The sequence below is a fragment of the Micromonospora sp. DT47 genome (assembly GCF_049844475.1).
In the GTDB taxonomy this organism is placed as follows: domain Bacteria; phylum Actinomycetota; class Actinomycetes; order Mycobacteriales; family Micromonosporaceae; genus Micromonospora.
Window position 1 is genome coordinate 1 of the sequence record NZ_JBNCLC010000006.1, and the last position, 55,877, is coordinate 55,877.

At 73.8% G+C, this 55,877-nt stretch carries 50 protein-coding genes and 6 pseudogenes (1 of these 56 running past the window's edge); 16 read left to right on the forward strand and 40 right to left on the reverse strand.

The window, feature by feature from the left end:
• The first annotated feature begins 702 nt into the window (after positions 1-702).
• Positions 703-1,047 carry a GNAT family N-acetyltransferase gene (locus ACLQ2U_RS11150; protein ID WP_425750520.1) on the forward strand — a complete coding sequence of 115 codons (345 nt, stop codon included), beginning with the start codon at positions 703-705 and terminating at the stop codon, positions 1,045-1,047.
• 43 nt (positions 1,048-1,090) lie between these two features.
• Here ACLQ2U_RS11150 and ACLQ2U_RS11155 read toward each other — a convergent pair whose 3' ends face one another.
• The gene (locus ACLQ2U_RS11155) at positions 1,091-2,326 is read right to left on the reverse strand and encodes a glycosyltransferase family 4 protein (protein ID WP_425750521.1); all 1,236 of its coding nucleotides are present in this window, start codon (positions 2,324-2,326) and stop codon (positions 1,091-1,093) included.
• A gap of 162 nt (positions 2,327-2,488) precedes the next feature.
• Here ACLQ2U_RS11155 and ACLQ2U_RS11160 point away from each other — a divergent pair, with 162 nt between their 5' ends.
• A complete protein-coding gene (locus tag ACLQ2U_RS11160) occupies positions 2,489-3,043 on the forward strand; it encodes a low molecular weight phosphatase family protein (protein WP_425750522.1) in 555 nt (184 codons plus the stop codon).
• On the opposite strand, the gene ACLQ2U_RS11165 is transcribed toward ACLQ2U_RS11160, so the two are convergent.
• From ACLQ2U_RS11165 to ACLQ2U_RS11215, 11 genes are all read right to left on the reverse strand, one after another.
• Positions 3,024-4,484, reverse strand: a complete 1,461-nt coding sequence (locus ACLQ2U_RS11165) for a polysaccharide biosynthesis tyrosine autokinase (RefSeq protein ID WP_425750523.1) — start codon at positions 4,482-4,484, stop codon at positions 3,024-3,026. The two genes, ACLQ2U_RS11160 and ACLQ2U_RS11165, sit on opposite strands and share 20 nt — an antisense overlap.
• Before the next feature lie 362 nt (positions 4,485-4,846).
• Positions 4,847-5,050: a hypothetical protein gene (locus tag ACLQ2U_RS11170; RefSeq protein ID WP_425750524.1), complete on the reverse strand. Its 204-nt coding sequence runs from the start codon at positions 5,048-5,050 to the stop codon at positions 4,847-4,849.
• Between the two features lie 14 nt (positions 5,051-5,064).
• On the reverse strand, positions 5,065-5,379 hold the full coding sequence (locus ACLQ2U_RS11175) for a hypothetical protein (protein WP_425750525.1): 315 nt from the start codon (positions 5,377-5,379) through the stop codon (positions 5,065-5,067).
• Complete coding sequence (locus ACLQ2U_RS11180; protein ID WP_425750526.1) at positions 5,376-5,750, reverse strand: DUF1622 domain-containing protein; 375 nt, start codon at positions 5,748-5,750, stop codon at positions 5,376-5,378. Before ACLQ2U_RS11180 ends, ACLQ2U_RS11175 begins: the two co-directional genes overlap by 4 nt.
• 42 nt (positions 5,751-5,792) lie before the next feature.
• Positions 5,793-6,380 carry a TMEM165/GDT1 family protein gene (locus tag ACLQ2U_RS11185; RefSeq protein WP_425750527.1) on the reverse strand — a complete coding sequence of 196 codons (588 nt, stop codon included), beginning with the start codon at positions 6,378-6,380 and terminating at the stop codon, positions 5,793-5,795.
• A 259-nt stretch (positions 6,381-6,639) separates the two neighbouring features.
• Positions 6,640-7,605 carry an L-histidine N(alpha)-methyltransferase gene (egtD, locus tag ACLQ2U_RS11190; RefSeq protein WP_425750528.1) on the reverse strand — a complete coding sequence of 322 codons (966 nt, stop codon included), beginning with the start codon at positions 7,603-7,605 and terminating at the stop codon, positions 6,640-6,642.
• Between the two features lie 61 nt (positions 7,606-7,666).
• On the reverse strand, positions 7,667-8,464 hold the full coding sequence (gene egtC / locus ACLQ2U_RS11195) for an ergothioneine biosynthesis protein EgtC (RefSeq protein WP_425750529.1): 798 nt from the start codon (positions 8,462-8,464) through the stop codon (positions 7,667-7,669).
• Positions 8,465-8,480: 16 nt separating this feature from the next.
• Positions 8,481-9,818, reverse strand: a complete 1,338-nt coding sequence (gene egtB / locus ACLQ2U_RS11200; RefSeq protein WP_425750530.1) for an ergothioneine biosynthesis protein EgtB — start codon at positions 9,816-9,818, stop codon at positions 8,481-8,483.
• Entirely contained in the window at positions 9,815-11,050 is a 1,236-nt protein-coding gene (egtA, locus tag ACLQ2U_RS11205) for an ergothioneine biosynthesis glutamate--cysteine ligase EgtA (protein WP_425750531.1), read from the reverse strand. Before egtA ends, egtB begins: the two co-directional genes overlap by 4 nt.
• A gap of 151 nt (positions 11,051-11,201) precedes the next feature.
• A complete protein-coding gene (locus ACLQ2U_RS11210; protein ID WP_425750532.1) occupies positions 11,202-11,975 on the reverse strand; it encodes a hypothetical protein in 774 nt (257 codons plus the stop codon).
• 16 nt (positions 11,976-11,991) lie between these two features.
• A complete protein-coding gene (locus ACLQ2U_RS11215; protein ID WP_425750533.1) occupies positions 11,992-12,633 on the reverse strand; it encodes an RNA polymerase sigma factor in 642 nt (213 codons plus the stop codon).
• A 526-nt stretch (positions 12,634-13,159) separates the two neighbouring features.
• Here ACLQ2U_RS11215 and ACLQ2U_RS11220 point away from each other — a divergent pair.
• On the forward strand, positions 13,160-14,524 hold the full coding sequence (locus ACLQ2U_RS11220; protein ID WP_425750534.1) for a protein kinase domain-containing protein: 1,365 nt from the start codon (positions 13,160-13,162) through the stop codon (positions 14,522-14,524).
• Between the two features lie 60 nt (positions 14,525-14,584).
• On the opposite strand, the pseudogene ACLQ2U_RS11225 reads toward ACLQ2U_RS11220, so the two are convergent.
• The 3 pseudogenes from ACLQ2U_RS11225 to ACLQ2U_RS11235 all read right to left on the reverse strand — a co-directional run.
• Positions 14,585-14,922 (reverse strand): annotated as a pseudogene (locus tag ACLQ2U_RS11225) (ATP-binding cassette domain-containing protein); the annotation flags it as partial.
• Between the two features lie 175 nt (positions 14,923-15,097).
• Positions 15,098-15,235 (reverse strand): annotated as a pseudogene (locus ACLQ2U_RS11230) (DNA-binding response regulator); the annotation flags it as partial.
• Positions 15,236-15,286: 51 nt separating this feature from the next.
• A pseudogene (locus tag ACLQ2U_RS11235) lies at positions 15,287-15,700 on the reverse strand (hypothetical protein); the annotation flags it as partial.
• A gap of 151 nt (positions 15,701-15,851) precedes the next feature.
• Between ACLQ2U_RS11235 and ACLQ2U_RS11240 the strand changes: the two are divergent.
• Positions 15,852-17,297, forward strand: a complete 1,446-nt coding sequence (locus ACLQ2U_RS11240) for an LVIVD repeat-containing protein (protein ID WP_425750535.1) — start codon at positions 15,852-15,854, stop codon at positions 17,295-17,297.
• Between the two features lie 260 nt (positions 17,298-17,557).
• Here the strand turns inward: ACLQ2U_RS11240 and ACLQ2U_RS11245 are convergent, their stop codons facing one another.
• Positions 17,558-18,235, reverse strand: coding sequence for a DUF305 domain-containing protein (locus ACLQ2U_RS11245; RefSeq protein WP_425750536.1), 678 nt, complete (start codon positions 18,233-18,235; stop codon positions 17,558-17,560).
• 187 nt (positions 18,236-18,422) lie between these two features.
• Between ACLQ2U_RS11245 and ACLQ2U_RS11250 the strand changes: the two genes are divergently transcribed.
• Positions 18,423-19,829, forward strand: coding sequence for an LVIVD repeat-containing protein (locus ACLQ2U_RS11250; RefSeq protein ID WP_425750836.1), 1,407 nt, complete (start codon positions 18,423-18,425; stop codon positions 19,827-19,829).
• A gap of 75 nt (positions 19,830-19,904) precedes the next feature.
• Here ACLQ2U_RS11250 and ACLQ2U_RS11255 read toward each other — a convergent pair whose 3' ends face one another.
• Positions 19,905-20,900: a linear amide C-N hydrolase gene (locus ACLQ2U_RS11255; RefSeq protein ID WP_425750537.1), complete on the reverse strand. Its 996-nt coding sequence runs from the start codon at positions 20,898-20,900 to the stop codon at positions 19,905-19,907.
• A gap of 114 nt (positions 20,901-21,014) precedes the next feature.
• Here ACLQ2U_RS11255 and ACLQ2U_RS11260 point away from each other — a divergent pair, with 114 nt between their 5' ends.
• Positions 21,015-21,236 carry a DUF2188 domain-containing protein gene (locus ACLQ2U_RS11260; protein ID WP_425750538.1) on the forward strand — a complete coding sequence of 74 codons (222 nt, stop codon included), beginning with the start codon at positions 21,015-21,017 and terminating at the stop codon, positions 21,234-21,236.
• Between the two features lie 116 nt (positions 21,237-21,352).
• Here the strand turns inward: ACLQ2U_RS11260 and ACLQ2U_RS11265 are convergent.
• From ACLQ2U_RS11265 to ACLQ2U_RS11300, 8 genes and pseudogenes are all read right to left on the reverse strand, one after another.
• Positions 21,353-21,918 (reverse strand): annotated as a pseudogene (locus ACLQ2U_RS11265) (MerR family transcriptional regulator).
• Positions 21,915-23,525, reverse strand: a complete 1,611-nt coding sequence (locus ACLQ2U_RS11270) for an asparagine synthetase B family protein (protein WP_425750539.1) — start codon at positions 23,523-23,525, stop codon at positions 21,915-21,917. The pseudogene ACLQ2U_RS11265 and the gene ACLQ2U_RS11270 overlap by 4 nt, the downstream one beginning before the upstream one ends.
• Before the next feature lie 5 nt (positions 23,526-23,530).
• Positions 23,531-24,499 (reverse strand): hypothetical protein, encoded by a 969-nt coding sequence (locus ACLQ2U_RS11275; protein WP_425750540.1) that lies wholly within the window; start codon positions 24,497-24,499, stop codon positions 23,531-23,533.
• Between the two features lie 91 nt (positions 24,500-24,590).
• Positions 24,591-25,421: an isocitrate lyase/PEP mutase family protein gene (locus ACLQ2U_RS11280; protein WP_425750541.1), complete on the reverse strand. Its 831-nt coding sequence runs from the start codon at positions 25,419-25,421 to the stop codon at positions 24,591-24,593.
• 8 nt (positions 25,422-25,429) lie between these two features.
• Positions 25,430-26,374, reverse strand: a complete 945-nt coding sequence (locus ACLQ2U_RS11285; RefSeq protein WP_425750542.1) for a cytochrome P450 — start codon at positions 26,372-26,374, stop codon at positions 25,430-25,432.
• 147 nt (positions 26,375-26,521) lie between these two features.
• On the reverse strand, positions 26,522-27,262 hold the full coding sequence (locus tag ACLQ2U_RS11290) for an ArsR/SmtB family transcription factor (protein ID WP_425750543.1): 741 nt from the start codon (positions 27,260-27,262) through the stop codon (positions 26,522-26,524).
• Positions 27,263-27,319: 57 nt separating this feature from the next.
• Positions 27,320-27,925, reverse strand: coding sequence for a response regulator transcription factor (locus ACLQ2U_RS11295; RefSeq protein WP_425750544.1), 606 nt, complete (start codon positions 27,923-27,925; stop codon positions 27,320-27,322).
• A complete protein-coding gene (locus tag ACLQ2U_RS11300) occupies positions 27,922-29,073 on the reverse strand; it encodes a sensor histidine kinase (RefSeq protein WP_425750545.1) in 1,152 nt (383 codons plus the stop codon). The genes ACLQ2U_RS11295 and ACLQ2U_RS11300 overlap by 4 nt, the downstream gene beginning before the upstream one ends.
• 133 nt (positions 29,074-29,206) lie before the next feature.
• Between ACLQ2U_RS11300 and ACLQ2U_RS11305 the strand changes: the two genes are divergently transcribed.
• The gene (locus ACLQ2U_RS11305; protein ID WP_425750546.1) at positions 29,207-30,046 is read left to right on the forward strand and encodes a hypothetical protein; all 840 of its coding nucleotides are present in this window, start codon (positions 29,207-29,209) and stop codon (positions 30,044-30,046) included.
• A gap of 68 nt (positions 30,047-30,114) precedes the next feature.
• A complete protein-coding gene (locus ACLQ2U_RS11310) occupies positions 30,115-31,914 on the forward strand; it encodes a DEAD/DEAH box helicase (RefSeq protein ID WP_425750547.1) in 1,800 nt (599 codons plus the stop codon).
• 73 nt (positions 31,915-31,987) lie between these two features.
• Here the strand turns inward: ACLQ2U_RS11310 and lon are convergent, their stop codons facing one another.
• Positions 31,988-34,324, reverse strand: a complete 2,337-nt coding sequence (gene lon, locus ACLQ2U_RS11315; protein ID WP_425750837.1) for an endopeptidase La — start codon at positions 34,322-34,324, stop codon at positions 31,988-31,990.
• A 255-nt stretch (positions 34,325-34,579) separates the two neighbouring features.
• Between lon and ACLQ2U_RS11320 the strand changes: the two genes are divergently transcribed.
• Entirely contained in the window at positions 34,580-34,927 is a 348-nt protein-coding gene (locus ACLQ2U_RS11320) for a histone-like nucleoid-structuring protein Lsr2 (protein WP_425750838.1), read from the forward strand.
• Between the two features lie 198 nt (positions 34,928-35,125).
• On the opposite strand, the pseudogene ACLQ2U_RS11325 reads toward ACLQ2U_RS11320, so the two are convergent.
• Positions 35,126-35,575: pseudogene (locus ACLQ2U_RS11325) on the reverse strand (DUF664 domain-containing protein); the annotation flags it as partial.
• A gap of 314 nt (positions 35,576-35,889) precedes the next feature.
• Between ACLQ2U_RS11325 and ACLQ2U_RS11330 the strand changes: the two are divergent.
• Positions 35,890-36,021, forward strand: a complete 132-nt coding sequence (locus ACLQ2U_RS11330) for a hypothetical protein (protein ID WP_425750548.1) — start codon at positions 35,890-35,892, stop codon at positions 36,019-36,021.
• 61 nt (positions 36,022-36,082) lie between these two features.
• Here ACLQ2U_RS11330 and ACLQ2U_RS11335 read toward each other — a convergent pair whose 3' ends face one another.
• The 3 genes and pseudogenes from ACLQ2U_RS11335 to ACLQ2U_RS11345 all read right to left on the reverse strand — a co-directional run.
• Complete coding sequence (locus ACLQ2U_RS11335; RefSeq protein WP_425750549.1) at positions 36,083-37,348, reverse strand: hypothetical protein; 1,266 nt, start codon at positions 37,346-37,348, stop codon at positions 36,083-36,085.
• Positions 37,349-37,656: 308 nt separating this feature from the next.
• The gene (locus ACLQ2U_RS11340; protein WP_425750550.1) at positions 37,657-38,541 is read right to left on the reverse strand and encodes a hypothetical protein; all 885 of its coding nucleotides are present in this window, start codon (positions 38,539-38,541) and stop codon (positions 37,657-37,659) included.
• A gap of 256 nt (positions 38,542-38,797) precedes the next feature.
• Positions 38,798-38,950, reverse strand: a pseudogene (locus tag ACLQ2U_RS11345) (nitroreductase family protein); the annotation flags it as partial.
• A gap of 111 nt (positions 38,951-39,061) precedes the next feature.
• On the opposite strand from ACLQ2U_RS11345, the gene ACLQ2U_RS11350 reads away from it, so the two are divergent.
• From ACLQ2U_RS11350 to ACLQ2U_RS11360, 3 genes are all read left to right on the forward strand, one after another.
• A complete protein-coding gene (locus tag ACLQ2U_RS11350; protein ID WP_425750551.1) occupies positions 39,062-39,790 on the forward strand; it encodes a helical backbone metal receptor in 729 nt (242 codons plus the stop codon).
• A 287-nt stretch (positions 39,791-40,077) separates the two neighbouring features.
• Positions 40,078-40,635 carry a hypothetical protein gene (locus ACLQ2U_RS11355; protein WP_425750552.1) on the forward strand — a complete coding sequence of 186 codons (558 nt, stop codon included), beginning with the start codon at positions 40,078-40,080 and terminating at the stop codon, positions 40,633-40,635.
• Between the two features lie 164 nt (positions 40,636-40,799).
• Positions 40,800-41,177: an FKBP-type peptidyl-prolyl cis-trans isomerase gene (locus ACLQ2U_RS11360; RefSeq protein WP_425750839.1), complete on the forward strand. Its 378-nt coding sequence runs from the start codon at positions 40,800-40,802 to the stop codon at positions 41,175-41,177.
• A 172-nt stretch (positions 41,178-41,349) separates the two neighbouring features.
• Here ACLQ2U_RS11360 and ACLQ2U_RS11365 read toward each other — a convergent pair whose 3' ends face one another.
• Positions 41,350-41,718 (reverse strand): STAS domain-containing protein, encoded by a 369-nt coding sequence (locus ACLQ2U_RS11365; protein WP_425750553.1) that lies wholly within the window; start codon positions 41,716-41,718, stop codon positions 41,350-41,352.
• Between the two features lie 167 nt (positions 41,719-41,885).
• Here ACLQ2U_RS11365 and ACLQ2U_RS11370 point away from each other — a divergent pair, with 167 nt between their 5' ends.
• A complete protein-coding gene (locus ACLQ2U_RS11370) occupies positions 41,886-42,905 on the forward strand; it encodes an SMP-30/gluconolactonase/LRE family protein (protein ID WP_425750554.1) in 1,020 nt (339 codons plus the stop codon).
• Positions 42,906-42,983: 78 nt separating this feature from the next.
• Here the strand turns inward: ACLQ2U_RS11370 and ACLQ2U_RS11375 are convergent, their stop codons facing one another.
• The 5 genes from ACLQ2U_RS11375 to pdhA all read right to left on the reverse strand — a co-directional run bounded on the left by ACLQ2U_RS11375 (position 42,984) and on the right by pdhA (position 49,920).
• Positions 42,984-44,243, reverse strand: a complete 1,260-nt coding sequence (locus ACLQ2U_RS11375; RefSeq protein WP_425750555.1) for an Ig-like domain-containing protein — start codon at positions 44,241-44,243, stop codon at positions 42,984-42,986.
• A gap of 187 nt (positions 44,244-44,430) precedes the next feature.
• Positions 44,431-46,110, reverse strand: a complete 1,680-nt coding sequence (locus tag ACLQ2U_RS11380) for a right-handed parallel beta-helix repeat-containing protein (RefSeq protein ID WP_425750556.1) — start codon at positions 46,108-46,110, stop codon at positions 44,431-44,433.
• Positions 46,111-46,262: 152 nt separating this feature from the next.
• Positions 46,263-47,702 (reverse strand): dihydrolipoamide acetyltransferase family protein, encoded by a 1,440-nt coding sequence (locus ACLQ2U_RS11385; protein ID WP_425750557.1) that lies wholly within the window; start codon positions 47,700-47,702, stop codon positions 46,263-46,265.
• The gene (locus ACLQ2U_RS11390) at positions 47,699-48,715 is read right to left on the reverse strand and encodes an alpha-ketoacid dehydrogenase subunit beta (RefSeq protein ID WP_425750558.1); all 1,017 of its coding nucleotides are present in this window, start codon (positions 48,713-48,715) and stop codon (positions 47,699-47,701) included. Before ACLQ2U_RS11390 ends, ACLQ2U_RS11385 begins: the two co-directional genes overlap by 4 nt.
• Positions 48,715-49,920: a pyruvate dehydrogenase (acetyl-transferring) E1 component subunit alpha gene (gene pdhA, locus ACLQ2U_RS11395; protein ID WP_425750840.1), complete on the reverse strand. Its 1,206-nt coding sequence runs from the start codon at positions 49,918-49,920 to the stop codon at positions 48,715-48,717. The genes ACLQ2U_RS11390 and pdhA overlap by 1 nt, the downstream gene beginning before the upstream one ends.
• A 72-nt stretch (positions 49,921-49,992) precedes the next feature.
• Between pdhA and ACLQ2U_RS11400 the strand changes: the two genes are divergently transcribed.
• Positions 49,993-50,499 (forward strand): Lrp/AsnC family transcriptional regulator, encoded by a 507-nt coding sequence (locus ACLQ2U_RS11400; protein WP_425750559.1) that lies wholly within the window; start codon positions 49,993-49,995, stop codon positions 50,497-50,499.
• Between the two features lie 4 nt (positions 50,500-50,503).
• On the opposite strand, the gene ACLQ2U_RS11405 is transcribed toward ACLQ2U_RS11400, so the two are convergent.
• The gene (locus tag ACLQ2U_RS11405) at positions 50,504-51,475 is read right to left on the reverse strand and encodes a DNA polymerase domain-containing protein (protein ID WP_425750560.1); all 972 of its coding nucleotides are present in this window, start codon (positions 51,473-51,475) and stop codon (positions 50,504-50,506) included.
• Positions 51,476-51,589: 114 nt separating this feature from the next.
• Between ACLQ2U_RS11405 and ACLQ2U_RS11410 the strand changes: the two genes are divergently transcribed.
• Complete coding sequence (locus ACLQ2U_RS11410; RefSeq protein WP_425750561.1) at positions 51,590-52,210, forward strand: L-threonylcarbamoyladenylate synthase; 621 nt, start codon at positions 51,590-51,592, stop codon at positions 52,208-52,210.
• Between the two features lie 13 nt (positions 52,211-52,223).
• On the opposite strand, the gene ACLQ2U_RS11415 is transcribed toward ACLQ2U_RS11410, so the two are convergent.
• From ACLQ2U_RS11415 to ACLQ2U_RS11425, 3 genes are all read right to left on the reverse strand, one after another.
• On the reverse strand, positions 52,224-53,072 hold the full coding sequence (locus ACLQ2U_RS11415) for an RNA-guided endonuclease InsQ/TnpB family protein (RefSeq protein WP_425750562.1): 849 nt from the start codon (positions 53,070-53,072) through the stop codon (positions 52,224-52,226).
• 310 nt (positions 53,073-53,382) lie between these two features.
• Complete coding sequence (locus tag ACLQ2U_RS11420; RefSeq protein ID WP_425750841.1) at positions 53,383-53,922, reverse strand: hypothetical protein; 540 nt, start codon at positions 53,920-53,922, stop codon at positions 53,383-53,385.
• A gap of 17 nt (positions 53,923-53,939) precedes the next feature.
• Positions 53,940-55,877, reverse strand: the 3' portion of a protein-coding gene (locus ACLQ2U_RS11425; RefSeq protein WP_425750842.1) for a hypothetical protein. Its footprint extends 177 nt past the window's final position; 1,938 of the gene's 2,115 nt are visible here — the last part of the coding sequence; its start codon lies off the right edge, out of view; the stop codon is at positions 53,940-53,942.

Sequence of the window (55,877 nt, forward strand, 5' to 3'; positions counted from 1 at the left end):
CAGGCTTCACGAGCGGGGGGCTCGCGGCGCCGGGACCATGTGTAACGACCGCCGGCCCACCATCATTCCGGGGCCCGACCGGCCAGACCGGCGGGGGCTTACTACTGCGGTCGTACAGAGAATGTAACGACCCCGGCCCCCCGACGATTCCGCCGCCAGCGTGCCACCGGTCACGGGACACGGCCGACACCAACCCCCAACCGGAACACCCGGACCGCGGTCACGCCCGACCCTCGACCACACCCCGGACCGACCCGACCGCACGACGCGAACCCCCCACCGAACCGGACACCGGACACACGACCCACCCGACCTGACCCACCCACCCGGCCACCGTGATCCCGACCGGGCTCCGCTCGCCGGGGTCGGTCCGGGCACTGCGCGAACTCGTCAGGATGCCAGCCACGGTGCGACGCACCGGACAACGCTCAGCCGCGCACGGACGTCACCGACGACGATCGCCTGTCGCCCGGGGACGACGGCTCGGCCGCCCTGGTCGCGGGCGGACCGGCCCTGACCCGGGCCGCGACCGGCATCCGGCACGACCTGTCCACCCTGCCGGAGCCGCCGAGGCTGCCCAGCGGCTGGTCGTGGCGCCGCGCCGGCTGGGACGACGACCTGGCCGCGGGTCTCGCCGCCGCGTACGGTCCGGGGCACCCGGACGGGTCGTGGCAGCCTTCTGACACCACCCAGATCCGCGCCATGTTCGACCACGCGGACCCGGTGCCACCGCTGGCGGGCGCCTCGGCCCGGGTCACCGGCCCGGACGGGCGCAGCGCCGGCCACGTCCTGTGCGCCGGACCGGTGCCGTGGACCGACGACGGCTGCGGCTGGATCCTCAACTTGGGCGTGGCGCCGGCGGCGCAGCGCCAGGGGCTGGGGCGCGCCCTGCTCGCCCACGCCCTGCGGGGCTCCCGGGAGGCAGGCCTGCCCAGCCTCGGTCTGGAGGTCGCCGACGGCAATCCCGCCCGGCGGATGTACGACGCCGCCGGCTTCCGGCAGGTGACCCGGGTGTTCGCGGTGCAGATGCCGCCTCGTACCGGGTGAGCGGGCCGGCACGGCCGGACCGGACCTGGGTCCGACGGATCGTTCAGCTGACCCGCTGGGCCCCACGGCCCGCCGCCACGTCGTGCAGCAGGCGCTCGATCCGGTCCACCCCCGCCCGCAGGGACATCTCCCGCAGGTAGGTCTCCCGACCCCGCCGTCCCATCTCCGACCGGGCCGCGGCCGGGATGGTGGACGCCAGCCAGAACCGGTCGGCCAGCGTGGCCCAGTCCTCGGGTGGGCAGGACAGGCCGGCCCGGGCCCGTTCCACCAGCTCGACGGTGTCGCCGCCCGCGGCCGCGATCACCGGTGAGGCGCAGGCGAGCGCGGCCTGCAGCTTTCCCGGGACGCTGCCCCGCAACTCCGGCAGGTTGCGCAGCATCACCAGCTGGTAGTCGGCGGCGGCGTACAGATCGGGCATGTCGACCGGCGACCGGCGCTCCACGAAGCGCACGTTCTCCGCGCGCAGCTCGGCGGCGAGCCCCCGCACCCGCCGCTCCTCCGCGCCCGAGCCGACCAGCACCAGGTCCATCCGGTCGTCGAGGGCCGCCGCCGCGCGGACCGCGGTCTCCAGCCCTTGCCGTACGCCGATCGTCCCCGCGTGCATCACCACGCACCGGCCGTCGCGCCGGATCATCCCCTGCGCGGCCCGACTCGGCCGCACCGGCTGGAAGATCCGCTCGTCGGTCCAGTTGAGCACCACCCGCACCCGCTCCGGTTGCACGCCGTCGGCGAGCACCAGGTCCCGCATGGACGGTGCGGTGACCGCGACCGCGTCGGCCTCCCGGTGCACCCGGCGCATGGTGGTGGCCATCCGTCCCGGCCAGCCCCGCCGTTCGGCGCCCTCGCCCTCCCGTTCCTCCTCGGCCCAGAGGTCCTGCACGTGCAGCACCGTCGGCACCTGACCGAGCAGCCGCAACAGCCCGGCGGTGGCGAAGGTCGTGGCGGGGAGCTGGAAGACGTACAGCACGTCCACATCGGCCAGGTAGCGGCGCCCGACCATGGCGGCGCTACCGGCGAACGACAGGTAGCTGGCCATCCGGGCGCCGGTCGAGCCGTCGCCGCCGGCGTAGCGCGGCACCCGGCGCACGGTCAGCCGCTCGCTGCGGGTCAGGTGCCGCCACCGCTGCCGCCAGCCCGGGTACACGTGCCCGCCGGGATAGTCCGGGAAGCCGGTCAGCACCCGTACCTCGTGGCCGCGCCGGGCCAGCTCCTCGGCGAGGCTGCCGGGGATGAAGGCCGGTTCCGGCGGGAAGTGGTACGACAGGATGCCGATCCTCATCGGCGTGTCCCCGTCGCGTACCGGAAGATCGGCGCGGCACCGGGGCGGCCGGCACCGGTGGCCGCATAGGATGCCGGCATCCCCTTCGCGTCCGGCCGCGACCGCCGGAGCACTGCCGTCGCAGCACCCACTCCCGCGACCCCGACGACGAAAGGGACCGCGATGGTCAACCGGTTGCTGATCGTGTGCCACGCCAACATGTGCCGGTCACCCATGGCCGAGTACATCGCCCGGCACCTGCTCGGCGATCGGCCGATCACGGTGGCCAGCGCGGGCACCCATGCCCTGGAGGGCCGCCCGATGCACCCGTACGCGGCCGAGATCGCGGCGGAGACCGGTGCCGACCCGTCCACCTTCATCAGCCGGGAGTTGCGGCCGGACCACCTCACCGAAGCCACCCTGGTGCTGACCGCGACCCGCCGCCAGCGCTCGATGTGCACGGCGCTCGCCCCGGGCGCGTTGCACCGGACCTTCACGCTGCGCCAGTTCGGGCGGCTGGCGGCGGCGGCCGACCCGCTGCCGGAGCCGGTCGACGCGCCGCTGCGGGACGCGGTGCGGGCGGCCGCCCGCGCCCGGGGGCGGCTGCAACCCGCCGCCCCCGACGCGGACGACCTGCGTGATCCCGTCGGTGGCACCCCCGCCGACTTCCGGCGCTGCGCCGAGGAGATCGAGCGGTCGATGCGACCGGTGCTGGCACTCATCGGGGCAACCGGCTGAGTTCCTGCGTCCGGTCCCCGGCGCCGCTGACCCCACCGGACTCGCCGCGGTGCGCGGCCGGAGCCCGCTCGGCGGGGACCAACGGCTTCGTGGTGGCGGCGATCCGGTACGCCTCGTACTGGTAGGCGTCGGCCTTGGTCACCTTGGTCATGTTGAGCACGCAGCCGAGCACCCGTACCGAGACCGAGTGCAACGACCGGGCCGCCGCGGCCACCTTGGTCCGCGAGGTCTTGCCCTGCTGGGTGATCAGGAGGGCGCCGTCGGCCTGCACGGCCACCACCACGCCGTCGGTGACGGCGAGCAGCGGGGCGGTGTCGATGATCACGATGTCGGCCGACTCCCGCAGCGCGAGCAGCAGGTCCGCCATCGCCTTGGAACCGAGCAGCTCGCTCGGGTTCGGCGGGGCCGAGCCGCTCGGGAGCACCAGCAGGGACTTGTCGCCCCAGCGCTGCACCACGTCGCCGACCTGCACGTCGCCGACCAGCACGTCGGTGAGGCCCACGCCGCCGTCGAGCCCGAGGTAGTCGGCGACCTTCGGCCGGCGCAGGTCGGCGTCGACCACCAGCACCCGCCAGCCCGCCTCGGCCAGGGCGATCCCCAGGTTGCAGGAGAGCGTGGTCTTCCCCTCGCCCTGCAACGCGCTGGTGACCGCGATGACCCGGGCCGGCTCGTGCACGTCCACGAAACGCAGGTTGGTGCGCAGCTTCCGGACCGCCTCGGCGCGCGCCGAGTTGGCCGCCTCCCCGACGATCAGCGGGGCGCTCCGCGCGCCGGACTCGAAGGGGATCTCGCCGAGCAGCGCGCTGCCGGTCACCCGTTGCAGGCCGGCGGCGTCCCGCAGCCGGACGTCCAACATGCCCCGGAGCACGGCCAGCGCCATGCCGAGCAGCAGCCCGACCAGGCCGCCGACGACCAGGTTGCGGGTCGGCTGCGGGGCGACCGGGTGGGAACTCACCCGGGGGCCGCCGACCACCTCGATCTTGATGGGTGAGGCCTTACCGTCGCCGGTCGTCTCGACATTCTCCACCAGTTCGACGAACTTCGCCGAGAGCGTCTCGGTGACCTTCAGCGCCCGGGTCTGGTCGGTGTCGGTGACGGTGGCACGCAGCAGGACGGTCCCGGTCTCGGTCGAGGTGCTGACCCGGCGCTGCACGTCGCCGGCGGTGAGCCCCACCGCGTTGTCGGCGACCACGCTCTGCGCCAGGCGGTCGCTGCGGAGCAGGTCGGCGTACGACTTGACGCGCTGCTGGAGGAAGAGACTGCCCTGGTACGCGTCGGTAACCCCCTGGCTCGGGGTGGTCACGAAGAAGGTCACCGAAGCCACGTAGCGGGGTGCCGTGCGGACGGTGATCAGCGCCGCCGAACCGACCGCCACCATGAGCGTGACCAGAACGATCCACCAGTGTCGGCGGACCAGGCGCAGGGCGGTGCGAACGTCCATCACGCCCTCCGTTCCGCCGAGGCGGCTAGCCGGTGAAACTGCACGAAATCCCCCTAGAATTCGCAGACAACATGTCAGGATCTAATCGGCGCATCCATGTAGTGAAGTGACCAAACGAATGTAGACGACCGAAGTTCTCAGTAGAGGCTGATTCGTCCCAATCACGGAACAAACCGCAGAAGACACCCATGGATCAGGCAGGCGCCGTCCGACCGCCGGCTGGCCGCCGAGGCGCACACCCCCACCGAGATCTGCTCTGCGAGGGGGCGCGGCTGACCGCGCTGCCCAGCTCCCGCTGATCGGGGCTCCTGCGGCCAGCCCGCGCACCCCCGACCGGCGGGGGTGCGCGGTGGTACGGACGTTCAGCGCCGCCGCTCGGCCGCGCGTTCCTCCTCGGTCTCCTCGGTCTCGTGCAGCGCCTCGCTGAACGGCTCGGTCAGGTCGTCGCCCGGCACCGCCACCGCCTCGGCCCGGTCCCGCTCGTCCGCCCGGCCGCCCGCCGGGGGCTCGGGGGCGGTCGCCTCGCCCGCGAAGCCGTACTCGTTCGGCTCGTCGTGCCTGCCCATGGCCTATCCTCCCGTTATTTACCGTTTGTCGCTCTGCCGCTGACGGTAGACGGTGGTCGTCCTACCCGCAGCCCGGCGATGACAGTCGTCGGCGGGACCGGGCGGGCGGAGCTCAGTGCGGCCCAGAGCAGCCGACGCAGCACGATGATCGCGGCCGCGGTCGCCAGCGCGGTCCAACCGGGCCCGGAGGTGAGCCGCAGCAGTCCGACGGCGACCAGCAGGTCCAGTAGCACCCGCAACGCCATACGCCAGGAACCACCAGTGCACAGCACGGTGGCGCCCGCCAGCAGTGCCGCCCCGGTCACCAGGACGGCGAGCACCTCGGTCACCCGCGCTCCTCCGCGGTGGCGGCCCCGGCGTCGCGTACCTGCTGCTGCTCCTGGGCGATCTCCCGGCGCAGGAAGAAATTCAGCCCGGTCCGGATGGTGGCGATGGCCGCCAGCTGCCCGATCTGGGCGAACGTCGGGGACACCGCGGTACGCAGGATGTCCGCGGCGAGCTGGAACTCCACCCCGAGGGTGAGGAACCGGCCGAGGGAGAGCCGGATCGGGGTGAAGACGGCGGCGCTGCGGTGTCGCAGTCCCTCGACGACGAACCGCAGCGCCGCCCAGAGCGCGCCGACGAAGATGACCGCCGCGCCGGCGATCTCCACCACGACGACCGCCACCCGGTCACCGTGGCGCAGGATCTCCTCCAGCATCACCGGGGAGCGTTACCCGCCCCCAGCCCGGCTAGTCCGCGCTCAGGACAGCTCGCCGACCGCCTCCAGGATCAGCCAGAGGCCGCAGATGGCGAAGAGCACCGCGGCGCCGTACCGGATGGCCTTCTCCGGCAGGTGCCGGCCGAGCAGCCGACCGACCAGGATGGCGAGCGCGTCCGCGGCCACCATGCCCAGCGTGGACCCGAGCCAGGTGCCGAACCAGCCGTACTTGGTGGCCAGGGTGATGGTGGCCAGCATGGTCTTGTCACCAAGCTCGGCGAGGAAGAACGCGACGCCGACCGCGACGATGGCCGACTTGCCGGTCTTCTCCGCCTTGCGCCTCTCCTCCTCAGTGAGCTTGTCCCCGCGCAGGGTCCACGCGCCGAAGCCGAGGAACGCCAGACCCGCGATCAGCGAGATCCAGCCGGTGGGCAGCGCCGCGTTCAGGCCGTACCCGATCGCCACCGAGGCCAGGTGCACGATCGCGGTGGCGATCGTGATGCCGATCAGCACCGGCACCGGCTTGAACCGGGTGGCGAACGTGAGCGCCATCAGCTGGGACTTGTCCCCCAGCTCGGCGACGAAGATGACGCCGAAGCTGATCACCAGCGCGGCAAGAAAACCGTCCATGAGAACCTTCCCGATCACGCCGGGAGGAGGTACAGGGGCGCCCTCGACCCGGCTGCAACAGCCTGAGTCGAAGGTCTCGCCCGCCCCGCCGTCGGCGGGGCCGCGTGGCCGGGTGCGGAACGCACCAGTGTGTCGACCACGACATTGGGGGCTACTCCCCTTCGCGCCAGCCAGCCTAGCCGACCGGCCCGCTGTCGGCCGACGCGGGTGAAGATCATCACCGCGCCGCGTCGCCACCGGGCCGGTCGGCCCCGGTCGGTCAGTCGGCCCGGGCCAGCGTCACCCCGAACAGGCCGTCGGCGTCGGTCCAGAACTCCTCCACGGCGAAGCCGGCCGCCGCCAGCTCGGCGGCGATCCCCTCCGGCCGGAACTTCGCCGACACCTCGGTACGCAGTTCCTCTCCGGCGACGAAGTCGACGTCGAGGTCGAGCACCCGGACCCGCATCGGGCGCTCCGCCCGCAGCCGCATCTCGATCCACTCCCGGTCCGGGTCCCAGACCGCCACGTGGGTGAACGCCTCCGGGTCGAAGTCCGCCCCCAGCTCCCGGTTGATCACCCGGAGCACATTGCGGTTGAACTCGGCGGTGACCCCGGCGGCGTCGTCGTACGCCGGCACCATCACGGCCGGATCCTTGACCAGGTCGGTGCCGATGAGCAGCCAGTCCCCCGCCTCCAGCGAGGCCCGCATCGCGGTCAGGAACCCGGTCCGTTCGACCGGCAGCAGGTTGCCGATGGTGCCGCCGAGGAAGACCACCAACCGCCGGCCGCCGGTGGGCAGCCGGTCCAGCTGGCGGGTGAAGTCGCCGACGATGCCGCGCACCCGCAGCCCCGGGTAGTCGCTGGCGATCTGCTCGGTGGACTGGCGCAGCGCGCTGACCGAGACGTCCAGCGGGACGAACGTGCCGAGCCCACCGCGCCGGGTGAAGGCGTCCAGCAGCAGCCGGGTCTTCTCCGACGAGCCGGAACCCAGCTCGATCAGCGTCTTGGCCTCGGTCAGCTCGGCGATGTCGGCCGCCCGCTCGGCCAGCACCGCCCGTTCGGCCCGGGTCGGGTAGTACTCCGGCAGCCGGGTGATCTCCTCGAACAGCTCGCTGCCCCGGGCGTCGTAGAACCACTTCGGGGGCAGCCACTTCGGGTCGGCGGTCAGCCCGATCCGTGCGTCCTCCCGCAGCCCGCGGCCGAGGTCCTGCTCCTCCAGGTAGATCTCCAGTGGCTCCGCGCTCATGAGGTGTCCCTTCCGTTGGGCGAACGTCCCTGACTCCCACCTGCGAAAACTCCGTGGCGCGTCACGCTCCCGCCAGGGCGTGCGTGCGCACTCCCGCCGAGGTCGCGACCACGAGTTGCCCGTCCGGCACCGAACGCCAGCCCGGGTCGTCGTCGAGCGGCTCGGAGGCCACCAGCACCGCCTCCGGCGTGGCCCGCAGCGACAGGGCGTGACCGGCCGCGGTGGCCACGACGGTCCGGCCGTCGGTCAGCAGCAGGTTCAGCCGCGACCCGGGCGCCGCCGCCTCGACCTCGGCCGTCGTCTCCGCGACCGCCGTGGCCGGGTCGGCGCCGGCGCGCAGCCGGCCCCGGACCAGCGCCCAGAGCAGCGCCGCGTCGGTCGGGGCGTCCAGGGTGAGCAGGTCCCGCACCGGCAGCCGGGCTGCCAACGGGACGGTCGAGTCGGGCCAGCCTCGGACCACCCCGTTGTGGCTGAACAGCCACCGCCCCTCGGCGAAGGGCGCCGCGGCGGCCTCCGACACCGGCATGCCGACCGTGGCCGAGCGGACCGCGGCCAGCACCGCGCCGCTGCTGGTCACCGCCGCGAGCTGGGGCAGCGTCGGGTCGCTCCAGATCGGCGTGGCGCGGCGGTAGCGGACCGGTTCCCCGCTCCGGGGGGCGGCGGCCGGGCCCGGCTCGCGCCGCTGGCCCGGGGCCGGGTCGGCGGGATACCAGCCCACCCCGAAGCCGTCCGCGTTGATCGTCCCGCCGCCGCGCATGTCGCGCGGCGCCCAGGACTGTCGCACCAGCGAGTACGGCGGGTCGAACAGCAGGGTCCGCAGGATCACCGGCGGCCCGAGATAGGCGAGGTGGCGGCACATCAGCAGGCGCCCCCGATCACCCGTGCGCCTCCTCGGGCCGGGCGTCGCGGGCGCAGCGGAAGCCGCTGAAGATCTGCCGCCGGATCGGATAGTCCCAGTTGCGGAAGGTGCCCCGGCAGGCCGACCGGTCGGTGCCGAACGAGCCGCCGCGCAGCACCTGGTAGTCGTCGCCGAAGAAGACCTCGGAGTACTCGCGGTAGGGGAACGCGGCGAACCCCGGGTGGCCGCGGAAGGTGGTCGACGTCCACTCCCAGACGTCACCGATCAGCTGGTGCACCCCGAGCGGTGAGGCACCGGCCGGGTACGCCCCCACCGGCGCCGGCCACAGGTGCCGCTGGCCGAGGTTGGCATGCGCGGTGCTCGGGTCCTCGTCACCCCACGGATAGCGGCGGGAGCGGCCGGTCGCCGGGTCCCAGCGGGCCGCCTTCTCCCACTCCGCCTCGGTGGGCAGCCGCCGGCCGGCCCAGGCCGCGTACGCCTGCGCCTCGAAGAAGCTGACGTGCACCACCGGTTCGTCGTGGCGCACCGGCGACCAGCGGCCGAACCGGTGGTACGCCCAGCCGTCGCCGTCCCGGCGCCAGTGCATCGGCGCGGTGAGCCCCGCCTCGGTGCGGTGCCGCCAGCCGGCCCCGCTCCACCAGCGCGGGTCGTCGTACCCGCCGTCGGCGACGAACTCCCGGTAGGCCCCGTTGGTGACCGGCGCCGCGTCGATCACGTACGCCGGCAGGTCGACGATGTGCGCGGGGCGCTCGTTGTCCAACGCCCACGGGTCGGTGGAGGTGCCCATGGTGAACGGCCCGGCCGGCACCAGCACCTCGCCGGCGACCCGGGCCCGGGGCTCGGGCGGCGGCGGCGCGTCCAGCACCGCCGGGCCGGAGCGCAGCTGGTGGGTGGCGAGCATCGTCTCGTCGTGCTGCTGCTCGTGCTGGACGATCATGCCGAAGGCGAACCCGTCGGCCAGCAGCGGACGGTCAGTGAACGGCACCCGGTCCAGCAGGTCGTGGACCTTGTCCCGGACGGTGTTCAGGTAGGCCCGCGCCTCGGCCGGCGGCAGCAGCGGCAGCGCGGGGCGGTCCTTGCGGGGCTGCTTGAACGCGTCGTACAGGTCGTCGATGTCCCGCCGGACGGGCTCACGACCACCCACGTCGCGGACCAGCCAGAGCTCCTCCTGGTTGCCCACGTGGGCGAGGTCCCAGACCAGCGGGGACATGATCGGCGAGTGCTGGCGCATCAGGTCGTCGTCGTCGACGGCCCCGGTCAGCAGCGCGGTCCGGGACCGGGTCCGCTCCAGCTCCGCCGCGATCCGGCTGCGCAGCTGCTCGGCGCCCAACTGTTCGGTGGTCGTACCGGTCACCGGTGTCCCCCCTCCGCGGCGGCGCGGCGCCGCCGGATTCCTCGACTCGTCTCCTCGTGGGTCTCCGCCGGCAGCTCCAGCCGGGGCAGCGCCTCCAGCGCCAGGTCGAGCAGGGCCGCGGCGGCCGCGGCCAGCGGCGGGTCGGCCAGGCCGTGCCGGGCGGCGGCGTGCCAGCGGTCGGCCACCGGCTCGCCGAGCGCCCGGGCCGCGCGCACCGTGTCGGCGCCGGCGAGCAGGGCGGTCAGCACGGCGAGCGGTACGGCCCAGTCCCGCCCGGGCTGCGCGTCCAGGTAGCGGATCTCGAGGTAGCCCCGGGGTCGCACCGGCGGGAAGAGCGTGCTGGCGTGGTATTCCAGGTCGTCCGTGGTGGGCGGTCGGGGCAGCGCGCCGTCGAGCCAGTCGGCGAAGGTGACCCCGGGCGGCGGTGTCCAGTCCGGACCGTCGTGGCGCAGGCAGAGCAGCGGCGCGGCGAGGACGTAGCGGCTCCAGGCCGCGAGCGGGTCCTCGTCCGGGCGGTGCGGCGTCCAGACGGGCCGGGTGCGGGCGGGGTCGATGCCGAGCCAGGCCGCCATCCGCGCGGACGCCCAGCCGGTGCGCCGCCCGGCGTGCCGGTCGGCGGTGGCGAACGCGGCCACCAGTGGCGGTCCCACCGCGTGCACGGCGGCCCAGCGGGCGGTGAGGTCGGCCGGCGCCCCCGCGTCGAGGCAGACCTGCAGGCCCGCCGTGCTGTACATCATGGTCCGGCCGGCCGGGCCGCGCCGGTCGAAGACGCAGCGCATGGCCCGGTAGCGCGGGGTCTCCACGACCGGCCGTGGCGGCCGCCACGGGTCGATGCCGCTACGCCCGAGCACCAACCCGGCGCGCGCCAGCAGGGCGGTCAGTTCGGCGATGTCGGCTTCGGTGGCCGAGATCAACGCGGCGACGGACGGTCGCGGCGGGGTGGACACCTCCACCTGTCCCCCGGGCTCGACGGTCACGGTGCCACCGTGCCGGAGCGGTCGGGCGGGGCTGGTGCTGTCCAGGGTGACGGGGCTGTACGGCCCCAGCGCCGCCCGCAGCCGCTCCCGGTCCACCGGTCGAGCGGGGTCGGCGGCGTCGTGCACGGTCCATTCCAGTTCGACGCCGGTGAAGACCGGGGGCCCGGTCTTGAAGCAGATCCGGGCCAGGTGGCCCACAGCGGCGGCGACATCCCCCAGCACGGTCCTCCGGTCCAGCTCCGGCGACGTCACCACGAGATGGTCCCCCTCCCGACGCTGGATCCGGCCGCACCATCACCACGGTGGCGTCGGCCATCACCGGCCGGGCCCCCGCAGGTCCCATCTTCTGTCTAGCAGACGGAATTCGCCGACCGGGCGGGAAGAAATTTCTGTGAATCCTTCTCGACTAGCTCTTCTTGCTGGTTCGGGCGTCGGGCGTGGGAACCCCGGGGGCGGACCCGGCGGGGGCGGGACCGGTCCGGGAGGCCCGGGATGAGGACGGCGTGACCGGTTCCCCCTCGGGCAGCAGGCGCTGGCAGTAGGCCGTCACCTGCCCGGCGCCACCGGCGGCGGCGACCAGGTCGGCGAACCCGGGGCTCGCCAGCGCCTGGCGACGCTGACCCTCGGACTTGGCCAGGTAGGCCCGGCACTGCCCGGCGAGCTGCCCCGCGCCGGCCGGCTTCCCGGGACCGCCGGGGGTGGTCGCGGCGGACGACGGTACGGCGCCCGGCGTGGTGGTGGGTCCGCCGGAGCTGCCGGCACCGCTGGGCGAGGACGATCCGCCCTGGTCGCCGCCGGTGGAACCCGGCGCGGGCACCGGCGGGCGGGGCGGCTCGGCCGGGCGGTCGATGGTTACGGCGGCGAAGGCGGCGCCCGCCGTGGCGGTGGCGGCGATGCCGCCGATCCAGGCGACCACACCGGTGGTCAGTCCGCGCCGCCGCCGGGCCGGGGCCACCGGCGCGGCCGCTCCCGCCACGCGGACGGCCCGGAAGGCCGCCAACGCCTCCTGCTCGCCGGCCAGCTCACCGGGGCGGGCCGGGGCGGAGGCGGCGGAGAGCAGCCGGGTGAGCGGGTCGGCACCCTCGGCCGGAGGCGTACCGGCGTGGGCGGCGTCGAGGAGCCGATCGGACTCGGCGCGGTCGGCGGGCCGGTCGGGTCCCTCGGAGCGACGGAAGTTCATCCAGTTTCTCCTCACGTCATCCGTCCGCCGGCTCGGCCCGGGAGGCGCTCGGCGCCTGCCGGTCGCGGCCGCGCCGCGGGCGCGGCGGCCCGGTCCGCTGGTCGCCCTCCGACGGCTGGGACAGGTCCTGGCGTGACAGCAGGGCAGCCAGCCGGCGCAGCCCGCGGTGCGCGGCCGTGCGCACGGCACCGGGCCGTCGCCCGAGCACCCGGCCGGCGGTCTCCGCGTCCAAGCCGATCACGGCTCGCAGCAGCACCGCCTCCGCCTCGCGGGGCGGCAGCGTCGCGATCAGCGCCAGGGCGGACTCGGTCCCGATCGTCTCACCGGCCCGTTCGGCAGTGTCGGCGTCCCCGGCCAGTTCGCTCAGCGCCTGGACCGGGACCGGCAGCGACGGCCGGCGGCGTTGCCGGCGCAGGTGGTCCATCGCCCGGTTCCGGGCGATGGTGACCGTCCAGGCCCGGAACTCGCCCCCGGTGAACCTGGGCAGGTCCCGGGAGATCTGCAGCCAGGTCTCCGAGGCGACGTCCTCGGCGTCGGCGCCGACCAGCGCGGTGAGGTAGCGCAGCAGACCGGGCTGGAGGCTCCGGTAGAGGAAGCGGAATGCGTCCTCGTCCCCGGCCTGCGCCGCGGCGACCGTATCGGTCAGCTCACCGGTCATGGATCCGCCGTTCCCGCCGTCCGGCCCGAGTCGCCGCCGGTCGGAGGCGCGGGACGCACCTCCGGCCCGACAGCCGGACCCCATCGCGCACCATCAGCCCCCCGCTGACCCGATCGCGCCCGGCGCCGACGTGGCCCGGGCGCCATGTCTGGACACTCGCCGCGACAGTATGGCCGTACCGCGGCATCGTGGGCAGGCCCGAGTCGCGCTAACGCTAGGAGCGGATGGACCGGGGGGACAAGTTGCCGCCAGGCAAGAAGAGAGTGAGAAATATCTACTCCGACACGCCGCGACTCGGCGTAACGAAAACCTGCCCCGAGACGCTCCCGGCGTCCGCTCACGGGAGCGGGCCGGCCATGACGGGGAGCTGCCCGCTCAGACTACGGCGCCCGGGCTCGACCGGTGTCACGCCGGGTTTCCGGATCGTCACCGCGTGTCCGGGTCCGCCGGACCCGGTCCGCGGGCCGGGTCACCGCCGGAGATGTCGCCGCCTGCCGTACGCCCGGACTCTGGGTACGGTATTGAGGTGTTGTCATCCGAGGTCGTGCTCAGCGGCCGCTACCGCTTGGACGAACGTGTCGCCACCGGCGGCATGGGCGACGTCTGGCGTGCCACGGACCTGGTCCTCGGCCGCCAGGTCGCGGTGAAAGTGCTGCTGCCGGCACTGGTCTCCGACCCGGACTTCATCGCCCGTTTCCGCGCCGAGGCGCGGATCATGGCGGCCCTGCGCCACCCGGGCATCGTCCAGGTCTTCGACTGCGGCGAGGACGACCTCCCCGACGGCGGGCGGGCCGACTACCTGGTCATGGAGTTCGTCGAGGGCGAGCCGCTGTCCCGCCGGATCGAGGCGGCCGGCCACCTGGACGTGGCCGAGACCATGTCGGTCGTCGCGCAGGCCGCCCAGGCGCTGCACGCCGCGCACGCCGGCGGGATCGTGCACCGCGACGTCAAGCCGAGCAACCTGCTGGTGCAGGAGGACGGCACCGTGGTGCTGGTCGACTTCGGCGTCGCCCGGTCGACCAACGTGACCAGCATCACCAGCACCAACGCGGTGCCGGGGACCGCCCTCTACATGGCGCCGGAGCAGGCCACCGGGCGGCCGGTCTCGGCGGCCACCGACATCTACGCGCTCGGCGCGGTGGCGTACTGCTGCCTCACCGGGGGTCCGCCGTTCACCGGCGACAACCCGCTCCAGGTCGCCGTCCGCCACCTCGACGACGAACCGCCGGAGCTGCCGTACGACATCCCCGAGCCGGTCCGGGCGCTGGTGGCCCGGGCCCTGGCCAAGGATTCGGCCGACCGGTTCGCCACCGGCGCCGCGATGGCCGAGGCGGCGCGGGCCGCGGTGGCCGACGGCTCCGAGCCCACCGCCATGGTGCCGGTGGCGCTGCGGGGCGCTGCCGGGCCGGCCACCCGGGACGACCTGCAGACCGTGCCGGCGGGGGCCGCGGTGGCGTCGTCCGGGCGACGTGGTCGACCCGGCACCCTGGTCGGTGCCCTCGCGGCGGTGCTGGTCGCGCTGACCGCGCTCGGCGCGGCGCTCAGCGCCGCGAATGACGCGGAGCCCCCGGCGACCACCATCCAGCAAACCGCCCCGGCCACGGCCCCCGGCAGGGAGGCCGACGTGCCGGTCGTCGCCGAGGAGACCACGACGGACCAGGGACGCCGGCCGGTCCGACAGACCGGGACCACCAGTCGGCCGTCGACGTCGGCCACCCCGACCCCGACCGCCGAGCCGAGCGGATCGCCGGCGGCGGAGCCCTCCACGAGCCCGCCCACCGCCGACCCGACCACCGCCGACCCGACCACCGAACCGTCCACCGAGCCGGCGAATCCCTCGAACGAGCCGAGCCCGCCGGCGCCCGGCGGTCCCGTCCTGCCCGGCAGCTGACCCGGCCCGCCAGCCACGCTCCCCGCCGGGAGCATCGGCCGCGGGCCTCCCACCATCGCCGCTGACGACGGTGGGCAGCAGGTTGAACTTCTGGAAGACGAAGCCGATCCGGTCCCGGCGCAGCAGGGTGAGCCGCTTGTCGTCGAGCCGGTCGGTGCGGCGTCGCCGATGCGGACCGTCCCGGCGCTCGGCCGGTCCAGGCCGGCCAGGCAGTGCATCAGGGTCGACTTGCCGGAACCGGACGGCCCCATGATGGCGGTGAACCCGCTGGCGGCGAAGTCGACGTCGACGCCGTCGAGCGCGACAACGCGGGCGGCGCCGAGGCCGTACTCCTTCCGCAGTCCTCGGGCGGTGACCGCGACGCCGGCGGTGGGGTGGACGGGTGGTACGACGGACACGTGGTGCTCCCCGTGGAGACGATGACCAGGACGTCTCCGACGCTATGGACGGCACCGGCCGGTCGGCGTCCACCCGCGCGCTCGACCGGTCTCCGCCCGTGGGCGCCCCTGACCGGGGCGACCCGTACGACGCAGGTCGTACCCGGGCTCAGCCGCCGGGGGTGACCAGCCCGCTCTCGGCTGGCTGGGCCAGCCGCGGGTCCTCGGCGGGGCCCGGGCCGAGCTGTCCGGCGAACCGGTCGAGCAGCCGGCGGGTGATCGACGGGGCGACCACCGAGTCGCCCTCGGCGACCACCCGGATCGCGGTGAGCAGCCGGGTGGCGGCCCGCTCCTCCAGGCTGAGCACGTAGAGCCGGCGGGTGCGCACGTTCAGCGCGGCCAGCCACACCCCGCCGGTGACCAGCGCGAAGTAGATCGCGGTGGCCCACCAGGCGGCGGTGCTGATCGTCTGGGAGGTGGCCAGCACCACCCCGATCGCGGCGACCGCGCCGGCCAGCACGCCGTCGCGCAGCCGGTCGGCGTACTTGACCACGCTGTAGAGGGCGATCAGCACCGCGATGTCGAAGGCCAGCGGCCCCCACCCGGCAAGCACCTGGAGCAGCGCGAGCGCGGCCTCACCCAGCGAACGTGCCGGTGCGCGCGGTTGACGGCGGCCGTCCGGCGGGCCGCTGCGGATTCCGAGAAACCCGGTCAGCCGGCGAGGAGCTCCCGATAGACCACCATCAGGATCACCAGCGGCACCGCGAGGACAGTATGACAATTGCCAGAGTCCGGGCACGCCGGTTGGTCATGGCCCCGCTCCCTGAGGTCGAGGTCACCGCGATGCTATCCATTGACGAAGGCGTTGATATGTGAGTCAGATCACATCGACAGGTCTCGAGGGCCGGTAGGGTGTGGACAATCGTCTCCCCCTTGTGAAGGGCTCGCCGATGATCAGATCTTCCACGCCGCGAACACGGCGGTTCCAAGTCGTGAGCCTGGCCGCGGCCGGTCTCCTCGTCTCCAGCGTCATGATCGCCTCACCGAGCAACGCCCAGGTGGCACCGCAGTCGGCGCCGGCCGACACTGTGGACGCGACGAACGCCATCCCCGGCGTCGACCAGGTTGCCAGCAGCCCCAACCTGCGGCAGATCGCCAACCTGCCGAAGCAGGCCCCGCTGAACGCCACCAACAGCGACATCGCCTTCCAGGGCAACTACGCCTACGTCGGCAACTACAACGGCTTCGTGATCTACGACATCGCCCGCCCCAGCGCGCCATCCGTCGTGTCGCAGGTGCTCTGCCCCGGCTCGCAGAACGACATCTCGGTCTACGGCAACCTGCTCTTCCTCTCCACCGACTCCTCGCGCAGCAACGACTCCTGCAACAACGTCGCGCAGTCCGCGACCATCAAGGAGTCCTGGGAGGGCATCAAGGTCTTCGACATCAGCGACAAGACCAGCCCCCGCTACGTCAAGGCGGTCGAGACCGACTGCGGCTCGCACACCCACACCCTCGTCCCGGCCAAGGACGGCACCTCGGTCTACCTGTACGTGTCGTCGTACTTCCCATCGGGCGATTTCCCGGACTGCCAGCCGCCGCACGACTCGATCTCCATCATCAAGGTCCCGCTGGGCGCCCCGACCGACGCGGCGGTGGTGGCCACGCCGAACCTCTTCCCCGATGGCGGATACAAGGGCAGCGGCAACGGCACGGCGACCAGCGGTTGCCACGACATCACCGCCTACCCGCAGAAGGACCTGGCGGCGGGTGCCTGCATGGGCGACGGCATCCTGATGGACATCTCCAACCGGGAGGCGCCCCGGGTGATCGACCGGGTGCGCGACACGAAGAACTTCGCCTTCTGGCACTCGGCTACCTTCAACAACAACGGCACCAAGGTGATCTTCACCGACGAACTCGGCGGTGGCGGCGCGGCGACCTGCAACAAGAAGGTCGGGCCGGACAAGGGCGCGGACGCCATCTACGACGTCACGGGCAGCGGTGACGCCCGCTCGCTGGTGTTCCGCAGCTACTACAAGATCCCTCGCGAGAACGCCGACACCGAGAACTGCGTGGCCCACAACGGCTCGCTCATTCCCGTCCCCGGCCGCGACATCATGGTCCAGTCCTGGTACCAGGGTGGAGTCTCCGTCTGGGACTTCACCGACTCGGCCAACCCGAAGGAGATCGGCTACTGGGAGCGGGGTCCCGTTTCCGACGCCCAGCTGACCTTCGGCGGCACCTGGTCGGCGTACTACTACAACGGACACATCTACTCAAGCGACCAGAAGGGCCTGGACGTGCTGGAGATCGACGAGGAGTCGATCCCCGGCGCAAAGACGAGGCACGTCAACCGACTCAACACGCAGACCCAGTACGAGTACCGGGACTGACCGGAGGGCAACGCCGGGCCCGGCCCCCCGTCAGGGGGCCGGGCCCACTCGTGTGCTGACTCAGCTCATCGAGAGTTGGTACCCGCGGTCCCCGCCGTCGCGGTGGTCAGCCGGACCTCGTGGCTGACAGGCCGTACGCTGCCCAGCGGGCGGCCGAGGAGCGTGCGATTTCACGGTCACCCAGCCTACGTGCCGATGTGGGCGGTCGACGGCCGCGCCGTGGCCGCGGCGCCGTGGCGGCGGCGCGAACGGGGGCGGGATCAGGAGGCGAGCAGTTCGCGCATCCGGCTGATCTCGACGTTCTGCTCCACCGCGACCGAGTTCGCGAACTCCAGGAGCATGGGCTCCGCGCCGACCTTCAGCAAGTTGGTGGCCATCTCGACGGCGCCGGCGTGGTGGTCGCTCATCAACTGCACGAAGAGCCGGTCGAACTCGGCGCCCCGGGCGTCGGCGAGCCGGCGCATCGCCTCGGGCGACTGCATGCCCCGCATGGTGCCGTGGTCGTGCCCCGCCTCGTCGGCCGAGAGCCCCCGGGCCTGCAGCCAACTGCGCATGTAGTCGATCTCCGGCGCCTGGCTGGCCCGGATCCGCTCGGCCAGGGCCTTGATCCGGGGATCGGCGGCCCGCTGCGGGGCCAGCACGGCCATCTCCAGGGCCTGCGCGTGGTGCGGGATCATCATCCGCACGAACCAGGTGTCCATCGAGTTGTGCGGCGGCGTGGCGGTCGCCCGGACCTCCTGGGCGGGACGGACCTGCGCCGACTCACCCGGCCGGCCCGGCACGATCACGGGTGGCCCGTCGGCGGTGGCGGACGCGTCGGCGGCACTCGGTGTGGATGCCGAGGGCCTGTCACCTGGTCGGAGCAGGAGAGCGGTCACGGCCAGCACGAGGACCGTCAATGTGACGGCGATCAGTGCCCATCTGCCTCGCACGGTCATTCGGCACCCCCTGGAGGTCGAGGTCGTGGCGATCGTATCCATTCACGACCGACGTAAAATGTGACTTGGATCACATAGATGTTATCCGCCGGCCGGTAGTGTGACGCGAATCATCATCCCCTTCTGGAGGGTCTCGCCGATGATCACATTTTCCGCATCACGACCGGCGCGCCGCCGCCTCGCCGGCATGGCCGCCGCCGGTCTCCTCGTCGCCACCGTCGCCGGTGTCCAAACGGGCGCCCAAGCGGCGCCGGACGAGGCCGAGGCGCTGCAACCGGCCACCGTGGACGCCGCCACCGCCCGGCTCGCCGTGGACGAGATCTCCAGCAGCACCAACCTGCGACAGATCGCCAACGTGCCGAAGCAGGCCCCGTTCAACACCGTCCCGGCGTTCGGCACCGACATCGCGTTCCAGGGGCCGTTCGCCTACGTCGGCAACTACGAGGGCTTCACCATCTACAACATCGCGAACCCGGCCGCACCGAAGACCATGTCGCAGGTGCACTGCCCCGGTTCGCAGAACGACATCTCCGTCCACGGCAACCTGCTCTTCCTCTCCACCGACTCGCCCCGCAGCGACGACTCCTGCGCGAGCACGGGCGTCCCCTCCAGGGAGACCAAGTGGGAGGGCATGAAGATCTTCGACATCAGCAACCCGGTGAAGCCGCAGTACGTCAAGTCCGTCCAGACGGCCTGCGGCTCGCACACCCACACCCTGGTGCCGGCGAAGGACAAGGAGTCGGTCTACCTCTACGTCTCCTCGTACGGGCCGAGCGACACGTACGTCGGCTGCGCGAGGCCGCACGACTCGATCTCGATCGTCAAGGTGCCGGTGAAGTCGCCGACCGACGCGGCCGTGGTGGCCATGCCGAACCTCTTCCCTGACGGCGGGTACCCCGGCCGTCCGGGTGGATCGGCGACCAGCGGCTGCCACGACATCACGGCGTTCCCGGAGAAGGACCTGGCCGCTGGCGCCTGCATGGGTGACGGCATCCTGATGGACATCTCCGACCGGGAGAAGCCGCGGATCATCAACTCGGTCCGCGACACGGTGAACTTCGCCTTCTGGCACTCGGCGTCGTTCAACAACACCGGCACCAAGGTCGTCTTCACCGACGAGCTCGGCGGCGGCGGCCAGGCCAGGTGCACCGAGGCCACCCGGTCGACCTGGGGCGCGGACGCCATCTACGACATCACCGGCAGCGGTGACGAGCGGAAGATGGAGTTCCGCAGCTATTTCAAGATCCCCCGCTTCAACGGCGCCACCGAGAACTGCGTCGCCCACAATGGCTCGCTCATCCCCGTGCCGGGCCGGGACATCATGGTCCAGGCCTGGTACCAGGGCGGCATCTCGGTCTGGGACTTCACCGACTCGGCCAACCCGAAGGAGATCGGCTACTGGGAGCGGGGTCCGCTCTCCGACACCCAGCTGATCCTCGGCGGCTCCTGGTCGGCGTACTACTACAACGGACACATCTACTCCAGCGACATCCAGAAGGGCTTCGATGTCCTGGAGATCGACGAGGAGTCGATCCCGGGAGCGAAGACGCACCACTACACGCAGCTCAACGTGCAGACCCAGTCGGGCTTCTGACGCTCGGGCGGAGCTGACCGGAGCGCACCCGGGCCCGGCCTTCCCTGCGAAGGCCGGGCCCGGCCACGTTCCGGCTCAGTTCATCGGCAGCCGGTACCGGCGCTCCGCGCCGGTCGCGGTGACCAGCCGCACCTCACCGGTACGCAGGCCGTAGGTCACCGACCAGCGGGTGTGCCCCTGCCGGACCCGGTCGAGGAGGGCCAGCGCCGCCGGGGCGTCCAGCACCGCGCCGGCCCGCTCCAGCTCGGCGGCGAGGACGCCGTACCGGTGGTCGTCACGGAGCTTCTCCTCGGGCACGCCGACCACCGGCACGTTGGTCAGCGCCTGCCAGCGCCCCTCGCCGCGCCGCACCCGCATGACGCCGTCGACGAACTCGACCACCGCCGACCGCCCGCCCGCGTCGGCGAGCAGGTAGTGCAGCGGCGGCCCGCCGTCGAAGTCCAGGTTGTACCGGCCGAAAATCGCCACCGCCTCGTCGACCGTCGCCGCCCGGTCCAGCACCAGGCGCAGGATCCGGACCGAGCCGACGGTGGGGCGGCCCGGCACCGGCTTCGCGGTCGCCCCGTCGTCGGCGGCCAGGCCCACGGCCAGCCCGCGCTCGTTCATGCCGTCGAAGGGCAGCAGCGGCGCATTGAGCAGCCGCCGGTCCCCGGTCGGGTCGGGCCCCACCCCGAGGTACGACAGGTCCACCAGGGACACCGTCGCGTACCCGTCCGGCGGGTCGGTGCGCAGCACCATTGCCGGGTTGGCGTCCCAGTCAAAGTTGCGGGCGAACAGCGGCCGGGCCGGGTCACCCGAGGCGGCGAAGAGCGAGCAGCCGAACGGGCTCGCCTGCGGCCGGGCATCGGTGCCGAGCGTCGGGTCGTACGCACCGACATAGGTCATCTCGTACAGCGGCAGGTCGTCGACCCGGCGCAGGCTGGTCAGCGTCCGGGTGACCTCGTCGGCGTTCTGCCGGGAGGCGGTGGGCATGCCGGCGTCGGCCGGCGCCGGTGGCGCCGGATCGGCGTCGGCGCAGGCGGTGGTGGCGAGCAGCAGGGCCAGCCCGGCCCCCAGAAGAGGTCTCCGCATATCCCCTGAACGCTAGGCGAGGCATCGACGGTTGTCCACCATCCGATGGAGACGCCGGTTTCCGATTCCGGCACCTGGGTACCGCCATCTGGACGGACGAACGGAAGGTGAGACATGAAGCGCAACGAATACCACGTGGTCCCGAACGGCGGCGGCTGGAAGGTCGAGCAGGGCTCGAAGACGGTCGGCTCGTACGACACGAAGCACACCGCGGTCGAGCAGGGGCGCAAGGTGGCCCACGCCAACGAGCCCAGCCAGCTCGTCGTGCACACCGCCGACGGGAAGATCGAGACCGAGTACACCTACAAGGACGACCCGTTCCCGCCCGCGGGCTGAGCGGCGTATCTCTCCGGCGGCCTGCCGGGACCTCCTGGGCACAGGCGGTTCCGGCAGGCCGCCGTCGCGTCCGCCCGGGCGGTGCGAGGATCGGGCGCCGTGGAAGCCGCCGGCGGTCAGGCCTTGACCACCGGGATCTGCAGCTCGGTGACGCCCTTCTCCGGCTCCCCCTGGGTGTAGTCCAGGTAGAACTCGCGGGCGAAGCCGTCGGCGCGGTACCCGTTCTCCTCGATCCACCTCGCGAGCACCTGCAGGGTCTCCTCGACGTGGTCCATCGACCCGTGGTGGATGATCGTCGCGGCGGTCGCGACCGGCGGCAGGTCGACGATCTGCGCGCGGTCCCCGTCAGCGCCGCGACGCGGACCGGCGGGATCTCCTTGGGTACGACGTCCTGGCTGGTCATCCGACCCTCCGTCTCGATCATCCGGAGCCTCGCCTCGATCCCGGCCAACCGGGCGGTGTCCGCCGCCACCTGCGCCTCCAGCTGCGCGCGGCGCAGCCGCAGCATGCCGCGCAGCTCGGCGACGTCGACGGCGTCGTCGAGGATCGCCTGCACCTGGGCCAGGGTGAGGCCCAGCTCCTTGAGGGCGACCACCCGGTTGAGCCGGCGCAGCTGGTCGGCGCGGTAGTAGCGGTAACCGGTGTGCGGGGAGTCAAGCCGCGAGTGCCATCGGACGGTCAGCCGGGCAACGGGGCCTCGTCGCCCCGGGTCCGCCGAGGCCCCACCAACCGCTTCACCAGCGGCGCGGCGTTCCACTTCGCCGCGCCGACCAGGTCCCGGGCGTGCTCCAGCACGGTGTAGTCGGGGCGGGCCAGCCCGTCGGCGATCGCCCGGTCCAGATCGTTGCCGCAGCGGGTCAGCACCCTGCTGAAGTCCCGGCGGACCGGCTCCAGCAGGTCGTAGCCGAACGCGCGGTGCAGCCGGGCGAAGAGCGGCTTGTACAGCCGGACCCGCTCGTGCAGCCCGGACGAGTACGACATCGGGTTCTTCGGCCGCCGCCGGATGTAGTCCGGCAGCACGTCGGCGAACGCCCGCCGGACGATCCACTTCTCCTGGCCCTCACGCAGTTTGAGATCCAGCGGCAGCCGCATCGCCAGCTCCACCACGCTGAGGTCGAGGAAGGGCACCCGGGCCTCCACCCCGTGGCCCATGCTGGCCCGGTCCACCCGCTGCAACTCCGTACGGCAGAGGTTGCGGATCTTGTGCAGGAAGAGCCGGCGGGCCCGCCCCGGGCCGACCTGGTGGTACATCGGGCAGCCGCCGAAGAGCTCGTCCGAGCCGTCCCCGGTGAGCACCACCTTGACGCCCAGCTCGCGCAGCCGGCGGAAGATCGGCACGGAGACCACCGCGTTGATGATGTCGCCGTACTCGGTCAGCTCGGAGATCCGGATCGCCTCCCGGATGTCGGCCAGCCGGATGTCGCGCGGGCGCAGCTCGACCACCTCGTGCGGGACGCCGAGGTCGGCGGCGAGCCGCCGGGCGTACGCCACGTCCGGGCTGTCCGGCACGCCGACGGTGACCGCCACGCAGTCCGGGTGCAGCTCGCGGACGTGCAGCAGCGCGAGCGAGCTGTCCAGCCCGCCGGAGAGCACCACCCCGACGGTGAGGTCGGTGTCCACCCGCATCCGGATGCTGTCGGTGAGCGCGGCGCGGACCAGCAGTGCCGCCTCGTCCGGGTCGTCCACCACGGGCAGCCCCTCGCCGAGGGTGAGCAGGTCCAGGTACGCCCGCAGCCGCACCGGGCCGTCCGGCTCGGCCCAGCCGTGGTGCCCGGGCGGCACCTCGCCGATCGGGGCGCGCTGGCCGACCAGCGCCTTGACCTCCGAGGCGACGTGCAGGCAACCCGCCGTCCGGGCCCAGTACAGCGGCTTGACCCCGAGCGGGTCGCGGGCCAGGTAGACCCGGCCGGTGGCCCGCTCGACCAGGGCGAAGGCCCACTCGCCGCGCAGCCGGTGCACGGCCTCCTCGCCCCAGCGCAGGAACGCCGCGAGCACCACCTCGGTGTCGCTCTCGCTGCGAAAGGGGTACCCGAGCCGGGCCAGCTCGCGGCGCAGCTCGTGGTGGTTGAAGACTTCACCGTTGTAGCAGAGGACGTACCGCCCGTCGGGCGAGGTCCAGGGCTGCACGGCCCGGTCCCGGTCGACGATTCGCAGCCGTCGTACGCCGGTGAGGAGGCCGGCCTCCTGCCGGGTCTCGGTCACCTCGCCCCGGGGCGCGACGACGGCGAGCATCCGCCGGAAGATCGCCGGATCGGCCTCCGGGCCGACGCTGAGCGCGATGCCGCACATCCGCCTCAGGCCCCCATCTCCGCTTCGTACGCCGAACGCAGCCGGGCGCTGGCGCCGGGCGCGAGGCAGAGGTGCCAGGCCTGGCCCTCGTCGACCACGTTGAGTTCACCGGCGGCCTGCCGCGCCAGCAGGATCCCGACCAGGGTGTCCCGGACACCGAACCGGCCGAACCACTCCATCTCCACGTCGACCGCCCAGCCCAGGCAGTGTCCACTGGGGACCATCGCGGCGTACCCGAGGCGGCGCAGCTGGTACTGGTGTGCCGCGCTGCGGACCAGGCTGGTCACCCAGAGCGACGGGGTGCCGGGCGGGGTGGCCCGGTCGAACTCGCGGGCGAGGTCGTTGAGCAGCGCCACGACCTCCCGCCGGGCCCGGCGGAACTTCACCCCGGCGGTCCGCGGGGTGGCGTCCGGCAGCAGCCGGCGGCGCACCGCCCGGATCCCCCGGCCGAACACGGTCGCCGGCTGCTCCTGGTAGCGGAAGCTGATCAGCCCGCGCCGGCGCAGCCACTCCAGGTCGACCAGGTCGGGGTGGGCGTTGACCTGCTCGTCGGTGAGGAAGGGGGGGATGTCGCGCCACCACATCACGTCGATGCGGGAGAGCAGGTAGATCCGGACCAGCCCGGTGAGATCGCTCGCCGAGGTGCGCTCGTTCGGCTGGTAGCGGGCCATCTCCAGCAGCAGCGTCTCGCGGGCGCCGATGAACCCCTGCGGGGTGGCGTCCAGCACCGCGGCGATCGCCGGCTCGCGCAGCCGCTGGTCGAGCAGCACCTGTCGGGCGGCGGCCGACGACGCGTCGGCCAGCGCGCCCACCTCGACCAGCAGCTCCGTGACGGCGTCCCGGTACGCGTCCAGGTCGGGTGCGATCCGCGCGGGGGGCCGGGCCGTACCCGGGGCGGGGGACCGCCGCGCCGGCGCGGGCGAGGCGACGGACGGGCCGGGCTGGTGGCTGGAGCTTCGACTGGGCACGCGCATGATCGGGTCCTCTCCCGGTACGACACCCTGCGGATGAACCGACCGTAAGCACCCGGACCGGGTGGAGAGCGAGCAATCCTCCCATCTAACTCTAAGGGCTACCAAGCTCCTCCGTTCCGCCCTGGTCGGGACGGAGCCGGCACGTCGTCAGCCGCTGCACCTGCGCGTACGACGGCAGTCCCGGGTCCGGTTCGCCGCCCTCGCGGACCGCTTGGGCGGTCCGGACGACCGCGGCGAGGGCCGCCCGGAACAGCAGCGAACCGGTGCTGACCCGGGCCACCCCGAGGTGGCCCAGCGCGGCGAGGCCCGGCCCGCCGGGCTGGTGCAGCACGTTGAGCGGCACGTCGACCGCCGCCACCAGGGTCCGGATGGTGGCCGGGTCGGCCAGGCCGGGGACGAACACCCCGTCCGCCCCGGCCCGCCGGTAGGACCGCAGCCGCGGCACGGCCCGCTCCAGTGCCTCGGGCATGCCGAGCCACCAGGTGTCGGTACGGGCGTTGACGAAGAGCTCCGGCGTCCGGGCCTTGACCGCCTCGATCTTCGCCGCCGTCAGTGCGGGATCGGCCAGGGTACCGTCGGGCCGGCCGTCCTCGAGGTTGATCCCCACCACACCCAGGTCGGCCAGCTCCGCGACGTAGCCGGCGACCTCGGTCGGGTCGTCGCTGAAGCCGGCCTCGACGTCCACGGTGACCAGCACCGGCAGCCGGACGAGCAGCGCGGCCAGGCGCAGGTTCTCCTCGGCGGTGGCCGCCACGGCGTCGGGTTTGCCGCTCGCCGCGGCCACCCCGAGGCTGGTGGTGCCGAGCGCCGGGTACCCGGCCGCGGCGAGCGCGGCGGCCGACGCGTGGTCCCAGGCGTTCGGCAGCAGCAGCGGCCGGCCGGTCCGGTGCAGGGCGCGGAAGGCGGCGTAGCGATCGGTCATCAGGGGCCTCACCGGTCGGTCGGAACGCGCGGTGGCGCGGACGGTTGGTGGCCGGGCGTGGCCGGGTGGCCGCGCAGCACGTCCACGACTCCGGCGGCCAGGGCGAGGGCGTGCCGCTCGCCGGGGCAGCCGTGCGGGCCGGCGCCGAAGGTCAGCGGCGCCGCGGACCGGTCCCGGGCCGGGTCCCGGTTCGCGGCGTCGAAGCGGATCAGCAGGGTGGCGCCGGCGGGAATCCACCGGCCACCCACCTCGGTGGCGGTGAACGCGAGCCGCCGGGTGCCGCGAACCGGCGGGTCGAGTCGCAGCACCTCCGCCAGCAGCGCCCGGGTGGGCACCGACCGGGGCAGCGTCGGGGCGTACCGGGCGGCGGCGCCGATCAGCCCGGCGGTGGCGTCGCACGCCTGGACCAGCAGGCCGATCCGGTTCGCCACGGCCTCGGGCGGGCCGGGCGGGGACATCGCCAGCAACGCCGCCACCCCGTCGTCCGCGCGCCGCACCGCCGCCGGACCAGCACCGGGCTGGTAGGCCGCGGCGACCGAGGCCACCGCCGGCACGGCCGCCACCGGGTCGGCCAACCCGAGCCGGGACGCCAGCACCCGCACGGGTACGCCCCGGGCCGGCACGTCGCGGTCGCACGCGAGTTCCTCGGCGGTGAGCCGGGCGGCGTCCCGGCCGAGCAGGTCCGGATGGAGCCCGGTCAGGACGGCGACGGCGAGCGCCCGCCGGTCGGGATGCCGGTCGGGGGCACTGAACCGGGCGACCGCGCCGCGCAGCCAGGCGAGCGTGCCGGGCGGCCCGGGCGACGCCTCGGGTACCCGGAAGGCGGAATCGGTGAGCACGGCACAAACGTCGGCGTACCGGGTCACCGCCCAGACCCCGTCGTCCTCCGGCGTCGGTGGGCCGCAGGATGGCGTGCCGGGGGCGGGGGCGACGACGCGCGAGAGGTCGATCACGGGACCGAGGCTAGGGCCGGATCGGTTCGGTCCCGACCGAACTGCGGCGTACTCCCCGCGCACGGACGGGTCCAGGTCGCCGATCCGGCGGCATCCGGGTGACCGGGACACCGCCACATCGCCGGCCTGGAGTCGCCGGGTGCCGGCTCAGGCGCGTCCGCCGCCGGCGTCGCGCCCCGGTGGCGTCAGGTCATCGGGGGGCAGCCCGAGCTCGGTGAAGGCCGCCACGCCGGACGGGGTGACCCGGATGCTGCGGCCGCCGCCCCGGGCGGTCCAGCCCAACTCGGCGAAGCGGTGGCAGAGCGCCGCGCCCAGCGCGCCGGCGAGATGCGGGCGGCGCTCGGTCCAGTCCAGGCAGTCGCGGAGCAGGGGCCGGCGGCCAGCCCGCAGCGGCGCGACCGGCACGCCCAGCCCGGCCAGCCACTCCCGGCCGGCCGCGGTCAGCGCCAGGCCGTCGGCGGCCTCGAGCAGGCCGCGGGCCAGCAACGCGTCGCGCAGCCGTACGCCGAGGCGCCCGGCCAGGTGGTCGTAGCAGGTGCGGGCCCGCGCGAGCGCGGCGTCGGCGGTGGCGGCGCGCAGCGAGCTGGCCGGGCGGGGCGTCGGCGGCAGGTGGCCGGCCAGATCCTCGATCAGCTGCGCCACCGCCGGGCCGGCCAGCCGCAGGTAGCGGTGCCGGCCCTGGCGCTCCTCGACCAGCAGCCCACCGCGGACCAGCCGGCTCAGGTGGTCGCTCGCCGTCGACGGGGCGACCCCGGCGGCACGGGCCAACTCCCCCGCCGTCCAGGCCCGGCCGTCGAGCAGAGCCAGGCAGAAGCTGGCCCGGGTGCCGTCGGCGAGCAGGACGGCGAGGTCGGCCAGCCGGTGGCCGTCGGTGGCGGCTGCGGTCACCTGGGAATGGTCGCACGAGCTCGTCACGCCCGGCGTGGTCGTCCAGGTCGTATCCGGTCACAGCCACCCCGCCTCCCGGGCGATCCGTACCGCCTCCGCCCGATCGGACGCGCCGAGCTTCTGCACGCTCGCCGCCAGATGGTTGCGCACCGTCCCGGCGGCCAGGTGGGTCCGCCGGGCGATCACCGCGACCGGGGTGCCGTACTCGGCCAGCCGCAGCGTTTCCAGCTCCCGTGGGGTCAGCGGGCACGGCGGCAGGGTGAGCGCGTCGGCGGCCAACGCCGGGTCGACGTAGCGTGCGCCCGAGTGGACCCGGCGGATCACGTCGGCGAGGGCGCCTCCCGGCGCGCCCTTGGCCAGGAAGCCGCGGGCGCCGGCGGCGAGCGCGTGGCGCAGGTGCCCGGGACGACCGTGGCCGGTCAGGATCACCACGGCGCAGGCGGGAAACGCCCGGCCCAGCTCGGCCGCGAGGGCGATCCCGCCGGGCGGCGGCATCTCCAGGTCGACCACGGCGACGTCGGGCCGGTGCGCCCGGGCCGCGTCGAGCGCCGCCCTCCCGTCGCCGGCCTGGGCCACCACCTCGATGTCGGCCTCCAGTCCGAGCAGGGCGGCGATCGCCTCGCGGATCAGCTCCTCGTCGTCGGCGAGCAGGACCCGGATCACGGGGCCACCGGCACGGTCGCGCGGAGGGTGAAGATGTCGGAATCCCGGGACGTCCAGAGCGTGCCGCCGGCCGCCGACAGCCGCTCGGCCAGGCCGCGCAGCCCGTGGCTGTGCCCGTCCGGCCCGACGTCCGCGCCGGCCCCATCGTTGCTGACCGTCATCGTGGCCACGCCGTCCTCCCGGGTGATCTCGATCCGGCACCAGCCGGCCCGACTGTGCCGCAGCAGGTTCGTGCCCGCCTCGCGCAGCACCGCCGCGAGTTCCGTGGCGGCCGCCGCCGGCAGCTCCCCCACCGGCGGTACGACGTCGCACCGCACCCCGCACGAGCGCAGCACCTCCCCCACCGCGGCGAGCTGCTCGGTCAGGTCGACGGCCCGGTAGCCGTGCACGGCCTCGCGGACCCGGTCCAGCGCGGAGCCGGCGAGCCGCTGCACCTCGGCGGCCTCCCGCCCGGCCCGCCCGGCGTCGACCGGGGCGAGCCGGGCCGCCAGTTCCGCCTTCAGCGCGATGACGGTGAGGTCGTGCCCGAGCAGGTCGTGCACGTCCCGGGCGAAGCGCAGCCGTTCCTCGGCGGCGGCCAGCCGGGCCCGGGCGGCCTGTCCCTGCCGGGCCTCGACCAGGAGGTCCCAGAACCAGACCTGCATCCGGTTCACCGCGGCGATCCCGGCGCCGACGCCACCGGTGATGAGCAGATGGGCGTCGACCGGGCCGCCGGTCCAGCCGGCCACCGCGACCGAGGTCGCGACGGTCGCCCCGGCGGCGGCGAGCGCGGGGACCGGCCGCAGCAGCAGCGGTGTCATCCCGACCAGCGACGCGCCCAGCCAGGCCCAGGTCGGCCAGGCCCCGGCCGCCACCGGCCCGACCAGCGGCAGGCTCAGCACCGCGACGACGCCGAACCCGAGGTGGGACCGGCGCCGCCACGCCGACGCCAGCCAGGGCGTGACGGCCGTGTACGACACGGCGGTCTGCGCGACGGTGAAGGCGGCGATGCCGATGCCCCCGGAGACCACCAGGACCGGGTCGGGCTCCCGGGCCAACCCGACGCCGGGCAGCAGCAGGCTGGTCCAGAAGGTGGTCACCAGCGCCGCCAGCGTCACCCGGCGGGCCCGGCGCAGCCGCCGGTCCGCTCCCGCCGCCCCGACCGTCATGTCCGCCGATCCTAGGGCCCGCGACGCGTCGGGCCACCCCTGCCGAATGTCACGGACCGGCCGTGGATTCCGCACGGGAATCCCGTGACGGTCGGGCCTGTCCGCCCGCGCCGGCCGCCGGCAGGGTCGAGTCATGACCGAGACGCTCTCCGTACCCTCGTCCCCGCCGGTCGCCGCGGACCGCGCCGGCCGTCGCCTGCTGCGCCACCTCGCCGAGATGACCGTCGCGATGCTGGCCGGGATGCTGCTGCTCGGCCCGGTCTGGCGGCTGGCCGCCGGGGCGGTCGGCCTCGCCGGCGCCCTCGAGCGGCCGGCGGTCGCCGCGCTGCTGATGGCCACCGACATGTCGATCGGGATGGCGGCGTGGATGTGGCACCGGGGGCACGGGTCCCGCGCCACCGCCGAGATGGTCGCCGCCATGTACGTGCCGTTCCTGCTGCTGCTCGTGCCCTTCGCCGCCGGGCTGGTCGGCGGGGACGCCCTGATGCTCGGCGGGCACGTGCTGATGGTCCCCGCCATGGTCCTGGTCGCGCTGCGGCACCGGCACGAGCACCCCGTGCCGCCGGCCCGGCACCCGGTGGTGGCGGCGGTGACCCGCCGCTGGCCGTCCGGGCTGGCCCTGCTGATGACGGTCGACACCTGGGTCGACCCGCTGGTGCCGTCGCCGTGGTTCCTGCTGGTGCTGCCGGCCGGGTACCTGCTGATCGGGACCGGGCGCCAGGCGTGGCGTACCCCGGGCACGCTGCCGGTGCAGCTGGCCGGCCTGGCGGGGTGGACGGCGCTGGCCGCGCTCGCCGCGCTGGCCGGCGACGGTCCGGGGCGGTGGCTGGTGGCGGCCGGCTGGCTGGGCCACGCGGTCTGGGACCTGGCGCACCACCGCGGCAGCCGGGTGGTGCCGCGCGGCTACGCCGAGTGGTGCGCCGTCCTGGACGCCGTCATCGGGGTCACCACCGTGCTCGCCATCCTCGGCTGAGCGTGTCGAGGGCGACGGTTGTGCCGGTCGCCGGAGCGGACCGGCGACGGTGATGAAAAGCTTTGCCCATGAGTTCCGCACCCGAACCGACCGACCCCACCACCCCCGGCGACCCCGACGAGGCGACCGCCTTCGCGGACCTCGGGCTGCGCGCCGAGCTGCTGGGCGCGCTCTCCGCGCTCGGCTACGAGGAGCCGACCCCGATCCAGCGGGAGGCGATCCCGCCGCTGCTGGCCGGCCGGGACCTGCTCGGGCAGGCGGCGACCGGTACGGGCAAGACCGCCGCGTTCGCCCTTCCGCTGCTGCAGCGGATGCCAGACGACCGGACGACCGGCGACCCGGTGTCGCTGGTGCTGGTGCCCACCCGGGAGCTGGCGGTGCAGGTCTCCGAGGCGTTCCACCGCTACGGCAAGGACCTCGGTACCCGGGTCCTGCCGATCTACGGCGGCCAGCCGATCGGCCGTCAGCTGCGCGCCCTGGACATGGGCGTGGACGTGGTGGTGGCGACTCCGGGCCGGGCGCTGGACCACATCGCCCGGGGCACGCTGCGGCTGGGTTCGGTGGCCACCGTGGTGCTGGACGAAGCGGACGAGATGCTCGACATGGGCTTCGCCGAGGACATCGAGGCGATCCTGGAGCACGCCCCGGCGCAGCGGCAGACAGTGCTCTTCTCGGCGACCATGCCGGCGCGCATCGACGGGCTGGCCCGGAAGCACCTGACCGACCCGCAGCGCATCCAGATCGAGCGCGAGCGGCCGGTGGCCGGCGAGGCGCCCCGGGTGCGGCAGAGCGCGTACATCGTGGCCCGGGGGCACAAGCCGGCGGCGCTGGGGCGGGTGCTGGACGTGGAGTCGCCGACCGCGGCGATCATCTTCTGCCGCAGCCGGGAGGAGGTGGACCGGCTCACCGAGACGATGAACGGCCGCGGCTACCGGGCCGAGGCGCTGCACGGCGGGATGAGCCAGGAGCAGCGGGACCGGGTGATGGGCCGGCTGCGTACCGGCACCGCCGACCTGCTGGTCGCCACCGACGTGGCCGCCCGCGGCCTGGACGTCGAGCAGCTCACCCACGTGGTCAACTACGACGTGCCATCGGCGCCGGAGTCGTACGTGCACCGGATCGGCCGGGTCGGTCGGGCCGGCCGGGAGGGCGTGGCGATCACCCTCGCCGAGCCGCGTGAGCACCGGATGCTCAAGACCATCGAGCGGGTCACCGGGCAGCGGATCGCCATCGACAAGATCCCCACGGTGGCGGACATGCGCACCCGGCGGCTGGAGCTGACCCAGGGCGCGCTGCGGGAGAGCCTGCTGGAGGACGACCTCGATCCGTTCCGGGTGATCGTGGAGTCGCTGTCGGACGAGTTCGACATGATGGAGGTCGCCCTCGCCGCGGTGAAGCTGGCCCACGAGGCGACCCTGCCCGGCGCCCCCGACGAGGAGGAGATCCCGCAGGTCGCGGTCCGTCCGCAACGGGAGACCCGGCCCGGGTACGAGGGCCGCGGCGGGGAGCGGCGCGGCGGCGGCGCCCGGCCGCGTACCGGCGGCACCACCCAGGTCTTCATCGGGCTGGGCCGGCGCGCCGGGGTCCGGCCGCAGGACCTGGTCGGGGCGATCACCGGGGAGACCCAGCTCAGCGGCCGGGACATCGGCTCGATCGAGATCGCCGACCGGTTCTCGCTGGTCGAGGTCCCGACCGGGGTCGCCGACGAGGTGATCACCGGGCTGCGCGGCAGCACCATCAAGGGCCGCAAGACCACCGTACGGCTGGATCGTGATGGCGACGGGGGCGGCGAACGCCGCTTCGAGGGGGCCGACCGGCGCGAGCGCCGCGACCGGGACTTCGGCGCGGACCGGCGCGACCGGCGCTGAACCACGCAGAGAGGCAGCCCCCTGCCGGTCCGGCAGGGGGCCTCTCTGCGTCCCGCCCGGGGGCGGGTGGTGATCAGGCCGCGCTGAGCGTCTGGCCGCCGAGCGTCTCCACGTCGACGTCGGCGGGGCGCAGCGCCAGGGCGAGCACGTCGGCGACGTCGGCCAGGGTGTGCACGGTCAGCGCCTCGCGTACCTCGGTGGGCAGGTCGTCGAGGTCCGGCTCGTTGCGGGCCGGGATGATCACCTCGGTCAGGCCGGCCCGGTGGGCGGCGAGCAGCTTCTGCTTCACCCCGCCGATGGGCAGCACCCGGCCGGAGAGGGTCACCTCACCGGTCATCCCGAACTCGGGGCGGACCGGCCGGCCGGTCACCAACGACGCCAGCGCGGTGACCATGGTGATGCCGGCGCTGGGGCCGTCCTTGGGCACCGCGCCCGCCGGGAAGTGCACGTGGATCCGCCGCCCGGCAAGGGCGTTCGGGTCGATGCCGAGGCGTCGCCCGTTGGACCGCAGGTACGACAGCGCGATGTGCGCGGACTCCTTCATCACGTCGCCGAGCTGGCCGGTGAGGGTCAGGCCCGGCTCGCCCTCCATGCTGGTGGCCTCGATGAAGAGCACGTCGCCGCCGGCGCCGGTGACCGCCAGGCCGGTGGCCACGCCGGGCACCGCCGTCCGCTCGGCCGACTCCGGGGTGAACCTGGGCCGGCCCAGGTAGCGGGCCAGGTTGTCGGTGCCCACCCGGACCGGCGCGGGGTCGGACGCCAGCGCGACGGCGACCTTGCGGAGGATCTTCGCCAGGGCCCGCTCGAGCTGCCGGACGCCGGCCTCCCGGGTGTACTCCCCGGCGATCCGCGCGAGCGCCTCGTCGGCGATGGTGACCTCGTCGGCGGTCAGCCCGGCCCGCTCCCGCTGCCGGGGCAGCAGGTGGTCCCGGGCGATGGCGACCTTCTCGTCCTCGGTGTAGCCGTCCAGGGTCACCAGCTCCATCCGGTCCAGCAGCGGGCCGGGGATGGACTCCACCACGTTGGCGGTGGCCAGGAAGAGCACGTCGGACAGGTCGAGGTCGACCTCGAGGTAGTGGTCCCGGAAGGTGTGGTTCTGCGCCGGGTCGAGGACCTCCAGCAGGGCGGCGGCCGGGTCGCCGGAGTAGCCGGCGGCCAGCTTGTCGACCTCGTCGAGGAGCACGACCGGGTTCATCGAGCCGGCCTCGCGCAGCGCGCGGACGATCCGGCCGGGCAGCGCGCCGACGTAGGTGCGCCGGTGGCCGCGGATCTCCGCCTCGTCCCGGACGCCACCGAGGGAGACCCGGACGAAGCTGCGGCCGAGCGCCCGGGCGACGGACTCGCCGAGGCTGGTCTTGCCGACGCCGGGCGGGCCGGCGAGGGCGAGCACCGCGCCGGAGCCGCGTCCGCCGACCACGCCGAGGTTGCGCTCGGCACGGCGGTTGCGCACCGCGAGGTATTCCAGGATGCGGTCCTTCACGTCGGCCAGGCCGGCGTGGTCGGCGTCGAGCACCGCCCGGGCCGCGTCGAGGTCGGTGTTGTCCTCGGTACGCGTGCTCCACGGCATCTCGAGCACGGTGTCGAGCCAGGTACGGATCCAGCCCGCCTCCGGGGAGGCGTCGCTGGCCCGCTCGAGCTTGCCGACCTCGCGCAGCGCCGCCTCGCGGACCTTGTCGGGCAGCTCGGCCGCCTCGACCCGGGCCCGGTAGTCGGCGGAGCCGTCCGGCTCGTCCTCGCCGAGTTCCTTGCGGATCGCGGCGAGCTGCTGGCGGAGCAGGAACTCCCGCTGGGACTTCTCCAGCCCCTCGCGGACGTCGCTGTTGATCTGCTCGGTGACCTCCTGCTCGGCCAGGTGCTCCTTCACCCAGCCGACCAGCAGCTCGAGCCGGGCGGTGACGTCCGGCGCGACGAGCAGGTCGGTCTTCTGCGCCAGGCTGAGCCAGGGCGCGTAGCCGGCCGCGTCGGCCAGCTCGGAGAGTTCGGTCATCCGCTCCATGGCGTCGATGACCTGCCACGCGCCGCGCTGCTGGAGGACCGAGGTCATCAGCGCGCGGTACTCGCGGGCGAGTTCCCGGGCCTTACCGGCCGGGGCGGGTTCGTCGAGTTCGGTCGCCTCGACCCAGAGGGCGGCGCCGGGTCCGGGGACGCCGGAGCCGATCCGGGCGCGGGACAGGCCGCGGATGACGGCGGCCGGTTCGCCGCTAGGCAGCCGGCCGACCTTCTCGATCAGGGCGACCGCGCCGACCGGGCCGTACTCGCCGTCGATGCGGGGCACGGCCAGCAGTTTCTTGTCGCCGGTGGCACGGGCCGCGTCGACGGCGGCCTGCGTCGTCGGGTCGAGGGTCACCGGGATGACCATGCCGGGCAGCAGGACGGCGTCGGTCAGCGGAAGTACCGGAAGAGTTGCCATCGAACACCTGCTATCGCGTTGGGTTGAGCGTGTCTCACTCAAGTCACCAAGCGTTCCCCGTGTTCCTCCCTGTGACCCGGGACACATCCGGGCCCGCCGCCGCCGGCCGGACGGCCAGGCCGGGTGGATTGGCCGTCCGCGGATTTCCCACGATTGACGCGACCCGCCAAATGAAAGCGACGCATATTGTTGCGGATTTGCCGGCGGATAGGTCAAACTCTTAGCACACCCCGCCCGACACAGGGAGTAATGGCGATGGCAAGGAAAGTAATCACCGTTCTGACCGACGACCTCGACGGCGGAAAGGCCGATCGGACCGTCGAGTTCAGCGTGGACGGGGTGGCGTACACCATCGATCTCTCCGACGAGAACGCAGGCGTGCTCCGCAAGGCGCTGGACCCGTACATCAGCGCTGGCCGTCGGATGGGCCGGGGCGCCGTGGAGGTCGCTCGCCCGACCCGTCGGCCCGGCCGGACCGGGGTCTCCGGAATGGACCGCGAGCAGAACCGGGCCATCCGGGAATGGGCCACCAAGAACGGCTACGAGATTTCCGAGCGCGGGCGGATCCCGGTCTCCGTCGTGGAGGCCTGGAAGAACCGCTGACCGCGACCGGATCACGATCCGAGGCACCGGGGTCACGCTGAGAAATCGGCGGAGGCCCCGGCGCTTTTCGCGCCGTTCACAATTTCCACCCGTCGGTGCGCCGACGAAGACCCCGACCGACCGGTCACTCCCCGTCGTACCGTCGATGAGCTGCCGCGCCACGTCGAGCTGCCCGACGTGCCGGGCGTACTCCTGCAGCAGGTGGAACAGGATCCGACCGAGCGACGGCGCGTCCTCGGCCGCGTGGAACCGGCCGCCCAGCCGGGCCGGCCGGGCCAGGTCGACGCCGGCGATGATCCGGCGAGTGTGCGCCACCTCGGCCCGGTACGCCCGCCAGACCTGCGCCGCCGACCGGTCGCCGACCCGCCACTCGGCGTCGTCGTCCCCGGGCGGAGCGGGCGCGACCGGTTCCGCGGCGAAGCCCCAACGGATCCAGCGCCGCTCCACCCAGCCCAGGTGCTGCACCAACCCGAGCGGTGACCAGCCGAGGCGGTCCACCGGGGCGCGCACGCGCTCCTCGGAGAGGCCGGCGGTCTTACGCGCCAACGCCTCGCGGTACCAGTCCAGGTAGCCGACGAGCAGCTCCCCCGGGTCATCGACCCGGTTGCCGGGACCGTCGAGCAGGACCGGGAAGCGCGCGTCGGACATCCACCGACCTTAGGCGCCCCGGGTGACCCGCACCACGATCGAAAACGCATGACCGGCGCACTGTCGTACCCCTAGGTTGTGATGAGCGAGATGCCCGGCGGGCATTACCGCAACGATCTACGGAGGTGGCGCGTGGCGCACTGGTGGAGGCAGACGGCCGGTGGGCTGCCCCGCACGTTCTGATACCTGTGGACCGCCACCCTGATCAACCGCCTGGGCAGTTTCGTCGACACTTCAGCCCGTCGTACGCCGGCGCCTCGGCCCGACCGCCGGTGGGCTGGTGACCGAGCGGTACGGGGCGATTCGCCCTCTGGTTGGGCCTGTTCGGGTTGGCCCTGCTGGTGGCCGCCGGCAACCTGCTCGCCGCCCCGGCCCGGACCCGGCGGATCGCCGCGCTGCGCGCCCCGGCCCCGGCGCCCGTCAAGGGCGCGCCGGCGCTGGTGTGACGACACGGCCGGAGCCGTCCGGGGGTCACCCCCGGACGGCCCCGGCGCCGCGTACGACCGGTCAGTTGACCTCGATCCGGACCGCGTCGAAGGCCGGGGTCTGGTTGGCCCGCTCCATCATCGGGATCCGGTGCGAACCGTCACCGGCCCAGACCGCGCACTGCGCAATGCCGGACTGCGGCAGGCCGGGGATCTGGATGGACACCTCGTCCGCCTGGCCGCCGCCGCCGCCGTCCTCGGTCGCCACGAAGAACGCCGGCACGTCCTGCGGGTTCGACGGGGCCTCGCCGGTGCTCTGCAGCATCCGGCACGCGGTGTGGAAGTGGCCGCGGACCAGCCCCTGGTCGTTGAGGAGCGAGCTCTCCACGTAGTAGCCGCCCTGGCCGGCCGCGAGGAACCGGTCCCGGACCAGGTTCCGGGTCGACACCTTCAGGGTGAACGGCTGGCTGCGCTGGACCTGATCGGGGAACTCGGTGATCAGCAGCGATGGGTTGTTGACGGCCGCGCCGACCTCACCGAACGCGGTGCTGACGCAGCGGTTGCCGTTCTGGAAACCGTCGTGCGGCTGCAGCTTGCTGTTTCCGCAGTCCTTGGCGAGAACGTCGAGCGCGTTGCCGTTGTTGCCGTTCTGGCCCCCGTTGTTCCCGCCGTTCTGGCCGCCGTCCTGGCCCCCGTTGTTCCCGCCGTTCTGGCCACCGTTCTGGCCGCCGTTGTTGGCGGCGACGGTGCACTGGGCGAGCTGGTCCAGGCCCTGCGGGCGCTGCGCCACCCGGTCGATCGCGGTGGCGATCCGGTTCAACGTCGCCCGCCGCTTGTCGGCCAGCGGCCGGAGGATGGCGTTGTTGATGAAGGTCTGACCGTTGCGGCCCTCGGCCGCCAGCCGCTTGTCGGCCTCGGCGATCTGCTTCTGCAGCAGCTCCAGGTTCCGGTCCACCTCGGCGCGGGCCTGGTCGGGGACCTGGGGAAGCGTGCCGGCCACGTCCGGGCAGGACACCGTGGAGCCGAGGGTGTTCACCGCGGCGTTGCCCGCCTTGACGGCCTGGCACTCGGCGGCCGACATCTGGCCGTCACCCCAGTGGTTGCGGACCCACCGGCCGTTCTGCCAGGTGCGGGTGGTGCTGCCACGACCGCTGGGCGAGGTGGCGCCGGGGCTCGGCGCGACGCAGGCCGAGGAGACGCTACGGGTCCTCGTCGGGCTCTCGCGGGCCGACGAGATCTGGGTCACGGCGGCGACTCCGCCGAAGACCGCGAGCGCGCCGACGGCCGCCAGCAGTCGCTTGCTCCGCGCGTTACCGGATGACCGGCGCGCCCGTGTGGACCTGCGCATCGAATTGCTCTCCTTCTCGATCCGGTACCTGACTGGTGACCGGCGGGCCGACGGAATTCGGGGTCGGACGACCCGTCAGGATCACTGCGACGTTCCGGTCGCACGTCGATGGCGGACGATGCCCTTTCCGCACCGTCCGCCGCGTCGGGTGGCGCGGCTGGACGATCTGCGTCCATTCCCGCTTAGGTACGGAGCACCAGGGGCGATGGTTCAAACCGGATCGAGGAAGTCAGCGCCGGATCGGCCGGGCCGACCGCACGGCCGCCAACGGGGACCCGACGTCACCGGACGGTGACGCTGGGCGCCGGTCAGTCCACGCAGAGGTGGTCGAAGGCGAACCCGCCCGACAGCTCGTCGCGACGGGCGCGCAGCGCGAGGATGTCCCGGCGCAGTTCGTCCCGACCGACCAGGGCGGTCCCGCCCGCGTCCGGGGCCGGCAGCCGGTCGCCGATCGCGAGGGCGGCCAGGTCCTCGGCCAGCCGCGCGGCGTCCACCCCGGACCGGAACCGGTGCTCGCGGACCGTCACCCGCTCGACCAGGCAGCGACCCGGCTCGACCTCGACCCAGCTCCACCCCTCGGCCGCCCCGTCGGCCCAGCGCACGTGCAGGCCCCGGACGATCGGGTCCACCAGCTGCCGCGACACGTACGCGTCGACGGCCGCCGCCCGGGCGAGCGCGCCGAGATCGTTGACCGCACCGGTGCGACCGTCCGGCAGCTGGCCGACGATGTCGCGGAATCCGACCGGCGGGTCGTCCTGGCCGGTGTCCGGCTCGGCTCCCGGGGCGGAACCGGCGTAGGCGCGCGCGTCGATGACGTAGGCGACGATCCGCCGGCCGTGGTCGGTGGCCCGCACCGTCGGCGACTCGATCCGCAGCACCGGCAGGCCGACCGCCGCGCAGACCGCGTCGCGCATCCGCTCGGCGCGCTGCCCGGCCGACCCGGCCGGCGCCGCCGGCCCGATCCGCACGGCGAACAGCGGCACACCGGTGTCGGCGGCGCAGACGACGAGGTCGAACTCCTCGCGGGTGGCCGCGCTCCACTGGTGCCCGGTGATCCCCTCGGGTCGGCGCGGCACCAGGTCGCCCAACCGGCGACCGGCGTGCACCGCCTGGCCGGCCCGGACGAGCAGCGGCGCGGCGCCGGTGGGCAGCGGCCGCAGCCGGGCGCCGTCGTCGGTGGCGGTACGCGTCATCGTCGGGCAGATCCTCACGGGCGGGGCGGTCGACCGGTCGAGTCTAGGGCGTCGATCATGGCCGCTGCCTCGGCGGTGCGGTCGGATCTCGCCGTACCCGCCGTCAGGTGCGCCGGCCGGTCTCCCACGCCATCGAGCGGGCGGCGCTGGCCATCGCCGAGGACGGGCCGCTGGTGGTGTTCGCCCGGTTCGAGCGGAGCCGTACTTCGCCCGGGAGCGGGCGCGCTACGAGCGGATCGCCGGCCACCGCTGACGCTCAGCGCCAGACGACCACCTCGGGGAGCGGCTTGCGGGCCACCTCCGGGACGGCCGAGGAGCCGACCGGGATGATCAGGTTGCCGCGCTCCTCGGCCGGCCGGTCGAGCGGCTCGTTGAGGAAGCGCATCGGGCTGGGGGTGGGCGTGAGGGTGACCTCTGGTCATTGTCGGTCCCGGCGACGGGACCGGCCACCGGACGACGATCATGGAGGTCGGCCGCCGTCGCCGACGGCGGCGTCCGAGGCTGCAGGAGGGGGTACGCCGTGCGGGTGGTGTCACTGGTGCCGTCGCTGACCGAGGCGGTGGCGTCGACCGTGCCGGAGGTGCTGGTGGGCGCCACCGACTGGTGTACCCACCCGGCCGGGCTGGACGTGGCCCGGGTGGGTGGCAGCAAGTACCCCGACCTGGACCGGGTCCGGGCGCTGCGGCCTGACCTGGTGCTGCTCAACGTGGAGGAGAACCGGCGGGCCGACGCCGACGCGCTGGCCGCCGCCGGAGTGCCGGTGCGGGTCACCTACCCGCGTACCGTGCCCGAGGCGCTCACCGAACTCGCCGACCTGCTCGCCGCGCTCGGCGTCACCGGCGAACCGGACTGGCTGGTCGCCGCCCGCCGGGCCTGGGCCGCCCCGGCCCCGTCGCCGGTCCTCTGCCGGGCCGTGGTGCCGGTGTGGCGCCGGCCCTGGGTGGTGCTCGGCGCCGACACCTTCGCCGGGGACGTGCTGCGCCGGCTCGGGGTGGCGAACGTGTACGCCGACGACGCCGAGCGCTATCCCCGTCCCGACCTCGACGCGCTGCGCGCCCGGGAGCCGGACCTCGTGGTGCTGCCGGACGAGCCGTACGCGTTCACCGCCGACGACGGTCCGGAGGCCTTCCCCGGCACGCCGTGTGCGCTGGTCTCCGGCCGCCACCTCACCTGGTACGGCCCGTCGCTGGCCGAGGCGCCCGCGCTGCTGGCCGGGCAGCTCGCCCGGCCGGTGACGCATCCCGGCTGACCCGCGCCGGTCACCGAGGCGGCCGTCCCGGGGGCCTCGCCCCCGCGGACCTGCACGGTGACCAGCCCGTCCCGGACGGCGAGCACCCGCCCAGCACTCGGAGGCGGTGGACAGGACCGGGACGGCCGACCGGACCCGATCGGGCGGGGCCGAAGGTCCCGCGTGGAGCCGCCAGGTCGGGTCTTTGGTCCCGGTCCCGGACGGCCCGGTCGGCCCTGCCCGCGACGCCCCGTCCAGCGTGGAATGAAGGTGCCACCGGGAAGCGCGGTGCCAGGCACAGAAGGGACGTGGAGACCATGACCGCGACAAGCGAGCGGACCCCCGCCAACACCGTCGCTCCGGCGGCCGAGACCCCCCGTGAGCGCGCCGCCCGGTACGTCTGGGCCGGGACCCGCATCGCGCTGGGCTGGATCTTCCTCTGGGCCTTCCTGGACAAGGCCTTCGGCCTCGGCCACGGGACCGAGCCGAAGAACGCCTGGATCAACGGCGGAAGCCCGACGAAGGGGTTCCTGACCTTCGGCGCGGCCGGCCCGGTCAAGGGCGTCTACAACGACATCGCCGGCGCGACCTGGGCCGACTGGCTGTTCATGATCGGTCTGGCCGGGCTCGGGGTGGCCCTGCTGCTCGGCATCGGGATGCGGATCGCCGCGGTCACCGGTGACCTGCTGCTGGTGCTCATGTGGACCGCCGTCCTGCCCCCCGAGAACAACCTCTTCATGGACGACCACCTGATCTACGCCGCGGTGCTGGCCGGCCTGGCGCTGGTCGGGGCGGGCAACACCCTCGGCCTCGGCCGGACCTGGGCGAACCTCCCGATCGTGCGGAAGTTCGGCTGGCTCAGGTAGACCGATCGACCCGGAAGGGGCGCCACCACCGGTGGCGCCCCTTCCGCCTGTCCCGGTCCGGTCAGCGCCGTCCGGGGACTGCCGGGTATCGGCCGGCCACGATCCGGCAGGATCGACATCGACCGGACGATCGAGCCAGAACGGCAGGAGATCAGCAGATGAACATGCCCCAGGCAGGCAAGCCCGAGGTCGGCCCGATCGAGGGCGCTCCCCCGGCCGACCTCGTCATCGAGGACATCACCGTCGGCGACGGGCCGCAGGCCCAGCCAGGCCAGCTGGCCAGCGTGCACTACGTCGGGGTGTCCCACTCCACCGGCCGCGAGTTCGACGCGTCGTGGAACCGGGGCGAGAGCTTCGAGTTCCCGCTCGGCGGCGGCCAGGTCATCGCCGGCTGGGACCAGGGCGTGGTGGGCATGAAGGTCGGCGGCCGTCGCCGGCTGACCATCCCGCCGCACCTGGGCTACGGCAGCCGGGGCGCCGGGGGCGTCATCAAGCCGAACGAGACCCTGGTCTTCGTCGTCGACCTGCTCGGCGTCCGCTGAGCGGCGGCGGGGTCGCCGGCCCGACCGGCGGCCCTGCGACCGCCTGCCCCGCAACCGGCGGCCCGGCGCGCCCTGCGCGGGCCGGCGTCCTGTGCCCGACCCGGTGCTCAGGACGGACGCCGGGCTGTGGCCGGTCCGGTTTCGTCGCGGCGACCGGGGACGGGTCAGCGGCTCAGGCGCAGGCGGCCAGGGCTCCCCGCTGGCCTCCGCCGCAGGACAGGCTCTCCTGCATCGGGATGACCCGGTGCAGGCCGGTGGCCCGCAGCACCCGGGCGACCACCGGATCCGGGTCGACCACCACCAGCTCGCCGCCGCGGGCCCGGACCCGCAGGTGCGCGGCAACCAGCGCGCGGACCCCGGCGGCGGAGAGCACGCTGACCCTGGAGAGGTCGACCCGGAGCACCGGACGGGCCGGGGCGGCCCAGAGCGCGGCGCGGAACGCGCCGACCGTGGCGATGTCGATCTCGCCCGACGCCCGCACCTCGACCCCGTCGTCAGCCACGCTGAGCTGCACGTCGAACCGGTCACCGCACTGTCCCATGGGCACGAATCTAGTCGCCACCCCCGACATTTCCGCCCTGCCGGAGGCCGATCCCCGGGTACGTCCAGGGTCGCCCCCAGGGAGCTCCCGGATCCTTCTCAGGGTGGACCCGCGGGCGACACGCGGCGGGGGCCACGCGGTGGGGATCGGCGGGTGACAATGTGCGGATGGTCGTACCCCGCCAGCGCCCGCCCCGCCTGATCCGCCCCGTCCGGGAGGCGGCCACCGTCCCGCCGCCGCTGGACGGCGTCTGGGCGGCCACGGACCGGCGGCTCGACCGGGTCGAACTGCTGCCCCTGCCGCCCGGCGGGCACGGGCCCGAGGACGTGCTCGTCGACCCCGACGGCCGGGTGATCAGCGGCGACGAGGACGGCCGGCTCTGGGTTTGGCCGGTCGACGCGCCGGCCGGCACGACGCCCCGGCTGCTCGCCGAGACCGGCGGCCGGCCGCTCGGCATCGAACTGGACCCGCTCGACGGCAGCCTCGTCGTCTGCGACGCCTACCGCGGGCTGCTCCGGGTCACCCCCGACGGCACGGTACGCGAGCTGACCGGCACCGCGCCGTCGGTGCACCTGGCCGACAACGCCACCGTGGCCCGGGACGGCACCGTCTACTTCACCGACTCCTCCGACCGGTTCCCGCTCTCGCACTGGAAGCACGACCTGCTCGAACACCGCCCCAACGGGCGGGTGCTGGCGTACGACCCGCACACCGCGCGCATCGAGGTGGTGGCCGACGGGCTCTACTTCCCCAACGGCGTCGCGCTGACCCCGGACGAGTCGGCGCTGATGCTGGTCGAGACCAGCACCCACCGGCTGCTCCGGGTCGACCTGCCGAGCGGCAGGGCCACCGTGCTCACCGACCTGCCCGCGTACCCGGACAACCTCGCCGCGGTCGGCGACGGGACGTACTGGATCGCGCTGCCCAGCCCGCGGCTGCCGGCGGTCGAACGGCTGCTGCCGCACCCCCGGCTGCGCCAGCTGGTGGCGCTGCTGCCCGACGCGGTACGCCCGCAGCCGCAGAAGTACGGGCTGGTCGCGCTGGTCGACGGCGAGGGGCGGGTGCTGCGGACGCTGCACGGCCCGGGCGGCGGGTACTGGATGATCACCGGGGTCCGGCAGCACGGCGACCAGCTCTGGCTCGGCAGCCTGATCGGCTCCGGGATCGCCCGGGTCGACCTGACCTGAGCCGGCGCGCCGGGGAGACGAGCGCGACCGGCCCGCCGGGTGGCGGACCGGTCGGACCCGGTCGTTCCTCCCTCTGCCTCAGCCGCCGCTGACCGACGGCGCCGGCGCCGGCGACGATCCCCCGGCCACCGCTCCCGGGTGCACCGGGCTGGTGGTGGGCGCCGGCTTCAGGCCGGGCGGCACGGGCAGCGCGCTGCCCTTGGCGAACTCGTCCCAGCTGACGTTCCAGGCGGTGAAGCCGTTGCCCTGGTCCAACTGCACCTCGGTGCCCTTGATGGTCACCAGGTCGCCGACCTTCGTGATGCCCATCAGCCAGTCCGCCGCCGTCACCGCCACGTTGGTGCAGCCGTGCGAGACGTTGATGTTGCCCTGATCCCCCTCCGACCACGGCGCGGCGTGGATGAACTCGCCGCCCCAGGTGAGCCGCTGGGCGTCCTCCACGTCGACCACGTAAGGGTCGGCCGAACCCCGGGTGTCGAACGTGGTGAAGTCGTGCTTCTCCATGATCACCATCTTGCCGCTCGAGGTCGGGGTGCTCGGTTTGCCCATACTCACCGGGATCTTGCGGACCAGCTTGCCATCCTGGAGGACCGACATCTGCTTGGTGGCGTTGTCGATCTCGAGGGCCACCTGCCGGCCGATCTTCGAGGTGGACCGGTGGTCCTCGTCACCGATGAACTCCTTGCCGATCGGGAGTCCCGCCAGTCCCGACCGAACGCTGATCTTCGTGCCGGGCTTCCAGAAATCTGGTGCCCGATATTCGACCTGCTTGCCGTCCCCCACCCATGACCAGGTACCCGGCTGCGGCGGGTCGGTCTTCACGAACAATCGCCGTTGCACGACCGCCCGGGCCTCTTTGGGAATTGGCGGATCGAATGCGACGGTCACCGGCATCGCGGTGCCGTACGTCTGATTTCCGGTGAAATACAACGTGCTCTTTATCGCCTGTCTGGTGGATTTGGGCGACGTGGTGAAGGTCGTCCGCCCGACGGTGGTCCGCCCCTTCTTCCCGGTGGCGGTCACCTCCGCGGTGTAGGTCCGCCCGTTCTCCAGCGGTTTGGCCGGCACCCAGCTGCTACCGTCCTCCCGGGGCTCGCCGGCGAGCTGCTTTCCCTTGTCGTCGGTGAGTTTCACGCTGCTGATCCGGCCGCCGGACACGCTGGTGCCGACTTCCGCACTGATCGGCACGTCCTTCGTCCGGTCGGCTGGGGCCACGGTCACCTTGGGTGCGGCCGCGTCCCCGGTAGCCGACTTCCGTTCGGCGGTGCACCCGCCGAGGATCAGCGGTGTGGCTGCGATGGTTACCGCAAATAGCGTGAATCGCCGCCTCACGTCCATATTCAGTCCCCCGTTTCCAGTCCCCTTGGCCCCCATTCTGTACGGCGCCTCTCAGGCCCCGACGCACTTTTGCGGGAAATACTCGGAAACAGCGGGGCTTTTGGTCGCCGGTGTGCTCGGGAGGTGGCCACGGGGCGGGACGTCCCGGATCGGCGGAGCTGGGGCGGGACGTGCCCGGAACGCCCGGTCAGTCCCACTCCTGGTCGCCGTGGTTGCGGTCCCAGCGACCGCCGACGGGCGGGGTGTCCAGCCGGGTGGCGGCCTCGGCGTTGCCGGCGAGGTCGTTGTCCTCCACCCGGCAGGCCACACAACTGCCCCGCTCGGTGATCCAGAGCCCATGGGTCTGGGTCCGTTCGTCGTGGTTGTCCCAGATCCGGTTCCCGCGGACCGTCGCTGAGTCGAACGGGGCGTTGATGGCGATCCCGGCCCGGGTCTCCGGCGCGGCCGGCAGCTCGTACCTGGTCCCGGGCAGCGGGGTGTCGCCGCTCCAGGCGATGAACGCGTCCGGGCGGACCGGGGCGAGGGTCAGCTCGGTGGCGGTGTTCGCGGCGACCAAGGCGACCCGCTGGCCGACCCGCAGCACCTTGCCCCGGTGCCCGTCCGGGGGCCAGTCCGCCGACCGGTCCACCAGGGCCTTGTCGCTGTAGCGGACCGTCTCACCGCCCCCCGTGGAGGCCGCGGCGCACTGCCGGCCGTTGTTGCGGATCCGGTTGTTGAGCAGGACGGTGTCGGTCATCGGGCGGTCGATCCGGATCGCGTCCAGGCCGTTGCCCCAGAACTCGTTGCTCTCGATCACCACGTCCATCGCCGGATCCTGGTAACCGCGCCCGAGGTTGTGCTCGTGGTAGCCGTACCCGCCATTGCCGCTGATCCGGTTGCCCCGCACGGTGTACGGGCCGGGCGTGTTGCCCATGCTGATGCCGTCGACCAGGTTGCCGTCGATCACGCAGTCGGTCAGCAGGCCGCCCCGGCCGGCCACGCCGGCGGTGCCGTTGGCCGAGACGTCGAAGCCCGCCTCCAGGTTGCCGGTCATCGTGCAGCCGGTGACGATCAGGCCGTCGGCTCCCCAGTCCGAGATGCCGAACCGGTTGGCCTGGCTGTGGCAGCCGATGATCCGGTAGCCGCGCGGTGGGGGCCAGTAGTCCTTCTGCAGCTCCAGGAAGATGCCGTTGGTGCCGTTGCCGAGGGCGGTGCAGTTGGCGATGGTGAGCCGCTCGACGGTGCCCCAGCCCCCGATACCGACGCCGATCCCCGCGCCGCCCATCTCCTCGCCGTTGTCCAGCCGGCCGCAGCCGACCACCACCACGCCGTCGATGAGGGAGTCCTGCAGGAAGTCGCAACCCAGCCCGGAGGCGGCGGTGTGGTGGATGTACAGGTTGCGGAACACGCCCCGCACCACGTACTGCAGTCCCAGGCCCTTGGCCAGGTAGCTGTACTCGGCCATCGCCACGCCGGAGCCGTCGATCTCGAAGTCGGCGAAGGTGCAGTCGGCGATGTGCCGGTCCCGGTCGGCACCGTGCTGCAGGGTGGTCCAGAAGGCCAGCGGACTGGGGTCCGCCCGGTTGCCCTCGTTGCTCAGCAGGAACCGGGTGGCGGCCGAGCCGGCCCCGATCAGGGACACCCCGCTGCGCCAGACGGTGCCGGCGTCGCGGATGGAGTAGATCCCGGGCGGGCACCAGATCACCCGCGCCCGCCCGTCGGCGGCGTAGCCGTCCCCCAGCCGGTCCACCAGTGCGGCGAGCGCCGGTTGGTCGTTGGTCACCCCGTCGCCGGTGAGCCCGTACTCCTGGGCGTCGCACCAGAGCGGCGCACCGGCCACGGGCGGGCGGCGGTCCCGCACGGCGGCGGGCAGACCCTGGTACGGCACGGGTGCTCCTCTCGGCGGTCCGGTCGTTCCCCGCCGACGGTTTCCCGGCCCACCGACCGGAAAACGCTTCGTCGCCCGCCGTGCCGTCGGGCGAAGAGGACATCCGCGCCGGAGTCGGCCACCCCGGTAGCGGGTGGCCGACTCCGCACGGCTCAGACGTTGGCGACCAGCAGCGCCGGCTGCTCCACGCAGTCCGCGACGTGCCGCAGGAAGCCGCCCGCCACGCCGCCGTCACAGACCCGGTGGTCGAAGGTCAGGCTGAGCTGGGTCACCTTGCGCACCGCCAGCTGCCCGTCGACCACCCAGGGCTTGTCCACGATCCGGCCCACCCCGAGCAGCGCCGCCTCCGGGTGGTTGATGATCGGGGTGGAACCGTCCACCCCGAACACCCCGTAGTTGTTCAGGGTGAACGTGCCGCCGGTGAGCCGCGCCGGGGGCAGGGTGCCGGCCCGGGCGGCGGCGGTGGTCTCCGCCAGCGCGGCGGCCAACTCCCGGGTGGTGAGCCGCTGGGCGTCGCGCAGCACCGGCACCACCAGGCCCCGGTCGGTCTGCGCGGCGATGCCCAGGTGCACCCCGGCCGACTGAACGATCCGCTGCCCCTCGGTGTCGACCCGCGCGTTGAGCTGCGGGAAGCGGCGCAGTCCGCTGAGGCAGATCCGGGCCAGCAGGGCCAGGATGCTCACCGGGGCGTCCGGGGTGGCCGCGTTGATCGCCGCCCGGGTCTCCAGCAGGCCGGTGGCGTCCACGTCGACCCAGATGGTCACCTCGGGGATCTCCCGCCGGCTGCGGGAGAGCTTGTCGGCGATCACCTTGCGGATGCCGGTGAGCGGGATGACCACGTCCTGGTCGCCGGCCGGGGCGAGCCCGACGTGCGCGGCCGGGGCGTCCGGGACCGCCGCGAGGCGGGTGGCCGGCGCGGTGGCCTCGCTGGTGGCGGCCTCCACGTCGGCCCGGCGGATCACCCCGCCAGGGCCGGTGCCGTGCACGGTGGCAAGGTCCAGGCCGCGCTCGCGGGCCAGCCGCCGGACGATCGGCGAGATGACCAGGGCGGCCGCCCGGGACGAGTCGTCGGAGGCGCGGCCGGACGCCGCCGCGCCGGGCGGTGCCGCCGGGCCGCTCGACTCCGCCAGGCCGGCGGGACTCGCCGGGCCGGCCGGGGCCGCAGCGGTGGTCCGGGCGTCCGGGGCGGTCGCCGGCTCGGGGGCCGGCGCCAGCCGCGGCCGGCGGCGCCGCCGGCCGGAGCCGCCGTGCCCGGTGCCGTACCCGATGAGGACGTTGCCGGAGCCGGCCCGCTCCTCCTCGCGGTAGGTGGCGTGCCCGGCGGGCTCGCCGCCGCCGTCCAGCGGCGCGATGGTGATCAGCGGCTGGCCGACGGGGCGGACCTCGCCCGCCGCGCCATGCAGCTCCACCACCCGGCCGGCGTACGGGCAGGGCACGTCGACGACCGCCTTGGCGGTCTCCACCTCGACCACGCTCTGGTCCACGGTGACCACGTCGCCGACGGCGACCCGCCATTCGACGATCTCGGCCTCGCTCAGCCCCTCCCCCAGATCCGGCAGGAGGAAGACCCGCGTTCCCTCGACGGTGGTCATGCGGCGCTGCCCTGGGTCAGCCAGCGCGGGTCGGGCTGGTCGTCCCACTGCAGCCGGGCCACCGTGTCCAGCACCCGGTCCACCGAGGGCAGGTGGGTGTGCTCCAGCATCGGCGCCGGGTACGGGATGTCCAGGCCGGACACCCGCAGCACCGGCGCGTGCAGGGCGTGGAAGCAGCGCTCCTGCACCCGGGCGGCGATCTCCGCGCCGACCCCGGCGAAGCCCTGCGCCTCCTGGATCACCACGCACCGGCCGGTCTTCCGCACCGAGGCGGTGACCGTCGCGTCGTCGAACGGCACGATCGTGCGCACGTCGACCACCTCGAGGTCCCAGCCCTCCTCGCGGGCTGCCTCGGCGGCCTCCAGCGCGACCGGCACCGCCGGGCCGTACGCGACCAGGGTGGCGTCGGTGCCGGGCCGGCGCACGACGGCCTTGCCGAACGGCGCGGTGGTGGCGGGCAGTTCCGCCTCGGCGCTGGAGAAGTAGAGCTTCTTCGGCTCCATGAACACGACCGGGTCGGGGTCGGCGATCGCCTCGCGCAGCAGCGAGTACGCGTCCTCGACGGTGGCCGGGGTGACCACCTTCAGGCCAGGGGTGTGCGCGTAGTACGCCTCGGACGAGTCGCAGTGGTGCTCCACGCCGCCGATGCCGCCGGCGTAGGGCACCCGGATCACGATCGGCACGCTCAGCGCGCCCCTGGTCCGGTTGCGCAGCTTCGCCACGTGCGAGGCGATCTGCTCGAACGCCGGGTACGCGAACGCGTCGAACTGCATCTCGACCACCGGGCGCAGCCCGGACATGGCCAGGCCGACGGCGAAGCCGACGATGCCGGCCTCGGCGAGCGGGGTGTCGAAGCAGCGCTTGTCGCCGAACCGGGCCTGGAGCCCGTCGGTGATCCGGAAGACGCCGCCGAGCTGCCCGACGTCCTCGCCGAAGACGAGCACCCGGTCGTCGTCGAGCATCGCGTCGGCGAGCGCGGCGTTGAGCGCCTTCGCCATGGTCATGGTGGCCATCAGGCGTCCCCCTCCTCGTCGCGGGCGGCGGCCAGCTCGGCGCGGACCTGCTCGCGCTGCTCGACCAGCTGCGGGGTCGGCTCGGCGTAGACGTGGTCGAAGAGACTGAGCGGGTCGACCGTCGGCTGGGTGTTCATCCGGTCGCGCAGGTCGGCGGCGTACGCCTCGGCCTCGTCGGCGATCGCGGCGACCGCCGCGTCGTCGAGCGCGCCCCGGGCCCGCAGGTACGTGTCGAGCCGGGCGACCGGGTCCCGGTCGCGCCAGGCCTCGACCTCGTCGGCGTCGCGGTAGCGGCTGGCGTCGTCGGCGTTGGTGTGCGCTTCCATCCGGTAGGTGTGCGCCTCGACCAGGAACGGCCCGTGGCCGGCGCGGGCGTGCGCCACCGCGCGGGTGAGCACGGCGAGCACGGCCACCGGGTCGTTGCCGTCGACCTGCTCGCTGGGCACGCCGTAGCCGACGCCCTTGTAGGCCAGGCTCGGCGCGGCGGTCTGCCGGGACAGCGGCACGCTGATCGCGTACTTGTTGTTCTGCACGAAGAAGACCACCGGCGCCTTGAACACGGCGGCGAAGTTGACCCCCTCGTGGAAGTCGCCCTCGCTGGTGGCGCCGTCGCCGATGAAGGCCAGCGCCACGGTGTCCCGCCCCTGGTACGCCTCGCCGTAGGCCAGCCCGGCGGCGTGCACGCACTGGGTCGCCAGCGGGGTGCACTGCGGCGCGGTGTGCACCTGGGTCGGGTCGTACCCGCAGTGCCAGTCGCCGCGCAGCAGGGTGAGCACCTCGACCGGGTCGATGCCGCGGGCGGTCAGCGCCATCGACTCGCGGTAGGTCGGGAAGACCCAGTCGGTGTCCTCGACGGCCAGCACAGCCCCCACCTGGCAGGCCTCCTGGCCGCGCGCGGACGGGTAGACGGCGAGCCGGCCCTGCTTGGTCAGGGCGGTGGCCTGGACGTCGAAACGGCGGCCGACGATCATCCGGCGGTACATCTCCCGCAGCGCCTCGACGGGCGGCTCGGGGTAGTCGTCGCGGGGCGGCAGCGGGGTGCCGTCCGGGTCGAGCAGGCGTACCGGCTCAGTCTGCGGCAGCAGGCCGGCCGATGGTTCGGGCGCGGCCGGGGTGGCCGGCCGGCGGGTGCGCGGGGATGCCCTGCGGACCGCCTGGGGTGTGGTCGTCACGGCGGGGACCTCCTGGACGTGTGGTGGCCCTATGCTCCTGCTGTCGGATGATTGACTCAAGATCCCCGGTGAACGTGGGACTAATGGCATCACCAGGAGGCCGATGTGAGCCAGGAGACCAGCCCGGGGCCGGGCGCGCCGGGCGGAACGGGACGTTCGGCCGGGCCGCTGGACGAGGTGGACCGGCGGATCCTCGACGAACTGGTCCGGGACGGTCGGATGTCCGTGCGTACCCTCGCCGAACGGGTGCACGTCTCCCGCACCAACGCGTACGCCCGGGTCGAGCGGCTGCTGCGCGACGGGGTGATCACCGGGTTCCGGGCCCGGGTCGCGCCGGAGCCGGCCGGGCTGGGCACGTCGGCGTACATCTCCCTGACCATCGAGCAGAACACCTGGCGGGAGGTGTCGGCGGAGCTGGCCCGGGTGCGCTACATCGAACACGTCGCGCTGCTCAGCGGGGAGCACGACGTGCTCGCCCTGGTCCGGGCGCCGGACAACGCCACCCTGCGGGACGTGGTGCTGAACCGGGTGCAGAGCATCGCCGGGGTGTTGTCGACCCGTACCTGGCTGGTCTTCGAGGAGTTCGACGGCTCGCTCAGCCCATGGGAGTAGTGGCTCAGCGCTCCGGCGGGGCCTCCAGCCCCTCCCGGTCGGCCAGCTCCAGCAGCGGTTCCAGGGAGAACCGCCGCTCGTCCAGCCCGGCGTGCGGGTCGCCGCGCTCGGCGAACCGGGCCGGCATGCTCACCACGTCGAAGTCCTCGGGTCGCACGTCGTCGAGCTCGGACCAGTCCAGCGGCGCGGAGACCAGCGCCGCGGGCGTCGGGCGGATCGAGTACGCCGAGGTCACCGTGTGGTCCCGGGCCATCTGGTTGTAGTCCACGAAGACCGGCCGGTCCCGCTGCTCCCGCCACCAGGTGGTGGTGACCAGGTCGGGTCGGCGACGCTGCATCTCCCGGCCCAGCGCCAGCACCGCCCGCCGGCACTCACCGAAGCTCCACCGCGGCTCGATGGAGAGGTAGACGTGCAGGCCGCGCCCGCCGGTGGTCTTCGGGTAGCCGACCAGCCCCAACTCGTCGAGGAACGCCCGCACCTCGTGGGCCACCGGCACCACCTGGTCGAAGCCGACGCCCGGCATCGGGTCAAGGTCGATGCGGAGCTGGTCGGGGCGTTCCACGTCCACCGCGGTGACCGGCCAGGGATGGAACCGCAGGGTGCCCAGGTTGGCCGCCCAGATCACCACGGCCAGCTCGCTCGGCGCCACCTCGTCGGCGGTCCGCCCGCTGGGGAAGGTGATGTGCGCGGTGCGCACCCAGTCGGGGGCGCCGGCCGGCAGCCGCTTCTGGTAGAACGCGTCACCCCGGTTGTCCTGCCGGGTGCCGATCTTCGCGCCCTCGAACACCCCGCGCGGCCAGCGTTCCAGCATTGTCGGACGGTCCCGCAGGGCGCGCAGGATGCCGTCGCCGACGGCGAGGAAGTAGCGCACCACGTCCAGCTTGGTCAGCCCGCGCTCGGGGAAGTAGGGCTTGTCCGGGCTGGAGACCCGGACCAGCCGCTCCCCCACCCGGATCTCCTCTGCCGCGCTCGCCACGCATCACACCGTAGCGGCCACCGCCACCGTGTGGGCACGGCTCACCGGGACGCTGCGGCAGCCGGGGTGGCCACCGATTCTGCGCGCCGGAGGGCCGGCTTCTAAACTTCGGCCATGGCGACGTACTTCGACGTGCACCCGGATAACCCGCAACCGCGGACGATCAGCCGGGTGGTCGACCTCGTCCGCGGGGACGGGCTGATCGCCTACCCGACGGACTCGTGTTTCGCGCTCGGCTGCCGGATGGGCAACCGGGCCGGCATCGACCGGATCAGGGAGATCCGCCACCTCGACAGCCGGCACCACTTCACCCTGGTGTGCCGGGACTTCGCTCAGCTCGGCCAGTTCGTGCAGATCAACAACGCTCTGTTCCGGTCGCTGAAGGCGGCGACTCCGGGCAGCTACACCTTCATCCTGCCGGCGACGAAGGAGGTGCCGCGCCGGCTGCTGCACCCGAAGAAGAAGACCGTGGGGGTCCGCATCCCCGACCACATCGTGACCCAGGCGCTCCTGACCGAGCTGGGCGAGCCGCTGGTGTCGAGCACCCTGCTGCTGCCCGACGAGGCGGAACCGATGACGCAGGGCTGGGAGATCAAGGAGCGGCTCGACCACGTGGTCGACGCCGTGATCGACTCTGGGGAGTGCGGCACCCTGCCCACCACGGTGATCGACTTCTCACAGGGCGAACCGGAGATCGTCCGTCGGGGCGCCGGGGACCCGGCTCGCTTCGATTGACGTTCTCTCCGGCCTAATGGGCGGAGATTCCCTCAACGCTGCGTGCGGAACACGCGGCGTCCGGGTGGATTACCGCTTCGCCGCGCGGTGCCACCATCGCTGGTGGTCTGACCCGCGCTCCACGGTCGTTTGAGTTGTCCGCCCGTCCGGCGGCCAACACGTTCATCGCCGCGTTGGCGTCCCGGTCATGGGTCGTCCCGCACGGGCAGGTCCACGACCGGACGTTGAGCGGCAGTTTGTCGGTGATGCGCCCACACTGCGAGCACCTCCGGGTCGACGGGAAGAACCGGTCCACCCGGGCGAAGGTCCGCCCGTACCGGGCGGCCTTGTACTCCACCATGGCGGTGAAACTGGCCCACCCGGCGTCGTGCACCGACTTGGCCAGCCGGGTCCGGCCGAGACCGACAACGCACAGGTCCTCGACGTACACCGCTTGGTTGTCGCGGATGATCGCCGTGGACAGTTTGTGTTGCCAGTCCCGCCGGGTATCGGCCACCCTGGCGTGCGCCTTTGCCACCTTGACGACGGCCTTCTTGCGGTTGTTCGAGCCCTTGGCCTTGCGGGACAGATCTTGCTGCAACCGGCGAAGCTTGCGGGCCGCCCGGCGCAGGAACTTCGGCGCCACCACCTTCGTGCCGTCGGACAGCACAGCGAAGTGGGTCAGGCCCAGGTCGATGCCGACCTCCGACTCGACCGGCGGCAGCGTCTCGTCCTCGGTAGTGGCCACCACGAACGAGGCGAAGTACCGACCCGCCGCATCCTTGACGATCGTCACGGATGACGGCTCCGAAGGCAGCCGACGCGACCAGCGCACGGGGACGTCGCCGATCTTCGGCAGACGCAGCCGGCCGTTGTCCAGCACGGCGAACCAAGAGTTCCTGGTGAACCGGATCGCCTACCGCTTGTCCTTGCGTGAACGGAACCGGGGCGGGGCAACCGTGCGGCCCTTACGCTTGCCGGTGATCGAGGCGAAGGTACTTCATCGGCTCAGCCGGCGCCGTACTCCTGGGTGTTCTGAGTCAGTACATCGAGCAGCAGAACCGCTCGGTCCAGAGCCCGCTCGGGCCCGGTAGCCCTCCCGCGCGGGCCTTCACGCCCGCCCTGAAGGGCTCGAGCACTGGCCCACATCTTGCTAACCGCTCCCGGCGGGTGCCGAAAGCGCGGCGGGCGACTCAGGGCGTCTCGGCGTCCAACGGTAATGGCACCGCGACGGTGCTGCCGGCGCCGGACGCGGAGTGCTCGGGTGGCGGCCGGTGGCCGTCCGGGCGCCGGCTGTGCAGACGGCCCGCCCCCGCCGGTCCGTTGCGGCGAGCCACCTCGCATGTCACCAGGTGGATCGGCGGCGGTGGTGCGACGAAACGGCCCGGGCCCCAGCGCACCCATACCGCGACGCGGCCGGCCTCGGCCTCCGCCGCCAGCTTCTCCCAGGTGCGACGCCGATCGGTGTGGTCGACCTCGATGACGACGGGCGGCCCGTCCGGCCTGGCACACGCCACGTCGAGGACCGATTGCTGGTGCGACAGCGGCGGCGGTAACGCCATCACGCTCGGGGCCCGGCGATAGACCCGCCAGTCCTGGTCATTCGCCCAGGCGACCACGGATTCGATGATCCGCGCCGTCACCGCGTCGGTGGTCAGGTCGACGAAGGTGAGCGCTGCGAGACTGCGCTCGAGCGAGGCCGCCAGCCGTTCACCGTCCTGCCCGCCGCCCATGAGCGCAGGGTAGCGGCTCACCGGGACTCCGCGGTGACCAGCAGCCGCAGCTGCGCGTCCACCCAGGCGTTGACCGCCGCGTCGCCCGGCGCGGGACCGAGCGTCCCGGCCAGCGCGCGCAGCGCCGCGCCGCACCGGTCCAGCCCGGCCGCGGCCAGCGCCGCGCCGGAAGCGCGCAGCCGGTCGGGGAAGCCGGCCGGCAGGTGCCGCAGCCCCGCGTGGGCGGCCTGCGCGAGCAGCCCCAGCCCCTCGCGCAGCGCGGCGTCCACCGCGTCCGACGGCTCGGCGTTCGCGCCGGCCAGCGTGCCGTCGCCGGTCCCCGGAGCGAGATCGGGTACGACCACCGTCCGGTCGGCCACCACGGCGAGGGGCTCGATGACCAGCCCACCGGCGCCGCGCCGGACGGCGCCGCTGACGTACCGGGGGGTGCCGTGCGCGCCGGCCAGGGCGGCAGCGAGGCTGTCCAGCGCGGCCGGGCAGACCGAGCGGTGCACCGCCGAGATGGTCGCGGTGCCGCCGGACGGGGCGGCGACCACCGCGTCGAGGCGCTGCTCGCCGGCGGCGTACCCGACGGCGCGCACCTCGCCGATCTCCACCACCCGCACCGACTCGGCGTCCGTGCGCGGCCGCAGCGGCCGGGGCGGCAGCTCGGCGAGGGCCGTACCGAGCGCGTCGAGGTCCTGGACCAGCACGCCCGGTGGCAGCTCGCCCCATGAGCCGGCCCCCGGCGAGACGGTGGTCCGGGCGATCCGGCCGGTGGCGAACCGGATCCGCCCGGAGGCGCCGCGCACGGCGGACTCGGTGACCACGTTGGCGCCGGCCAGGGCGCCGACGGTGGTGCCGGCGACCCGACGGCCGGCGAGGTCGTGGCCGGTCACCCGCCCGACGTCGGCGCGCGGCCAGTCCCGGCGCAGCACCAGGACGCCCGCCCCGGCCGGCTGGGCGAGGAAGACCTCGACGGTGAACTCGTCCGCCGACTCGCGCACCCGGGCGCCGAGCCCGGTGAGCCGCTGCCGGCGCAGCGGTGTCTCTGCGGGCTCGTCGGTGCCGAGCACCCGCTCGACAGGGCTGGCGCCCCGGTTCACCACCGCCCGCCGCCGGGCGGGCAGCTCCGCGAGCACCTCGGCGAGCTGCGCCGGTCGGTAGCGGGCGCCGCGGGCGGCGTACGCGTCGAGCTGCGCGGCCAGCTCGTCCAGCGCGAGCAGCGGCCAGCGCAGCCCCGCGGCGTCCAGGTCGCGCCGGGCGGCGGCGAGGGGGGCCGCCGCGCCGGCGCCGGTGTGCACCGCCCCGGCGAGCAGCACCTCCCCGGCCAGCGCGACCGCCCGGTCGAGCACGGCGACATCCACCTCGGACGTCCCGCCGCCGATCCGGACCTGCGCCTCCCGCAGGCCGGGTCGTTCCCGGTCCGCCACCCGGTACGCCCAGACCGCCAGCGCGACCGCCTCCGGGCCGCCGTCGGCCGCGTCGGCGTGGGCGAACGCGATCTGGTGCGGCACCAGGAACCGGACGGTGCCGGTGGGCAGCTCCACCTGCGGCACCGGGTCCTCGGCGGTGGGCCGGCGGACCCGGGCGACGTACCCGCGCCGGTGCCGGCGTCGGGCGGCGGCGAACGCGGACCCGCCGACCGCCTCGGCGAGCGCCTCGTCGGTGACGTCGCCCGGCGACCAGGTCTCGAACCGGCCCGGCGCCGCCGCCCCGGCCACCGGGACGGCCGTGGTGGGCCGGCCCGGCCCGGCAGCGGGACCGGACGCGCCGCGGGCTTCGGCCACGACCTCCGACGACGGAGGGACCGGGTCACCGGTGGGTGGACCGCCGACGGTGGTCGCCGACGGTCCCGGGCCCGCCGCGGGGGCCGCGGCGATCTGCCGCTGGTAGGCGAACACGAGGACCAGCAGGTGGCGGCAGATGCCCGGTGCGCCGCACGAGCAGCTGCCCGCGCCGAGGCCGCCGGCCGG

Coding starts and splice junctions, on each gene's coding strand:
- ACLQ2U_RS11150 (WP_425750520.1), top strand. CDS start 703: ATGTTCGACCACGCGGACCCGGTGCCACCGCTGGCGGGCGCCTCGGCC.
- ACLQ2U_RS11155 (WP_425750521.1), bottom strand. CDS start 2,326: ATGAGGATCGGCATCCTGTCGTACCACTTCCCGCCGGAACCGGCCTTC.
- ACLQ2U_RS11160 (WP_425750522.1), top strand. CDS start 2,489: ATGGTCAACCGGTTGCTGATCGTGTGCCACGCCAACATGTGCCGGTCA.
- ACLQ2U_RS11165 (WP_425750523.1), bottom strand. CDS start 4,484: ATGGACGTTCGCACCGCCCTGCGCCTGGTCCGCCGACACTGGTGGATC.
- ACLQ2U_RS11170 (WP_425750524.1), bottom strand. CDS start 5,050: ATGGGCAGGCACGACGAGCCGAACGAGTACGGCTTCGCGGGCGAGGCG.
- ACLQ2U_RS11180 (WP_425750526.1), bottom strand. CDS start 5,750: ATGCTGGAGGAGATCCTGCGCCACGGTGACCGGGTGGCGGTCGTCGTG.
- ACLQ2U_RS11185 (WP_425750527.1), bottom strand. CDS start 6,380: ATGGACGGTTTTCTTGCCGCGCTGGTGATCAGCTTCGGCGTCATCTTC.
- egtD (WP_425750528.1), bottom strand. CDS start 7,605: ATGAGCGCGGAGCCACTGGAGATCTACCTGGAGGAGCAGGACCTCGGC.
- egtC (WP_425750529.1), bottom strand. CDS start 8,464: ATGTGCCGCCACCTCGCCTATCTCGGGCCGCCGGTGATCCTGCGGACC.
- ACLQ2U_RS11210 (WP_425750532.1), bottom strand. CDS start 11,975: ATGAACTTCCGTCGCTCCGAGGGACCCGACCGGCCCGCCGACCGCGCC.
- ACLQ2U_RS11215 (WP_425750533.1), bottom strand. CDS start 12,633: ATGACCGGTGAGCTGACCGATACGGTCGCCGCGGCGCAGGCCGGGGAC.
- ACLQ2U_RS11240 (WP_425750535.1), top strand. CDS start 15,852: ATGATCAGATCTTCCACGCCGCGAACACGGCGGTTCCAAGTCGTGAGC.
- ACLQ2U_RS11245 (WP_425750536.1), bottom strand. CDS start 18,235: ATGACCGTGCGAGGCAGATGGGCACTGATCGCCGTCACATTGACGGTC.
- ACLQ2U_RS11250 (WP_425750836.1), top strand. CDS start 18,423: ATGGCCGCCGCCGGTCTCCTCGTCGCCACCGTCGCCGGTGTCCAAACG.
- ACLQ2U_RS11255 (WP_425750537.1), bottom strand. CDS start 20,900: ATGCGGAGACCTCTTCTGGGGGCCGGGCTGGCCCTGCTGCTCGCCACC.
- ACLQ2U_RS11260 (WP_425750538.1), top strand. CDS start 21,015: ATGAAGCGCAACGAATACCACGTGGTCCCGAACGGCGGCGGCTGGAAG.
- ACLQ2U_RS11270 (WP_425750539.1), bottom strand. CDS start 23,525: ATGTGCGGCATCGCGCTCAGCGTCGGCCCGGAGGCCGATCCGGCGATC.
- ACLQ2U_RS11275 (WP_425750540.1), bottom strand. CDS start 24,499: ATGCGCGTGCCCAGTCGAAGCTCCAGCCACCAGCCCGGCCCGTCCGTC.
- ACLQ2U_RS11280 (WP_425750541.1), bottom strand. CDS start 25,421: ATGACCGATCGCTACGCCGCCTTCCGCGCCCTGCACCGGACCGGCCGG.
- ACLQ2U_RS11300 (WP_425750545.1), bottom strand. CDS start 29,073: ATGACGGTCGGGGCGGCGGGAGCGGACCGGCGGCTGCGCCGGGCCCGC.
- ACLQ2U_RS11305 (WP_425750546.1), top strand. CDS start 29,207: ATGACCGAGACGCTCTCCGTACCCTCGTCCCCGCCGGTCGCCGCGGAC.
- ACLQ2U_RS11310 (WP_425750547.1), top strand. CDS start 30,115: ATGAGTTCCGCACCCGAACCGACCGACCCCACCACCCCCGGCGACCCC.
- lon (WP_425750837.1), bottom strand. CDS start 34,324: ATGGCAACTCTTCCGGTACTTCCGCTGACCGACGCCGTCCTGCTGCCC.
- ACLQ2U_RS11320 (WP_425750838.1), top strand. CDS start 34,580: ATGGCAAGGAAAGTAATCACCGTTCTGACCGACGACCTCGACGGCGGA.
- ACLQ2U_RS11335 (WP_425750549.1), bottom strand. CDS start 37,348: ATGCGCAGGTCCACACGGGCGCGCCGGTCATCCGGTAACGCGCGGAGC.
- ACLQ2U_RS11340 (WP_425750550.1), bottom strand. CDS start 38,541: ATGACGCGTACCGCCACCGACGACGGCGCCCGGCTGCGGCCGCTGCCC.
- ACLQ2U_RS11360 (WP_425750839.1), top strand. CDS start 40,800: ATGCCCCAGGCAGGCAAGCCCGAGGTCGGCCCGATCGAGGGCGCTCCC.
- ACLQ2U_RS11365 (WP_425750553.1), bottom strand. CDS start 41,718: ATGGGACAGTGCGGTGACCGGTTCGACGTGCAGCTCAGCGTGGCTGAC.
- ACLQ2U_RS11370 (WP_425750554.1), top strand. CDS start 41,886: ATGGTCGTACCCCGCCAGCGCCCGCCCCGCCTGATCCGCCCCGTCCGG.
- ACLQ2U_RS11375 (WP_425750555.1), bottom strand. CDS start 44,243: ATGGACGTGAGGCGGCGATTCACGCTATTTGCGGTAACCATCGCAGCC.
- ACLQ2U_RS11385 (WP_425750557.1), bottom strand. CDS start 47,702: ATGACCACCGTCGAGGGAACGCGGGTCTTCCTCCTGCCGGATCTGGGG.
- ACLQ2U_RS11390 (WP_425750558.1), bottom strand. CDS start 48,715: ATGGCCACCATGACCATGGCGAAGGCGCTCAACGCCGCGCTCGCCGAC.
- ACLQ2U_RS11410 (WP_425750561.1), top strand. CDS start 51,590: ATGGCGACGTACTTCGACGTGCACCCGGATAACCCGCAACCGCGGACG.
- ACLQ2U_RS11420 (WP_425750841.1), bottom strand. CDS start 53,922: ATGGGCGGCGGGCAGGACGGTGAACGGCTGGCGGCCTCGCTCGAGCGC.